Here is a 57,671-nt window from a genome sequence, read left to right on the forward strand (position 1 = left end):
GCCGGATACAGTGGAATCAGAAATAGAAGAGGAACCAGCGTCAGAAATAGAAGCAGAGCCGATACTGGAAGAAGAGGAAGAAGTAACGGAAGAAACAAGTGAAGAGGAAGAAGTAACGGAAGAAATAAAAGAAGAAAAAGATGAAGAAGCAATATTAGAAAAAACAAATGAAGAAGAAGCCATAGAAGAAGGCGAGAAGGATGTTTACCAGAAACTGCCGGAACGGTTATCGGAAACAATGGCGGATATATTACTGTTAGATGGTATGATTGCAGAGGAAGAAGGCGATCTAGATGGTGCCGCCATGTCGTTAAGGATGGTATGCCTGAAAGCTGAAGAGCCATATCAGCGGATGATGGCATATAGTCAGCTGAAAATTCTGTATAACAATAGTGGATATTATAACAAACTATTAGAAATATCCTATGAATTAATTCAGCAAAACCAGATAGAGGAGTATGAAGAAGGGATTCGAAATCAAATTTCCTTCCTGGAGAGTATGCTAGAAGATAAAGATGAAGTGTAAGATAGCGATCAAGGGAAAGAGATAGAGATACCGAATGAGTGGATGACAACAACATAGACATTCGATTAAAAAATTCAGAACAGGAGTGAATAAGAATGAAGAAAAGTAAAGAAATTGTCAGTTCCCCTGTGATTAGCATTCAAGAAGGGCAAGAAGTGGGTATTGTAAAAGAGCTGATTGTCAATGCAGAAAAAAAAGGTGTAGAGTTCTTGTTGGTTGAAAAAAGTGAAGGCGTACGCGAAGGCGAAATTATGGCCATTCCTTTTCGGGAAACCGTTGGAGTGGGAGATTATGCTGTAACCATTGAATCTCAGAGTGCACTTATGGATTTAAGTAAGATGAATATTGCTGGAAACTTATTAGATAAAAAAGTTGAAATAATTGATGAAAAAGTGATTACTAAAAAAGGAAAACTTTTAGGGAAAATTGTGGAGTATACCATTGATGCCGAAAGTGGAAGCATTCCATTGATCCATCTTGTTTCAGAGGAAAATAATGGAGAAGAAAAAGATATTCCGCTGGAGGAAATCATTAGTATTGGTCAGCAGCTGGTTATTGTAACAGAAGAATCCATCAAATATGTAGAAAGCAAGCAGGAAGCCGTACAAGAAGCCCAAGCATCAATAGAGAAAAAAGAGGTGCCGGTAGAGTCGATAATGCCTTTTGAATCGACTTCTGAAAATGAAGTGGAAGTATCGGATGAAGAACAGGAAAGCCAAAATACTGGTAGCTCAGTTGAAATGTTCATTAACAAGCAAAAACAATACTTACTGGGTAAAGAACTTAAAAGAGATCTTAAAGATATAGAGGGGAATCTGTTGGCTGAGGAAGGTACGGTTATATCAGAGGAGCTCTTTGAACAGGTTCAGGAAATGGGCCGACAAAAGGTAATAGAGCTGACCATGCTGACAGAATAATGAAAAAAGATTAATGTGGAGGAGGCCTTTCATGAAGCCTAACCATACTTCTATACGTATTCGTTCAGCATTTGGCTTGTTGCTGGTCTTTTCACTGCAAGTTATATTGGCTTCTTTGCTTTCTTTTCCACCATATAAAAACGAGTTGCCAACAGGTACTAAGGTGAACGGAAAGTCAGCATCAGGGTTGACGGGGCAACAAGTTATTTTAATGCTAAACGAAGCACTCCCGGAAGTAATAGAAGTTGAATTTATTGTCGAAGGAAAAACGTGGAGAATGATTGAAATCCCGATGGAAGAAATAGAGGCGGGTTATGATCAAAAAGAAATCTTAGAGGACATTCAGCGGTTGTTGAATCCACATTGGAAAGACCGCTGGATTCAACAACTGAGTGGCGGAATTAGATCTTCGGTCATCACATATCCAATAAAATATAATGAGGAATTATTGGAAGAGTGGAGTGACGATCTTGAAAGAAAGTTATTAGTAGAATCGATAGATGCTGATTTGAAAGTGATTGATGGAGAAGTTATTATTTCAGCTCATAGAAAAGGATATCAGGTCAAATCAAGTGATGTTAAGGAAAAAATGAAAGAATCTTTGCATCATAAAGATTTTGATGATGTCCAGGTAGCAGTACATATTCTGAATCCCGAAGTGACAACAGAATCTTTAGGGAATTTTGATCAACTTTTGGCTATTTATGAAACAAGTTTGGGAAGTAATCAGAAACGGAATACCAACATAAAATTGGGAGCAGAGAAAATTAATGGGCTGCGTTTGGAGCCAGAAGAAGTGTTTTCATTCAATGAAACCGTGGGAAAGGTATCGGCAGAAGATGGTTATCAACCAGCTCCAGTTATTCAAAATGGTAGATTGGTACAAGGGCTTGGTGGTGGCATATGCCAGGTTAGTAGCACTTTGTATCAAGCGACTCTTTACAGCGGTATGGAAATAGTGGAAAGACGAAACCACAGCCTTCCGGTTGGATATGTGCCTCTTGGAATGGATGCTACGATTGCTTATGGAATTCAAGATTTTTCCTTTCGGAACCCACATTCTTTCCCGGTGGTAATGGGAGCTTGGGTTGCTAAAGAAGAGCTACATATAGCTATCTGGGGAGATCGTGACTACGAAAAAGAAAATATACGGATCGAAACCAGAAACCGGCAGGTAATAAGTCCTTCGGTTAACGTTATAAAAGATCCTTTGTTGGAAAAAGGCGTAGAGGTTGTTCGACAAAAGGGACAAAATGGCTATCGGATTTCGGTATATCGAATTACTGGAGATCGAGAAAATAATATGAAAGAAGAACTGATTTCCAGAGATTATTATCGACCTGTAGCGAGGACTGTTTTAGTGGGAACAGGCGAAGATTTGGAAGAAAGGAAAAGTGAGTAATTTACTCATTATCTTGAAAATACAGGTGCTGTTTATTTGCATCGATCGAACATATCGTGTATAATGCTATAAAAAACTAAGGAGTTGGTTTTTTGTACTTGGAAGAAGCTTCGAAACTACCTAAAACAGTGATTGAAAATCTGGATGGAGATATTGGCAACTTGAAAGTTTATCTTGTTCAGGACTATAATGTCAATCTTCTAAAAAGAATGGTCAATTTCGGGCTAGATATTTTTGGGGATCTGGGAATGGATGAGTGGGGACTTGTTCCACAGATTCGGCACGGTAATGTTTTTGTATTAAGAGAAGAAACAAAGAAAAAAATTATAGGGATAGCTATTTTAATGAGAGATTGGGAAGATCTACAGAAATGTTACCTTTTTGATTATGCGATTTCGGATGAATTGCAGGGACAAGGACTCGGTTATCACTTTTTAGTGGCTATTATCCGAAATTTAGAAACACAAGGCTTCACTAAAATGGGTTTAACAGTGGATATTGACAATGCTCCGGCAATACGACTCTACAAAGATAAGATTGGGTTTGAGACTGTTGGCGAAAATGAAGATGAATATGGTAAAGGCCATCACCGTTATATTATGAACTTGCATTTCGATAAACTAAACGCACCAAAAAAATGAATGAAAAAAACCTTCCAATAACGGAAGGTTTTTTTAGATAAAAAGGAGCCGAGCTTAATGAAAATAAATGAGATATTGATTCACCATGGGAATGATATGAAAGAAATGGCAAAGTGCCTATTAAAGCATTCGGAGGTAGAAAAGGAGATAGAAAAAAATTCCCATGTGGGCATTAAACCGAATCTGGTAGAAGCGAAGCCAGCTTCTACTGGTGCGACAACGCATGTAGAATTAGTGGAAGCTGTCATTGATTTCCTTAAAGAAATAGGTATACAAAAGATTACCATTATGGAAGGATCCTGGGTAGGAGATTCTACAGAAGATGCTTTTCATGTGTGCGGATATAAAAAATTAGCAAAAGAAAAAAGAGTAGAACTACTTGATTTGAAAAAAGATACATATATAACTAAGAAAAGCTATGAAGGAGATTTAAAAGTTTGTGAGGCTCCCTTGAAGGTAGATTATTTAATTAATATGCCAGTAATGAAGGGTCATTGTCAGACAGGAATAACCTGTGCTCTTAAAAACATGAAAGGCTGTATTCCTGACTTTGAAAAAAGACGCTATCATCAGATGGGATTGCATGGACCTATTGCGGCTGTAAATACAATTGTTAAACCGGATCTGATTCTGGTAGATGCGATTAATGGTGATTTAACCTATGAAGGAGGGGGGACACCGGTGCCTATGGATCGAATCTTCTTGGCAAAAGATCCGGTGCTAATAGATGCTTGGGCAGCTAAAACGATGGGCTGGAATCTTGAAGAAATACCCTACATTCAGATAGCTGAAAAGTTAGGCGTTGGTTCCAGCAATATTCATGATGCCATTATTTGGGAGATTGGAAAAGCAACTAGGAAAATAAATCCTAGGACACTTCGTGGAGAAGCAAAAGATTATGGAGAATTTGTAGACGAAGGAAATGCTTGTTCAGCTTGCTATGCCACATTACTGTATGCACTGAAGCGGTTGGATGAAGAAGGGAAGCTAGTAACCATTGTAGAAAATTTGAAAATTGGGCAGGTATATAAAGGGCTTTCCTTTCCTGGGATGGGGGTAGGTGATTGTACTTCCGGGTGCGATAAAAACCTTCCTGGATGTCCGCCAGAAGCTGGTGCAATTTTAGAATTTTTAAGAAAAGAATCTGCAAAAGGAAAATAAAGTGATGCCTTTTTGTTGAATATAAACTAAGGATTTAATAGATAGATAGAATATAATGTAATAATGAAAAACCCTTGACGAATCATAAGGAAATTGTTATGATTTATTCATAAGAAAAACATTATGAAAGAAATGGGAGGGAAATTAATGGATATTAAAATTTTAGGAACTGGATGCAAAAAATGCGAAACCTTAGAAATGAACACAAGACAAGCTGTGGAAGCATTAGGTATTCAAGCTGAAATTGAAAAAGTAAAAGATTTTAAGGAAATAGCTTCTTATGGCGTACTAAAAACTCCGGGGTTAGTGGTTGATGGAAAAGCATTAATTTCAGGAAAAGTACCATCGGCAGATGAAATTAAGAAATTATTGGGCAACTAATTAAGAAGAGCATTGGAGGGTTAAGGCGTGAGTGAAAGAAAAAAATTACTGGGAATCGTAACGGTTTTTTTAACTGTCTACTTGATGCCCATAAATAGTCCGGTGCTTCAAGGTGCAATTCTGGAAGCTTTTGCTCTGTTAAATTATTATGCAAGAGAGCATGTAATCCTGTGTCTTATCCCTGCTTTTTTCATCGCTGGTGCCATGAGTGTGTTTGTATCTCAAGATTCAGTGATAAAGTATTTTGGTTCTAAGGCGAAAAAATGGGTTTCTTATTCCGTTGCTTCTGTATCGGGAGTTATACTGGCTGTTTGTTCCTGTACGGTACTGCCTTTATTTGCAGGTATCTATATGAAAGGGGCCGGGTTAGGTCCAGCGATAGCTTTCTTATATTCTGGACCAGCGATCAATGTGCTGGCCATTACTATTACAGCTCGTGTGTTAGGCGCAGAACTGGGTGCTGCCAGAACGATTGGTGCTGTTCTATTTAGTGTAGTAGTAGGCATACTCATGCAATTGATTTTTCGCAAAGAAGAAGCTGAAAGAAATAACGGAGATGAAAGCTTTTTATTGGAAGAAGATGCAGAAGATAGGCCACTATGGAAAACCATATCCTTCTTTGGGTCTATGATTGGTTTTTTAGTATTTGCTAATTGGGCGGAACCGACGGAAGCAGATAGTTTTTGGGGATTGATGTATCAGATTAAATGGATCATGTCTGTCATTTTTTTCATATTAGTTCTGTACATGAGCTTTAGGTGGTTTGACAGAGATCAGCGAAAAGAATGGATAGATGAAACATGGGGTTTTGCGCAAAAGATTTTACCACTACTATTTGCCGGGATTCTTGTTGCTGGAATTCTTCTGGGAAGACCGGGAGAATCAGGTCTTATACCAGAAGAATGGGTTGCTGGACTGGTAGGTGGAAATTCTTTTGGAGCTAACCTCTTTGCTTCTGTAGCGGGAGCGTTTATGTATTTTGCTACTCTGACAGAAGTGCCTATTCTGGAAGGGCTTATCGGAGCAGGGATGGGGTCTGGTCCATCTTTAGCACTTTTGTTGGCGGGACCTGCCTTATCATTACCGAATATGCTGGTCATCAGAAGTATTATTGGAACCAAAAAAACCATGGTCTTTGTTGGCTTGGTGATGGTGATGGCAACGATTAGTGGAATGGTTTATGGAAATATTTTTTAATCTAACAATTTCTTTAAGAAAAAAGCCAGAGGAGGTAAAAAAATGCGAATGTTAGCAGAGTTTTTTCCTGAATTTACAGAAAAACTGGATGAAATTGATGAGCTATATAAAGAAAAACGAAAGATTGATGAGAAGACCTATCAGTTTATTTGCTTTGCACTATCAATAAAAGCAAGATCTAAGCCTTGCGTATTAAAACATTTTAAGGAAGCTTTAGAAGCGGGTGCAACTGTAGAAGAGCTATCCTATATTTTTGCGTTGGTCATGAGAGAAGCTGCAGGGGCTGATGATTGTTGGACTCATGATGTGTTAGGTGACTGGAAAGAAATTATTGCCGGTAACGTGAAATGTGATTGTGAAAAATAAAAACTCCTTTCGAGGAGTTTTTATTTTTTTGCAGGAGTTGCAGGAGTTGGTGTAGATATTTTTCCTTGGCTCTTACAAATAGAAATAGCTGGGTCCTGGGAAACTGCTTCTATCCGCTTAATTTCCATCTCGAATTCAGGCAGTTCTTCGAGAGGTTTTGCCAAAAAATTCTGAAAGGTATGCCATAATGTGTCGAAGTTTTGTTGGTTCAAAGAGTAGATGGTCCGCTGTCCTTCTTTGTGTGCATGTAGTAAGTCGGCTTGTTTCAGTATTCTTAAGTGCTGAGAAATTCTAGGCTGACTGATTTGCAGGATAGACTCTAGTTCGCAGACGTACATTGGTTTAATGGAAAGCAGTTTTACAATTCGGATTCGTGTATTTTCACCTAACGCTTTAAACAGGGTAGCAAAATACAGGGTGATCACCTCCGAGGAATTTTAAAAGAAAGATCAGTCTCATTATAACATATATCTATGGAAGAATCCTGTTTATGAATAGATAAAGCCCGCTTATAGAAAGCGGGCTGAAGGATCTTATTTGAAGAACAATTATTCAACTGTAATATCCATGGTGTTTTCCCAAACACCATGGATATTACAGTAACTCATGGCGTAAAGGGTACCAGTTTTTGGCAGTTTAACCTGTGTTGCTCCGACATAATCAGTGGTTGTATCTAACTCTCCGTGGGCATCAAAAGTAAAGTTTGTCAGTTCTACCGGGAACTTATCTCCTTCCCCATGGAAAAACACCTTGAACCACTTAATATGATGCTCCAATGTATTTGGATGGCCAATGGCATCACCAACGGTTATTCTCAGCTCAAAGGCTTCGCCGCTTTCCACTTTTTCTGGTGCATGGATTACGGGAACGTGTTTTTCGCCTTTCCAGTCTCCTGACTGAAGAAATTTTCCAAAACTTTTCATGATGAATCCTCCTTTGAAAATTTAGGTTATAGAGTAGGTAATATCACTATGATTTATAACCATTTTTCAAAACATTAAACAAGGGGATGACTTTTGAGAAAGAAATCAATTGAAAACCTATGCTTTCCCTCATGCCCTTGTGAAAATTTGGTGGATGTTATTTGGTCGATGTTAGATGTTAATAGAAGGAGTAAAAAAAGAAAGTCAATTTTTATTGTGAGTTTAAGATAGGTAGAACGGGGTAGATATATCTTGTGTGGTTAGGAAGACCTTTACTAAAAAAACAATATGACACTACTAAATAAGGAGGCGAATGGTATGTCAAACTATCATGAACCAATGGAATTACTAGACGAAAAAGCCAGAAACATTTCAAGGGCACTAAACAGTCTTAAAGAAGAGGTGGAAGCAGTAGACTGGTACAATCAACGGGTAGCAGCAACCAAAGATCCGGAATTAAAAGAAATATTAGCACATAATCGAGATGAGGAAATTGAGCATGCGTGCATGACGCTTGAATGGCTTCGGAGAAATATGGATGCTTGGGATGAAGAGTTAAGAACTTATCTGTTTACAGAGAAAAATATATTGGAAGCAGAAGAAACTACTGAAGAGGCTGATTCGATGGCCAAAGGTGGTTTGAGTATAGGGGACTTAAAGTAATAAGGGATAATGACAAAAATATTTTTAGATGGAAATAAGGAACATATGTGAAAAGGAGGACAAAAATGGATATCTTAAAACGTGATTTAGCTCCATTAACCCAAGAAGCTTGGGATGAAATTGATGAAACAGCAGTGGATGTCTTAAAAACCCACCTGTCTGCCAGGAGGGTAGTGAAGGTGCAAGGGCCAAAAGGCTGGGATTATACCGTTATTCCAGAGGGAAGGCTATCAATATTGGAGAAAGAAGATAACCGTGTTCATAGCGGACAGTATGAAGTAAAGCCGCTGGTGGAAACAAGAATTTCTTTTAAGCTGGATCGTTGGGAAATGGATAACATTACCCGAGGTGCTAGAGACATTAAGCTAGATGCTTTGGAAGAAGCAATGGAGAAAATTGCTATTTTTGAAGAGGATGCTATCTATAACGGGTATGAAAAAGGTGGCATTAAAGGATTAGTAGAAAGTTCGGGCCAGGACACCATTTCTTTTGGTAATAAAGGCGAAGAAATATTAGAAGCAATATCCGTAGCCGTATTAAAAATGAAAGAGGCCTATGAAGATGGTCCGTTTACTTTAGTGGTAGGTGAAGAGGGCTGGAAGCGGGTCAATAAAGGCATGGAAGGCTATCCACTTATCAAGCGGATTGAAAAGCTTATTGGAGGATCAGTCATTTATAGTTCCGTATTAGACGGGGCTTTGTTATTACCTCAGGATCATGATGATTTGGAAATGCTTGTAGGTGGAGATTTTTCTATTGGTTATGAGAGTCATGATGCTCACTCGGTAACGCTATTTGCCGCTGAATCCTTTACTTTTAGAGTTCTGGATCCGGATATTATTATATCCTTTTCTATGTAAAAAAGAAAATGACTAGTGATGATAAAGATTAAGGAAAAGACCAGTTACAAATGACACTTTGTAACTGGTCTTTTTACCATCATTATGATATAAAAAAGTATAAAGAAGTACTTTCGTAACAAGTTCTGCTTATATATCAAAGCAGGGAGGGGTGGATATTGTAATGATAAAGGTGTTAGTGGCTATTTCTTTAACCCTTTTGATGATTTTGGTAGTGTTTTTGTATTATCGATCCTTTATGAAAGAATACCCTGAAATACAGGAACAGGAGGAGCGTGGTTAAGGTGTTGCAAAACTATACGGAGACTTTAGTGAGAGAGGTATTAGGAGAATATAAAAGTAAGGAAAGTGTTTGCGAGTGTGAAAAATGCGAAAATGATATCGTTGCAATGGTACTTAATAATATGCCACCCAAATACTTTCTTTCAGATGCATCGGAAGGTGAAAAAATATCTTACGTTTTGAATAAAAAACTTCGATTTGATGCTTTGATTCAGCTAACAGAAGCTGTTAAACTTGCTTGTGATAAAAACCACTCATAAAAACGAGGTGATGACCTTTGCAGATAATAGAGACAGGACGTATCTATCGGCATACATCAGAAGAAATAATTGAAAAGTCATACAAAATGATTTTGCTACAGCAAGGTTCAGAACAGGAAATATTTGATTTGCAAACAATTGTTTATGAAGCTCAGGATGATCCGCAAAAGTTTGTGCCAGATCCTATCGAGTCCTTTCGAGATGTTATGCTGGTGGAAGGGAAAGGTTTCTCCATTGGAGTATTTGTTGAAGAAGAGCTTGTTGCTGTAAGAACTGTGAGTTTTCCGGGAGATGGAACTGACAACCTAGGTAGAGAAATTGGCCTTACTTCTAAAGAAGCGCTTGAAAAAACGGCAATCTTGGAAGCTACAATGGTTCGACCGGATTACCGTGGGAACGCTCTGCAAAAAAGGATGTTAGTTCCAACCATGGAGCTTATTAAAAATCATCGTTGTTGCTATGTGCTATGCACCATATCACCCTTCAATTACCCTAGTTTGAGCAGTGTGATGCACGCAGGGTTGTACATACGAAACTTAAGGATGCGTACAGGTGTATATGGAGGGAAACTTCGTTTTTTACTGGCAGAAAATATCTGTCGTGATAAAAAAATGATATGGAAAGATAGCGTAGCAATAAAGAATACAGAGATTAAAAAACAGCAGCTTTTGATGGAAAAAGGCTATATGGGTTATCATCTAGTGGAAATACCAGAGGAGCCGGATCAGTTTATGATTTACTATGGAAAGTCAGAAGTTTCGTTTTGAGATGTTTCTTTGAAACCAGCTTCCACCAAGTTTTTATAATAATTGTTTCGGGATAATAGTTGATAATGATTTCCACAATCAGCAATAGATCCATCTCGGAGCAGGAAGATCTTATCCATTTCTTGCAGCGTGCGAAGGCGATGAGCAATTATCAGCACGGTGCGATTTTTGAAAACATTTGTCATGGATTGATACAATTGGTTTTCCAAAAGAACATCCATGCTGGAAGTTGCTTCGTCTAAAATAAGGATATCTGGATTTTTTAGCAAAGCTCTTGAAAAAGCAATAAGTTGACGCTGACCACCGGAAAGACCAACACCCCTTTCACCCAACACTGTTTCATATTGTAGAGGCAAGCTCATGATCATGTCATGAGCTTGTGCTTTTTTTGCAGCTTGTTGCACCTCTTCGAAAGAAGCCTGTGGACTACCTTGCAAAATGTTTTTGTGGATGGTATCGGCAAATAAAAATATGTTTTGAGGAATAACCGCCACCATTTTTCGAAAAATAGAATCGGAAATTTCCTGAATGGGGCATTCATCAAAAGAAATATAACCACTAGTAGGCTGATCGAGTTTGGTCAGTAAACGTACCAAGGTTGATTTTCCGGAACCACTGTCTCCGACAATGCCGACGCGTTCTCCCTTTCCTATTTCCATAGAAAGATTTTTAAGAACCATCTTTGAATCATAGTAAAAACACAAACGATGGAATAGAATGCGGTGTTGAAAAAAACAAGGTGTATCCCTTGGCTGTTTTACATGGCTTTCCAGCAGCATCACATCAACAATTCTGTTGAGAGAAACCAAAGCTGATAAGTAAGTATAATACACATCGCTAAAGTTTTTTAAAGGAAGGTAAAACTTTCGGATGTAAGCCAAAAAAGCTGCAAAAATACCAATACTAATAGAACCGGCAATAACCTCTAAGCCACCATGCCAGACTAAAAGAGCATTTCCGACACCTGTTGTTAAGGACATTAACGGGAAAAGCAATGCCAAAAACATCATTGCCTTTAACTTCGCCTTGAAATTTCCAAGGCTGACCTGCTCAAATTCAGCTTCGCTTTTTTCCTGAATGCCTAAAGATTGAATCGCACGGATACCGCTTACATTTTCTTCCACTTGGGCACTTAAGTCTGCCATTTTTTCTCGTACATTCGTAAATGCTTCTCGGATGTGACGCCCTAAAAAAGACATTAGCAGTAAAATAATAGGAACACTAGCCAGCAAAAGCAGTGCTAACTGTGGTTGCATTTGGTACATGATAACCGTAATGCCAATGATTGTTAACACATCGCTCATTAAGCCGATAATACCTTCTGTTATGACAGAGGACAACGCTGAAACATCGTTCATCAACAAGGAAGTAAGAGTGCCTTTTTTCTGTTTTTCGTGAAAACTGATTGGGAGTTCGAGGAGTTTTTTATGGAGAGCTTCCCTAATCTCAAAAACAGTTTTGTGACCAGAAGATTGACTCCAAACACGTTGTTGATAAGCGAAGTACCAGGAGGAAGCATATAAAAGAAAAAATAGAATAATCCAAGGCGTCATTCCTGATGGATGGCCGCTTAAAATATAATCATCAATAATCTTTTGTATCAGGTAAGGTGGGAAAAGAAATGCAATGGTATAAAGTATGGTGAAAAATGCAGCAAGAAATAAGTCTTTTCGATTTTTTTGAATAATGGGGAAGATGAATTGCCAGTTTTCTTTTCGAAAATACTTTTGTTGGAATTTTTTATTTCGTTGATCAGGGTATTTACCGATAAAACCTCCGCGCATTTGGATCCCCCTTTCTTTAGCAAAATTAAGATGAAGTACCTTTCATATTCAGGGATACGAACTTTCTATAGTCATCGCTATTTTTCATAAGCTCTTGATGAGTTCCGGAAGCAAGTAAATGGCCCTTCTGCAAATAAAGCACCCGGGTAGCGTTTTGGATGGTGGAAAGACGGTGGGCAATTGTAATAGTAGTTCGATCTTGCATAAGCACAGCAATAGTATCCATAATTGCCGAATCGGTAATACTATCAATATTAGAAGTGGGTTCATCGAGAATCAATACTTCTGGTTTTTTTAGCAATACTCTGGCTAAAGCTAACCGTTGAGCCTGACCACCGGAAAGGAACACTCCTCTTTCGCCGATCTGGCTTTTATAACCAGAGGGCAAGGACTGAATAAAAGAATCCAGTTGTGCTTCCTTGGCAGCTTGCTGTACTTCTTGAAAAGTAGCTGTTGGTGAACCTAAGCGCAGGTTGTCTTCAATGCTTCCGTTAAATAAAAAAGGATCTTGCATCACAAAACCTATTTTTGTCCGTAAGCTGCTAAGGGAATAATGAGAAATAGGAATATCGTCGATGAATAGGGTGCCCTTTGTAGGCTGATAGAATCGCATCAGCAAGTGGACTAAGGTCGTTTTGCCAGCACCGGAAGGGCCTATCAAAGCGATAGATTCGCCAGGAAAAATTTGTAGATTGATATCAGATAAAACCAGTTGATCCTTGTAAGCAAACGAAATATGGTTAAGGACTATGGATTGTTGAATGGTTTTGAAATTTCGGGCATTCGGAATATCGGTTAGTGAATCCTTTTGATTGAGAAGGTCGAAGATTCTGCTGGCGGCCGCGTCACTCTGGCTAAACAAATTGAGAAGAAATCCGGTTTGGCGGATGGGGCGACGCAACATATTGATGTAAGCCAAAAAAGCGACGAGAGTTCCGGTACTGATCTGACCCATGGAGGCTAACCAACCTCCCATTAACAATACAATACCTGTAAAAAAGCCAATCAAAGTTTCGGCATAAGGCATCCAAAAGGCACTGATCTTGTTGGCTGCTAAGGTATGGTTAAGCACTTTTTCGTTTTCCTCTGTAAACTGGCTATGCTGATAGCCTTCATTTCCAAAACTTTTAATAACCTCAATTCCCGATAGATTTTCCTGAGCCTGAGAAGATAAGATGCCAGTATGTTTTCGTATCTTTTGAAAAGCAGGACGGACTCTACGGGCATAAACAAACATGGCGTGGGTCATAGGAGGGATCAAAAATAAAAAAAGGATGCCCATTAGATAATTCCAATAAAGCAAGGTAATGAAGATCCAAATGAGAATCAGCGCATTTGTGAACACTTTCAGCAAGCCAAAGCTGATAAAGCGGTTTAAAGTGTCCGCATCTGAAACAATTCGTGACATTAAGTCTCCTGTCCTGGTTTTATCATAAAAAGAAAAAGACAGCTGGTTTATATGATGGAAAACTTGGTTTCTTATGGAGTAAATGATCTTTTGGCCGATGTACTCACTGAATACTTGCTGAATAAAACTTAGAATACCTTCTGTAAGGGATACCAAAAGAATTCCAAAAGCAAGCCAAGGCAACCAATTGGCATTGCCACTGGGCAGCACTTCGTCAATAGCGTATTGCATTATCCAGGGAGGTACGGTGGTTAAAAATGAAATGATCATCAAAAGAAAAAAGATAATCATTAACGGCCAACGGTAAGGCTTAAGAAAGGGTAGCAGTTTCATAGAAAACTTCTCCTGACTAAAAATAAAATAGGGATGATGATTATTGATTATACACTCAGTTAAGGGAAATGACAAAATCAATTTAGAGAAAGAATTCTAAATTATTTAAGAATAAACATTGAAATAAAGTCTTAACCGAGATACAATGAAATTGATTAAAGAAATGTTAAAAACATATATATTCGGATGAGGATAGCGAGAGAGTCCGTTAAGGAGCCGAAGGAGCAATATGTAGAGCTGGGATTTCTACATAGAAACTTTCAGGAAAAAGGATCGCTATAGGACGAAACTCTGGAAAGATCCGCAAGGACGCCGAAGGTGCAATGCAGCCAGGTGTTTCAAAAATAAATAACCTGGAAGCAGAATCTCTCAGGCTTACGACAGAGGGCATGCAATTATCAATCCTTATTGGTACTTGTGTGTCTTTTTGATGTGAGATAAGCAAAATGTTGGGTAGTTATAACAAGGAGGCTAGCAAAGGAAGGAGGAGCAATATGACAGAAGAAAAACGAACACCACTTTATCAGTGGCATGATGCCAATGGAGGTAAAATGGTGGAGTATGCAGGATGGCAGATGCCTGTTCAGTATGAAGGGCTGATGTCAGAACACCACGCCGTCAGACAAAAGGCAGGTATGTTTGATGTATCCCACATGGGAGAAGTAAGGGTGAAAGGAAAGGAAGCCCTGTCCTTTATTCAGCATTTGCTAACAAATGACTTCTCTTCGATGAAAGATGGTGAAATACTGTATACCTTTATGTGCTATCCCGAAGGTGGGGTAGTGGATGATTTGCTCGTATATCGATTTGCTCAGGATGAGTATCTGCTTGTTATTAATGCTGGGAATGTTCAAAAGGATCTGGATTGGATCAATGAGAAAGCTCAAAAATTCGAAGTGGATGTTATTGATGAATCAGATAGGACAGCAGAACTTGCTATCCAGGGGCCGCTGGCAGAGGAAATTACTCAAAGGGTTACGGACCAGAACCTATCTGAAATTAAATTTTTCAACTTTAAGGATCATGTAACAATTGCTGGTGTTAAGTGTCTTATCTCCAGAACTGGTTATACCGGCGAAGATGGTTTTGAAATATATACAAAATGGGATGAGTTAGAAACCGTATGGAAAGCTTTGATGAAGGCTGGTGAGGACGAAGGTATCCAACCTGCAGGGCTAGGTTGTAGAGATACATTGCGCTTTGAGGCAGGACTTCCGTTGTATGGGCATGAAATATCGAAAGATATTTCACCAGTTGAAGCAGGATATGGTTTTTTTGTTAAGTTAAAGAAAGATGATTTTATTGGATTAGAAGCTCTTAAAAAACAAAAGGAAGCAGGGATTCCCAGAAAGCTAGTAGGCTTTGAAATGCTTGGCAAAGGGATTCCGAGAAGTGAATATGATGTTTTATTAGAAGGTGAAAAGATAGGATTTGTGACAACGGGTTATGTATCACCAACATTAAATAAAAACGTTGGTTTGGCGTTAGTAGATCGAAAAACCATAGAAGGACAAGAACAAATAACGATTCAAATACGAAAAAAACAGGTGGAAGCAAAATTAATACCGACCCCTTTTTACAGAAAGAATACAAAATCTAAAGGTTAATTGGAATGGCGAAAGAACTAACTAGAGTTTCATGTAATGATTATAAATGAATATAAGGGAGGAATAACAATGAGAGAAATGGAAAAGTTATTATTTACCAGTGAGCATGAATGGGTGGATGTTCAGGGAGACGAAATGTATATGGGCATTACAGACTTTGCATCCAAAGCCTTAGGAGACATTGTATTTGTTGAATTACCAGAAGTTGATGAAACATATGTAAAAGGCGATGCTTTTGGTGTCATCGAATCAGTTAAAGCGGCTGCAGATATGTATATACCAGTAGATGGAACTGTTTTAGAGATCAATACAGAGTTAGAGGATGACCCTGGTCAGATTAATCAGGATCCGTTAGCTAATTGGTTTGTAAAAATTAAAATCAGCGATAAATCTCAATTAGATGAGCTGATGAAACCGGAGGACTATCAAAGATTCTGCGAAGAGGAGGCGTAATATGTTTCCCTATATTCCACATACAGAAGAAGACATTAAAAAAATGTTAGATACATTGGGAATGAAAGATCTTGAAGATTTATTCGCCGATGTGCCTAAGGATGTTCGATTACAGAGAGAATTAATGCTTGAAGAACCAAAGTCAGAAATAGAAATACAACATCATATGCAGGATTTAGCAAAAGATAACAAAAGTGCAGAAGATCTCGTATGCTTTTTGGGTGCGGGAGCTTATGATCACTATATTCCTTCTGTGATCAAACATATTACATCCCGTTCCGAGTTCTATACAGCCTATACCCCATATCAGGCAGAGGCTAGTCAGGGAACCCTTCAGGTCATTTTTGAATTTCAGACAATGATAGCGAATTTGACAGGAATGGATATTGCTAATGCATCAATGTATGATGGTGCAACAGCAACAGCAGAAGCGGCATACATGGCAGCGGCTCAAACCAGACGCAAACAAGTGGTTGTTTCAGAAACCGTTCATCCAGAGACCAGAAGAGTGCTGGAAACCTATGGTCGCTTTAACGGTATTGAAGTGGTGACAATACCTTCTAAAGAAGGTGTGACCGACCTAGAAAAACTTAAAGAAGCTGTGACAAAGCAGACAGCTGGTGTGATTATTCAAAATCCAAACTTCTTTGGAATCATCGAAGAAATGGAAGAAGCAGAAAAAATTGCCCATCAGGATAAAGGGCTGTTAATTATGAACGTGGATCCGATTTCTTTGGGACTTCTTAAATCACCGGGCGAAATAGGTGCAGACATTGTTATTGGTGAAGGGCAGTCTTTAGGAAATCCAATGAACTACGGAGGACCATACCTAGGATTTATGGCTGCGTCTCAGAAACTAATGAGAAAAATGCCAGGAAGAGTCGTAGGGCAAACCACCGATGTTGAAGGAAATGTGGGATACGTATTAACCTTACAAACCAGAGAACAACATATTCGTCGTGAAAAAGCAACTTCTAATATTTGCACCAATCAAGCATTGAACGCTTTGGCGGCACTTGCATACATGTCTTTAATGGGGAAACAAGGGATGCGGCAAGTGGCAGAACAGTCCTATCGAAAAGCACATTATGCCTTAGAGAAAATTGAGAAAGAAACCGGGCTAAAGAGAACTTTTGATAAACCTTTCTTTAAAGAGTTTATGGTGACTGCTCCCGGAGATGTTGACGAGATCAATAAAGAATTAATGAAACAGGGAATACTGGGAGGATTCTCTGTGGATAAATACTATCCGGAAATAACAAACGGAATGCTTCTCTGCGTAACAGAAAAGCGAAGTCTAGATGAAATTCACCAACTAGTAAAAGGTTTGGAGGGGATCAAATGAAGGAGTATACAAAGCTGCTGTGCGACATTTCGAAACCTGGTAGAACCGGATATCGACTACCTCCCGACGAGTTAAAGGATATGGATATAGAAGCTGGTATACCTGAAAGCATGAGATCGACAAAGGATCTTTCTTTGCCGGAAGTAAGTGAATTAGATGTGGTTCGTCATTTTGTTAATATTTCGCAAAAGAACTTTGCTATTGATAAAGGATTCTATCCATTAGGTTCTTGCACCATGAAATACAATCCTAAAATTAACGAAGACATGACATCTTTGCCAGGATTTAATACACTGCATCCTTATCAACCGGAAGAGACGGCACAAGGTGCACTGAAGATGATGTATGAACTCCAAAACATGTTGGCTGAAATCACTGGAATGGCAGGCATAACACTTCAACCGGCAGCTGGTGCTCATGGCGAAATGACTGGACTGATGGTGATAAAAGCATATCATGAAAAAAGAGGAGATGCACAAAGGAAAAAAATCATTGTTCCTGATTCAGCACATGGTACGAATCCGTCCAGTGCTCATGTGGTAGGCTATGATGTAGTAGAGGTAAAGTCTAACAGGGATGGAGACGTTGATATAGAGAGCCTTAAAGCTGTTTTGGGTGACGACATTGCAGGATTGATGTTAACCAACCCAAGCACTCTCGGCCTATATGAAAGAAATATTACGGAGATTGCACGACTTGTTCATGAAGCTGGCGGACTGTTATATTACGATGGAGCCAATGCAAATGCCATATTAGGGGTATCTCGACCAGGAGATATGGGCTTTGACGTGGTTCACTTAAACCTTCACAAAACCTTTTCAACACCACATGGTGGAGGTGGACCCGGAAGCGGACCTATTGGCGTGCGGGAAGATTTAATACCTTTCTTACCCAAGCCAGCAGTGGTAAAAGATGGAGATTCCTATGCTCTGGAATATGACCGCCCAGAAAGTATTGGAAAGATTCACTCTTTCTATGGCAACTTTGGGGTTAACGTCCGAGCGTATACCTACATCAAAACCATGGGTGCTGAAGGATTGAAAAAAGTAAGCCAGATGGCTGTTTTGAATGCGAATTATCTGATGCACCATTTGAAAAACCACTTCAAATTGCCCTTTGACCGGGTTTGCATGCATGAATTTGTATTGGCAGGTCTTGGTAAAAAGGAAATGGAAGTTAATACGACAGATGTTGCGAAAAGATTGCTGGATAATGGTTTTCATCCACCAACAGTTTATTTTCCACTGATTGTACCGGAAGCGTTGATGATTGAACCGACAGAGACAGAGTGCTTAGAAACACTGGATGCTTTTATAGAAGCAATGAAGGCTATTTCTCAGGAAGCAGACGACAATCCGGATATTCTAAAGGCAGCTCCACATGTTGCGCCGGTACGTAGACTAGATGAGGTAAAAGCAGCTAGAGAGCCGGTTCTTAAGTGTGAATTACCCATATAAGTTCTTAAAACAAGCATTATCTAAAAACAAGCCGAGTGCAGCTTTAGCCTAGCACTCGGCTTTCTTGGAGGAGGTTTGTCAGAATGAAAAAAGAGTTCATCATTATCGGTGCTGGTCCGGGTGGCTATGTTGCCGCTATCCGAGCGGCGCAGCTTGGTGCAAAAGTAACAGTGGTTGAAGGTCGGGATATAGGTGGCACCTGCTTAAACCGAGGTTGTATTTCAACGAAAGCAATGTATACAAATGCAAAAAAAATAAACGATCTAAAGAAAATGCATGAATTTGGAGTGGACTTAGAAGGATATCGTATTAACTTTGAAAAAATTCAAAGCAGAAAGAAAGCAGTCGTAGATCAACTGGTAGGTGGTATCGAAAAACTCCTGAAAGCATATCAGGTAGAAGTGATCCACGGCTGGGCAACTTTTGCTGGAGAAAAAACACTGGAGGTCAGCACAAAAGAAGGCGAAACATTGGTTTTAGAAGGCGAAAAAATCCTTATCGCCAGTGGTTCGAAGCCGTCTATTTTACCGGTTGAAGGGACAGACCTTCCGGGAGTTATTACAAGTGATGAACTGCTGGATATTGATCATATTCCTAAAAAACTTGCTGTTGCAGGTAGTGGTGTTATTGGAATAGAATTAGCAGCTATTTTTAACGCTTTTGGTTCAGAGGTGACGGTGGTTTCTTCAACGCTTCTAAAACGAATGGATGGAGAAATGATAAAAAGAGTACAACCTTACTTAAAAAAACAAGGCTTGGATTTGAAACAGGATTGTCGTGTGACAGGCATTACACATACGGGTGAGGGTCTCGAAATTGACATACGTAATAAAAAGAATGGCAAAGAAGATAAAATTGAGGCAGATACGTTATTAATGGCACCGGGAAGAGACCCGATGCTGAATCAGCTCAACTTAGAAAAAGCAGGTGTTCAGTACGATGAAGCCGGCATAAAGGTAAATGAACATCTGCAAACGAGCAATGAATGCGTTTTTGCTATTGGTGATGTGCTGGGCGGGATGATGTTGGCTCATGTGGCGTCTCATCAAGGAATAGCAGCTGTAGAACGTATGCTGGGCCATGAGTCGGGAATAAGGCTTGACGTTGTTCCTGACTGTGTATTTATGGATCCGCAATTGGCTGGTGTCGGAATGACAGAAGAACAGGTAAAAGAAAAGGAAATTGACTACCTCACAGGGAAATTTATGTTTGGGGCGAATGGCAAAGCTCTGGGAATGGGTGAACCGGAAGGATTTGTAAAAGTGATTGCTCGGAAAGATAACCATCAGCTATTAGGCATGCATGTTATGGGTGCTCATGCATCGGATCTAATCCATGAAGGAGCCCTTGCGCTGAGTCATGATATGACTCTTGAAGATATTACTCAAACAATTCATGCTCATCCGACGTTAGCGGAAACGGTGATGGAAGCGGCGTTAGCAGCGACAAATGAAGCGATTCACATGGCACCGCCACGGAAAAAATAAACAAAAATGAAAATTATTATCATTTGATGTTTAAGATCCTTCTGACTGGATAAATATATAATGACGAAAAAATTATCAGGAGGTTATCTTATGACAGAAAGAATTGTAGGGAAACCTGCACCGCATTTTGAAATGAATTTTGTGGACGGTGAAGGTGAAAAATTTGGGAAAATTTCATTGGATGATTACAAAGGAAAATGGCTTGTTATGTTTTTCTATCCCCTAGACTTTACCTTTGTGTGCCCAACGGAAATTACAGGCATGAACAAGAGAATTAAAGACTTCCAAGATGCTAATGCTGAAGTTTTAGGTGTTAGTACGGATAGTGAACATTCTCATAAAGCTTGGATTCATCAGGCTCATGATAAAGGTGGTCTGGGAAAATTGGATTTCCCCCTTGCTTCAGACATGACGCAGGAAGTTGCTCGCAACTATGGAGTACTAGTGGAAGAAGATGGAATTGCTTTAAGAGGATTATTCATCATTGATCCTGAAGGCATTGTAAGATACGCTGTCGTGCATGATTTGAATGTGGGACGTAGCGTTGATGAAACTCTAAGAGTTCTTCATGCTCTAAAAAGTGGAGGGTTATGCCCCATAGATTGGAGCCCTGGAGAAGAAACATTATAGACTGTTTGTTCCAGTCACTCCCTTTCTGAAAGAGCCAGTGTCTTTAGACACTGGCTCTCAGGTTGTAGACAAAGTAATTTGAACTCGGTTATAACACTACGATCTTGTGTGTTTTGGTCGAAAGGTCGAAAACAGAAATCCAAACTCACTCGTGCCCTGCGGGTACTCCGTTCAAACAAGGATTTCTACCGGTTTTCTCTCTTTTTCGAAAAACACATACAAGCTCTTCGTTAGATGTCCTCGCCTCAAATTATCATGTCTACATAATTTGTCTTCAGTCTCAGAGCCAGTGTCTTTAGACACTGGCTCTTTTTAATGTAGGAAATCTTTGTTCCGGTAATATTTCATGTTACAATAGATAGGGTGTCATTAACGAGAAAAGGCGGTGTTTTTTTGACAGTAGAAATCATAGTGATGGCAGCAATTTTAATGATTCAGTTTTTTTATTTGATAAAGTTAGAGCGAATAGAAAAGAACTATCGGGAGGAATCAGAAAAAAACCGGGAATTATATCGTCAAAGCGAGAGAGAAAGTAGAGCAGAGCTTTTACAAGCTTTACGACAGTTTGAAAATGCCACCGGTGAGCGGTTAGACAAAACAACACAAGTGATGACCGGGCGGCATGATCATATTATAAAAATAACAGAACATAAGCTAGATCACTTGCGTGAAGTGGTTGAAGGAAAAATTAGCGATTTGCAAAAAGATAATAACGAAAAATTGGAAAAAATAAGAGAAACTGTTGATGAAAAATTACATAAAACATTGGAGCATCGTCTGGGGGAGTCCTTTAAACAAGTGAGCAGTCGTTTAGAACAAGTTCATCAAGGATTGGGCGAAATGCAAAACTTAGCCAATGGAGTTGGGGACTTAAAAAAAGTCCTCAGTAACGTCAAAACAAGAGGCGTATTAGGAGAATATCAGTTAGAGAGTCTTTTGGAGCAATTACTAACCCCGGAGCAATACGAGAAAAATGTGGCGGTTCAAGAAGATAGTGCTGACCGGGTAGAATTTGCTGTGAAATTGCCAGGAAACGACTCTAAGGCGAAACCTGTTTGGATGCCGATTGATGCGAAGTTTCCAACAGAAACCTATCAACATCTTCTGGATGCCTATGAAAACGGGGAAAGCGAAATGATTGACAGTCGCCGAAAAAATCTTATCAATCGAATAAAAACAGATGCGCGGATGATAAATCAAAAATACCTTGCCCCGCCCTATACAACAGACTTTGCTATTATGTTCCTGCCTTTTGAAGGATTATATGCAGAAGTTTTACGCTTAGGAATTTTTGAAGAGATTCAAAGAGAGTTCAAAGTAACCATTGCTGGACCAACTACTTTGTCTGCCTTATTGAATAGTTTGCAAATGGGATTTCGAACGCTGGCCATCCAAAAAAGATCCAGTGAAGTATGGGAATTATTAGGAGCGGTTAAGTCGGAATTTGGAAAATTTGGAGGTATTCTGGACAAAACAAGAAAAAAATTGCAGGAGGCAAGTAATGTCATTGATAAAGCAGGAGTAAGAACCAGGGCCATTGAACGTAGGCTGAGAGAAGTGGAAGAAATGCCAAGTGAAACTACCTTGCAATGGTTTGAGGATGAAAAGATTAGCGATGAGCTACAGGATGAAGAGGTGTAAAGCGTGATAAAACCAATACCAGATGAAGCCTGGGTAAGAAAACTCTTGGACTGGTTTGATGCTGGAAACAGAATCATGCCTTGGAGAAACACAAAGGATCCCTATAAAAGATGGATTTCGGAAATAATGCTTCAGCAAACAAAGGTTGAAACGGTAATTCCATATTATGAAAAATTCATGACATGTTTTCCTAATATACAAGCATTGGCAGCGGCTAATGAGGATGATGTTTTGAAGCAATGGGAAGGGTTAGGCTATTATAGTCGTGCAAGAAATTTATTAAAAGCCGCTCGTATTATGCAGGAAGAGCATGACGGAACTTTTCCTGAATCGGAAAAAGAGGCACTCAAACTTCCTGGGATCGGACCATATACGGCGGCGGCTGTACTGAGTATGGCTTACGACATGCCGTTATCCTCTGTTGATGGTAATGTTATGCGAGTTTTTAGTCGAATATACGCTTTGAAAGAAAATGTTTTAGAACCAAGAGCGGTTAAACTGGTAAGAACTAAGCTAGAGAGCATGATTCCAAAGGATAGACCAGGCGATTTCAATGAAAGCATGATGGAGTTAGGTGCTGTCGTATGTCTACCGAATAACCCCCGGTGCATAGACTGTCCTATACAGAATTCCTGCCAGGCTAAGAAATCAGGACTAGCGCAAGAGTTACCTATAAGGATAAAGAAAAACAATAAAAAAATACTGGAGAAACACGTCTTTGTTGTCTGGAATAAAAAGAAGGATGCATTATTGCTGAAAAGAAATCCTTCCAAAGGCTTACTGGGAGGAATGTGGGTATTCCCCACACAGGAAAGTTTAGAAAGCAAACAGGGGCTGGTGCAGGAAAATAATAAAGGTTATAATAATGAAAATAAAGAGTCTGAGGAAGAGACTCGCTTGTTGACCACCATGGTTATGACGAGAAAGATAGGAAAGGCTAAACATATTTTTTCCCATCAGCAATGGAACATGACAATTTATGAAGCTGAAATAGATTCTAGTGATATAATGGGTTACCAGTGGATTCAGTTGTCTGAAATAGAAAAATTAGCGTTTCCAGAAGTGTATCAGAAAGTACTTAGAAGCATTTCTTTAGATTCAGCAGACTCATAGAAGGGATGAATGCGATGCATCATATGAAAGACGTGGAAGAAAAACGGAGTTTAAGTATGAAAAGAATGGTAATAAAAGTAGGGACAAGCACATTAACCCATGCCAACGGGCGCATCAACTACTATCGTATGGATCATATCGCCCGTCAAATAGCGGATATTAAGAATATGGGTTACGAAGTAACGCTGGTATCATCAGGTGCTATCGGAAGCGGTATGGGAAAGATGGGACTTAGAAAAAAACCCTCGGGAATACCTCAACGCCAAGCTTTGGCCGCTGTTGGACAAGGCGTTATGATGCATATGTATGAAAAGTTTTTTGGTGAATACAGCCAGATTGTTGCACAGGTTTTGTTAACACGGGATGATATTAATAGTCGGGAACGATATTTGAATGCAAGACATACATTAACAGCCTTGCATCGTTACGACGTTATTCCGATTGTTAATGAGAATGATACTATTTCTTTTGATGAAATCCGATTTGGTGATAATGATAACCTGGCAGCACTTACGGCTGTTTTAGTGGATGCAGATCTTTTAGTTCTTTTATCCGATATTGATGGTCTGTATCAAGAAAACCCACAGGACAATCCAGAGGCGCCTTTTATTGAAACAGTAACCAGTATTACAGAAAAAATCGAAAGTATGGCTGGAAAACCTGGTTCAAATCTGGGTAGTGGTGGTATGATTACTAAAATAGAAGCCGCTAAAATTGCGACAAATAATGGAATTCCTATGATTTTAGCGAATGGGTCGCAACAAGAAGTGTTATTGGATATTGTGGAAGGTAAAAAAGTAGGAACCTTATTCCTTCCCAAAGAGCATCGTATGGGCGTGAAAAAAGGCTGGATAGGTTTTGCTTCTAAAACAGAAGGGGAGATAACCGTTGATGAAGGTGCTGAAAATGCTTTGAGAAATCGAGGAAAAAGTTTGTTGCCTAGCGGGATCACATCGGTGAAAGGAACTTTTGAAAAGGGAAGCGTTATTAGCATTTTGGGAAAAAAAGGAGAAATTGCCAGAGGCATCAGCAACTATGGGTTTAATGAAATTGACAAAATAAAAGGATGCCAAAGTAAGGATATTGAGAAAATTTTAGGGTATTGCTATTATATGGAAGTTATTCATCGGGATCACTTAACCTTGCTATAAACAGAATAAATAGAAAAGGAGTCGAAGTTATGAATGAAGAATTGATAATAAAAGGAAAATTAGCCAAAGAAGCAGCCAATTCACTTTCACTTTTATCGGCAGAAGAAAAAAATCATGCATTGCTACAAATGGCAGAAGCTCTGGAACAAGGAGTGCATCGAATCCTTGAAGCTAATAAAGAAGATATGCGTAATGGAAGAGAAAACGCTCTTTCGGATGCTTTGATGGATCGGTTGATGTTGACAGAAGAACGTATTTACGCGATGGCAGATGGATTAAAAGCGCTGAGAGGAATTGAAGATCCTATTGGAAAAGTAGAGGAAATGTGGATAGGAGCTCAAGGCATAGAGATTGGAAAAATGCGGGTACCAATGGGCGTTATTGGAATGATCTATGAAGCCAGACCGAATGTGACGGTAGATGCAGCTGGGCTATGCTTAAAAACTGGTAATGCGGTCATTCTTCGTGGTGGATCGGATGCGCTGCATTCCAATCGCATTTTAACAGAACTGATTGCAACAGCGGCTGAGAAAGCTGGCTGTCCAAAAGGTAGTATTCAAAGTATCGAACAAACAGGAAGAGAAGTTGTAACGGAATTTATTCAAATGACCGACTACCTAGATGTTATCATTCCACGTGGTGGAGCTGGACTTATTCAAACAGTAGTAAAAAATGCTACGGTTCCCGTTATTGAAACGGGAATAGGTAACTGTCATATTTTTGTTGATGAAAACGCTGATTTGGAAAAAGCAAAACAGATCGTTATCAATGCAAAAACTCAAAGGCCAGGAGTGTGTAATGCCTTAGAAACCTTGTTGGTCCATAAAGAAAAAGCAAAAGCACTGTTGCCGGAGTTGCTTCCTCTTCTTAATGAAAAAGGGGTAGAGATCAGAGGGGATCATTTTACCAAAGAAGCTTTTGAAGACGCTATTGAAATAAATGATTCTGATTATGCCGAGGAATTTTTGGATCTTATTCTAGCGGTTAAGGTAGTTGATAGCATTGACGAAGCCATTACACATATTCAACGTTATGGTACAGGTCATTCGGAAGCAATCATTACGGAACACTATAGTAATTCCAGAAAGTTTTTACGTTGTGTTGATGCGGCGGCTGTTTATGTTAACGCCTCTACTCGGTTTACAGATGGAGAACAATTTGGATATGGGGCGGAGATAGGTATCAGTACTCAAAAATTGCATGCACGGGGCCCTATGGGATTAAAGGAACTGACCAGTACGAAATATGTGATCTATGGAGATGGGCAAATAAGAAAATAAAGGCTAATGAAAAGAAGCACCGCTGCACTTAATTCATAAGGCAAGGTGCTTCTTTTTTAGATTGTTTCGAGGAGCGAAGTAGCTTTTTTAATTTGTCTCTTCACTTCCGATCGTGCTGTTCCGCCAAAACTACTTCGCCGATCGACAGCGGCTTCGATGCTTAGAACCGAAAGAAGATCCTCTCCAATAGAATCACTAAACTTTCCCCATTCATCTAAGGAAAGATCAGCAAACTCTTTGTTGTTTTCAAGGCAGTATTGGACAGCTTGCCCAACAATATGATGAGTATGACGAAAGGGAACTCCTTTTGAGACGAGATATTCGGCAATATCCGTTGCTAATAGAAAGCCCTTTTGTAGATGCTGTTTAATAGATGCTGATTTCATGGTGACACCATTCAGCAAATCTGGCAAGAGGCCAAGAATTTCTTCTAGAGTGTCTAAAGTATGAAAAACAGGACGCTTATCTTCTTGCATATCACGATTATAAGTAAGCGGAAGTCCTTTTAGATTAATCATTAAATCATTTAAGGAAGCAAGCACCCCGCTCGTTTTTCCACGCATTAGTTCCAGCGCATCTGGATTTTTTTTGTTTGGCATCATACTTGAACCGGTGCAATAGGCATCTGGTAATTCAATAAAATCGAATTCCTGGGTGTTCCATAGAATCAAGTCTTCGCAGAGTCGGCTAATATGAAGCATAAAAGTAGAAGACGCAAATAGAAATTCGAGTAAGTAATCTCTGTCGGATACAGTATCCAGACTATTTTCTGTAACATTAGTGAAATCGAGAAGTTTTGCCGAATAGTGCCGGTCTATGGGAAGGGTTGTACCGGCTAAGGCGCCAGCACCTAAGGGGCACTGATCTGCCTGGTCAAAGGCAGCGGCCATGCGGTTAAAGTCCCGATGGAATTTCCAGAAATAAGCCATCCAAAAATGCCCAAGGGAAACTGGCTGCGCATGTTGCAAATGAGTAAAACCTGGCAAAAAAACATCAATATCCTTTTCCGCCCGATTTATAAGCGCATTTAGCAAGGCGTCTTGCTGTTGCATAATCTCTCGGATTCTTTTTTTCATAAAAAGACGATAATCTGTTGCTACCTGATCATTGCGGGACCTGGCGGTATGTATTTTTGCTCCCATAGGTCCTAACTTTTCTATTAAACGAGCTTCTATATTCATATGGACATCTTCAAGCGCTATATCTGGCTTGAAATCTCCCTGTTCAATCTCTGTTTCAATTTCTAAAAGAGCCTGATCAATCTTTTGCTGTTCTTCAGCGGTTAACAATCCCACTTTTAACAACATTTTTCCATGGGCTCGACTACCAGCGATATCTTCTCGAAAAAAAGACCAGTCTGTATCTAAAGACTGACTGAACTTTTGCATTTTATCAGCCGTGGAGCCGGCAAAACGTCCACTCCATAGTGCTTTTTTATCCTCCATACCAGATCCTCCTTGTGTTTCTTACCATCATAATTCATAAAGGAGGTTATCGTCAAGAAAAACCACAATATAACCAGTAATGGATGCTACCGATTAGATGTTATAAACGAAAGCTGTGGAATAAGTTTCCAGGCTAATAAAACGGCAAGAAACAGTTTTAAGATTCCGCCGGGCAAGAAGGGGAGAAACCCTAGGGCGATAGCCTGGGAAAAGCTGATACCAGCAGAATAGGCAAGCCAAGGGACGCCGATTAAGTTCAGCAAAATCAAGCTGCTAAAGCCAGAGACTAAAAAATATCGGAGCATATTAGGAGAAGACCCCTTAAAAAAGCTAATAAAGTAAGCCATTGGAAGAAAGCCTATCAAAAAACCACCGGTTGGTCCCAAAATAACACCAATACCAGAAGACCCTCCGGCAAACACAGGCAGGCCGATGATACCTAGAAGAAGGTAGATGGAAAGCGTGAGTGTTGATTGTCCCGGAGTTAGCAGTAAGGCACAAAGCATAATAGCTAAAGTTTGACCAGTAACTGGAACTGGCGAAAAAGGAAGGGGGATAATAATATAACTTGAAACAGCAATGAGTGCAGCGAGTAAAGAAATACGAGTACAGTCATGAATGCTTATTTTAGGCTTCATGGAAAAACCTCCTAATAACAGTATAAATAGAGTATAAAGGAGAGAAGAAATACTGTCAACTATAAAAAAGGGAATGGTTAACAAAAATTATTTTTAATTGATAAGAAGAATCATTTTCGTGTTTAAGAAGAAAAAGAAGAGGTATAAATATATTAAATTCAATATAATTGATGTCGATATTAATCAAATGTAAAGTTGTTAAACAAGCAATAAGAATAGGTGGTGGCTGAATGGCTATTGTCGAAAATGATAACCATGTAAGCGAAGATTCTTTGAAGTTATTTGTTGTACTATCAAAAGCTTATGCTTCTGTTTCAGAAGCTGTTTTGAAAGATATTCGAAGATATGGATTGAATCCAACAGAATTTGCGGTATTAGAACTTTTATATCATAAAGGGATACAACCAATTCAGAAAATAAGAGAAAAGGTGCTGCTCAAAAGCAATAGCATTACTTATACGATCGATAAACTTGAGGAAAAAAAATATATTGAACGAAAAGGCTGTTCAAAGGATAGAAGAGTTACGTATGTGACTTTAACCGAAAGGGGTAAGGAAAAGATGCAATCCATTTTTCCTTCTCATGAAGAAGCCATCAAAAAAATATTAAAATCACTCAGTGGTGATGAAAAAAAAGAAGCTATAAGGTTATTGAAAAAAATTGGTTTGGGCATGTAATACATAGCTCCTAGTGTCAAAGGTTCCAATTTGAATCTTTGGAAGGAGTAGATTTATTCCTTATGGATAAATAATAACTAGAACATGACATGAAGAAAAGGAGAGATATCATGGAAAAAGTAAAATTAGCAATTGTATATTACAGTTTTACCGGAACCAATCAAAAAATGGCAAAATGGGCAGCTGAGGCAGCTCAAAAGGCAGGTGCTGAAGTCAAAATCTTGAAAGTAAAAGAAGTCGTCCCTCAGGCAGTTATTGATGCCGATCCTATGAGGAAAGCAAATGATGAGTCATCGAAAGATATTCCGGAGGTAAGCAATCAAGATCTTGAATGGGCAGATGCTTTTCTTTTTAGTTTTCCAACCAGATTTGGAATGATGCCTTCTCAAATAAAATCATTTTTAGATCAAACAGGACCTTTGTGGGCAGAAGGGAAGCTGGCCAATAAGGTAGTTAGCGCTATGACCTCAGCTCAAAATCAACATGGTGGTCAAGAAGCAACTATTTTATCATTCTATACAATGATGTATCACTGGGGAGCTATTGTAGCCTCACCAGGATACACAGATCCGGTCATTTTTGGTGCTGGTGGAAATCCTTATGGCACCTCTGTGACAGTAGATGGGGAAGGAAATATGAGTGGTGAGCAAGAAAGCATAAAAGCGGCCATTCAGCATCAGGCTAACCGAACTATTCAAGTTGCTGGATGGGTGAAAGAAGGGCTAAAAGCATAGCGGCATTTTGTTCTCTATATCTTGTTCGCTATAACAAGAAAAACCCGCTACGTCGGGTTTTTCTTAAGGTTACGTGTAAGATTTTATGAGAATGCAGGCATTGTGACCACCAAAACCAAGAGAGTTTGAAAGTGTATATTGGAAAGTGGCTGATTGTGCCTTATTTGGTGTATAATTTAGATCGCATGCCTCATCAGGACTTTCGTAATTAATAGTAGGTGGTATTTTTTGTTCTTGTAAGGCTAGAACGCAAGCAATAGCTTCTATACCGCCAGCAGCTCCCAAGAGATGACCGGTCATTGATTTTGTAGAACTAATGTTTAAGTTAGGGGCATGATCACCAAAAACATTTTTGATGGCCATGGTTTCCAGTCGGTCGTTATAATCGGTACTAGTGCCATGCGCATTGATATAACCGATGGCTTCTGGTGTAACGCCGGCATCTTCAATCGCTTTTTGCATTGCGGTGGAAGCGCCTTTACCTTCCGGGTCTGGTGCTGTAATATGATAAGCATCTGTATGGGTTCCATAACCAACCATTTCTGCAAGAATGGTGGCACCTCTTTTTTTAGCATGTTCGTAAGATTCCAACATGATAAGACCAGCGCCTTCGCCCATAACGAAACCATCTCTTTGGGAATCAAAGGGTCTGCTGGCCGTACCGGGGCTATCGTTACGAGTAGATAAAGCTTTCATGGAAGCAAATCCTGCGATGCTAATAGGCGTAATGGAAGCCTCCGTTCCTCCCGTAAGAATAGCTTTGGCAGCACCACGTTGTATCATTTTGAAAGCTTCGCCAATGGCATTTGTTGCAGAAGCACAAGCGGTAACGATGGTCATATTTGGTCCTTTGGCATTCATTAAAATAGCCACTTGACCTGCCGCTAAATTAGAAATCATCATGGGGATTAAAAAGGGACTCACGCGTCGTGGTCCGCGGTTTAGCAGGTTGGTGTGCTGATCTTCAAGGGTGGTAAGTCCTCCGATACCACAACCAAGAATCACACCAAATTCGTCTGGATCCAGCTCGCCTTCCTTGAAGCCTGCGTTCTCAAAAGTTTCATAAGCCGCAGCGGCTGCAAACTGGGTGAAGCGGTCCATTTTCTTAGCTTCACGTTTATCCAAATAATCGGCAGGATTAAAATCTTTCACCTCTGCAGCAAACTGTACGCTGTATTCGGATGCATCAAAATGAGTAATAGGGCCTGCGCCACTAGCTCCACTCATTAATGAGTCCTTAAAAGTGTCGACACCGATTCCAATGGGGGTAACAGCACCCATACCGGTAATCACTACTCTTTGGTTCATACTAAAGCCCTCCTTCTAGTAAAGAAACAGGGAAAATTAACCCTGTTTCGATTCAACGTATTTAACGATATCACCAATATTTTTGAATCCTTCGGCATCTTCGTCTGATATCTCGATAGAAAATGCGTCCTCAATAGCCATGACAATCTCTACGGCATCTAAAGAGTCAGCCTCCAGATCATCCATAATAGATGTTTCTGCTTTGATACCCTCTACCCCATCTAATTCTAATTGTTCAGCAATAATTTCAGCGATTTTTTCAAATACCATTTGATACTCCTCCTTTAATTTTGTGTATATATTTTTCATTTCTTAAACAACGAAGGTTCTTAAATGCCCATACCGCCATCTACTTGAAGTACTTGGCCGGTGATATAGCGACTGCTATCGGAAGCTAGAAAAAGAGCAGCTTCGGCGATATCTTCCGATTTTCCTAAGCTTTGCAAAGGAATTTCTTTTAAGAGCTGATCCTTTACCTTTTCAGAAAGTGCGTCAGTCATTTCGGTTTCAATGAATCCTGGTGCGATGGCATTTACGGTTATTCCTTTGCCAGCAACTTCCTTAGCTAAAGACTTAGTGAATCCAATCACACCTGCTTTGGAAGCGCTATAATTACATTGTCCTGCATTTCCAGAAAGCCCAACAATAGATGAAAGATTAACAATGGTTCCTTTTTTTGACTTTATCATATCTCTCAATACGGCTTTGGAACACAGGAACGTTCCGGTTAAATTGATGTCCATTACTTCTTGCCAGTCTTCGTACTTCATTCTGAGGAGAAGACCATCTCGAGTAATTCCTGCATTATTTATAAGGATATCAATAGGTCCAAGTGTATCTTTGATGTTTTTGACCATCTCCAAAACTTGTTGTTCGTTGGAGACATCTGCTTTTACGGCGATGGCCTGACCTCCTGATGATTCGATTTCTTTTACTACTTCCTGTGCTGCGGATTCCTGACGAGCATAATTGACAACAACTTTAGCTCCTTGGCTGGCCATTTTAAGAGCAATGGAACGTCCGATCCCTCTGGATGCCCCTGTTATTAAAACGATTTTCTTTTCTAGAAGCATGAAACCCCTCCTTTTCTAATGTCTCGATAATGGTCAAGTACTGATCAACCGTTTCGATATGATAAGATTGATAAGGTTTTTTATATTCCTTAGCGGTTCTTTTAACAAACCCACTTAAACTGTTGCTGGGACCAATTTCTAAGAAGGTTTGACAGCCCTGGCTCATCATGAATAAAAGACTATCTTCCCATAATACAGAATGACTGACCTGACGAACTAAAGCTGGAGATATGTCAGCAGAATCCGTGACAGGAGCGGCGGTAACATTACTGATAAAAACCTGATTTGGTGGTTGGAGAGAGAGGTTTTTCAGTTCTTCGGATAACTTTTCTCCTGCCGGAGCGAGCATGGACGTATGAAAAGGGGCGCTGACAGGCATCATTACCACTTTTTTAGCACCTTTTTCCTTACAGGATTCCATCGTGGCCATTACAGCCTTTACTTCACCGGAGATAACAATTTGCCCGGGGCAATTGAAGTTTGCAACGGATACAAATCCATGCACCAGTCCTGCTTGTATACACTCTTGGAGGTGTTCGCGTTTTAGACCAAGAATGGCCGCCATTCCACCTTTGCCTTGTGGGACTGCTTCTTGCATATATTTGCCACGAAGACGGACCAGTTGAACGGCATCCTTAAACTCCATGGATTCTGCGTTAACAAGTGCCGAATATTCACCAAGACTTAACCCCGCCGTAAAGTCCGAGGTAAAACCTTCTTTTTTCAATAAGCGAAGCATGGCGATGCTTGTAGTAAGCACAGCGGGCTGAGTAATTTCCGTTTGGTTCAGCTTGTTGTCCGGTCCTTCCAGGCAATAGCGGGTCAGAGGCATTTGGAGAAGTTCGTCAGCTTCTTCGAAGGTTTCTCTAGCGATGGGATACTGAGTGATAAAGTCTTTTCCCATCCCTATATACTGTGCTCCCTGACCAGGGAAAATAAATGCTAAGGAATTATTGCTCATTCTTACTCTCCTCTCAATAGGCTAAGCTTTTTCAACTGATCACTAGCCTCTTGGAGAATATGTGTAATAATTTCGTTACAAGGACGAATATCATTAACCATTCCAGCAATTTGGCCAGCCATAACAGAGCCGTTTTGCACATCACCATCTTGAACAGCTATTCGCAGTTTGCCGGCTCCCATCTGTTCTAATTCTTCCATCCCCAGCCCTTCTTTTTCCATAGCCATCAGTTCTTTTACAAAGCGGTTTTTCAAGACCCGTACCGGATGTCCTGTACTTCTTGCTGTAACAACGGCGTCTCTATCCCCTGCTTTTACAAGCATTTCCTTATAAGCTTCATGGGCTGTACATTCGGTGGAACAGACAAAGCGAGTTCCTAGTTGTACGGCTTGAGCTCCTAGAGAAAGGGCAGCTAAAAAACCATGTCCGTCTGCAATTCCGCCAGCAGCAATAATGGGTATGGAGACAGCTTGTGCTGCCTGTGGCACTAACGCCATGGTTGTTAGCTCTCCAATATGACCGCCGGCTTCCGTTCCTTCTACAATAATAGCATCAGATCCAGCTCGCTCCATTCTTTTTGCAAGGGCGACAGAAGGAACGACCGGTATGATTTTAGCACCATACTCTTTCAGATAAGCCATATACTTTCCGGGGTTTCCAGCTCCTGTAGTAATAACTGGAACTTTTTGCCGATGAACAACCTCTACGACATCGTCTATAAAAGGGGAAAGGAGCATGATATTCACGCCGAAGGGTTTATCGGTTAATTCGCGGGTTTTAATAATCTGTTCTTCAACAATATCAGCAGGAGCATTTCCGGCAGCAACCAGACCCAGACCTCCGGCATTAGAGACGGCGGCTGCTAATTCGGCTGTGGCAACCCAGGCCATGCCGCCTTGTAAGATGGGCACTTCAATATTTAACAGATCACATATTTGAGTTTTGAACATATACATTCCTCCTATTCCGTTACTATTTTTCCAAGGTCCATTTTAGTAGTGATGAACCCCAAGCTAAGCCACCACCGAAAGCAACCATCAGAATTAAATCATCTTTTTTGAGTAAGTCAGATCGATAGGCTTCATCTAAAGCCACTGGTATCGATGCAGCTGACATGTTCCCGTAGCGCTGCAAATTCATAAAAACCTTTTCTTTAGGAATACCCATCTTCTTACCAAGCGTATCGATAATCCTTTTATTGGCTTGATGTGGAATAAGCCAGTCAACCTGTTCGATGCCATATCCTGTATCGGCTAAAAGTTCTTTCGCATTGGATCCCATTGCACGTACAGCCATCTTGAATACTTCGCTGCCGTTCATATCAATATAATGTTTTTTTAAGGGCAATGTTTCTTCTGTCAGAGGAATTCTGGTACCACCACCTGGAACGCTGAGAATATTACCATAGCGACCATCGGAGCCCAGACTTGTTTTAATAAGGCCTGTACTCTTCGTTGATTTTTGAAGCAGGATGGCGCCGGCACCATCTCCGAAAAGCACGCATGTATTTCGGTCGGCAAAGTTGGTAATGTGAGTCATAATATCAGCGCCAATGACTAAGACGTTTTCACACATGCCATTTTCTATGTAAAGACTGGCATTAGAAAGGGCAAACATAAATCCGGCACAGGCAGCACTTACATCATAAGCAAAAGCACGGTTTGCGCCAATGTTTTTCTGAACAAGGCAAGCCGTAGACGGAAAATTCATATCTGGAGTAGTGGTAGCCACAATAATGGCATCGACAGACTCTGCGGAAATGCCAGCTTCTGCCAAAGCTATTTCTGCTGCATTAGAGGAAAGATCAGACGTTGACTGAGTAGCACTGGCTTTTCTTCTCTCCTGAATTCCTGTGCGAGTTTGAATCCATTCGTCATTGGTATCAACTATTTTTTCTAGATCATGGTTCGTAATCACCTGCTCAGGAACATAGCTTCCGATGCCTGTTAACTGAGCAATATATTTTTCATTCAAATGGACACACTCCTATCAGCAACAACTAAAATCAGATATTAGTACCAGATACTAAATAAGTATAAAGTCTTTTTGTGAAAAGTGCAATGCTTTTTTTGAAACATTTCCAGAAAAAAGTCGTTCATTAAAAATGTTTCAAAATGGAACGTTTTTTATGGAAGCTGTGCTAATTTGATACACTTTGCTTGTTCTTTTGAGAGGAATATGGTACAGTGAATAGTAAGAATATTCAATTCTTGAAAAGAACTGAAGATACTAGTATAGGAGGTAATATAAATGAAAAAAGACATTATGGAAATAATGGAATGCATACCCCATAGATATCCCTTTTTACTGATTGATAGTGTGGAAATTAAAGAGGTAGGAAAACTGGCGGAGGGTTATAAAAATGTGACGATCAACGAACCTTTTTTTCAAGGTCACTTTCCTCAGGAGCCTGTAATGCCAGGAGTGTTGATTCTTGAAGCTCTTGCGCAGGTTGGCGCTGTACTCCTTTTGAGCGAAGAAGCATTTAAGGGAAAAACGGCATACTTTGCAGGAGTAAATGCAGCTCGTTTTCGAAGGAAAGTAGTACCGGGAGATATTTTAAAACTGGAAATTGAGATAACGAAAGTAAGGAAGTCATTTGGCGCCGGAAAGGGAATTGCTACTGTTAATGGAGAAAAAGCAGCTGAGGCGGAGATTTTATTTGCTATTTCGTAGCCATCAGCTGCTACTGTGTTAATCTGTTTTTTTCTCTAAACGACAAAAACAATCATTATAAGTTGCTTGTTCTCCGTCATCAGAAAGTTGTTGAGAGGTAAGAAGGTTTACCGGTCCGTTTTTGTGCCACCAACCCTGTGTTACCACTAAAAGGTTTCTGGGGAGCCTTGGATCAAAATCTAGTCGGCAAATCAATTCGCCGGTAGATGAAATAAGGCGAACAGATTCTCCTTTGCTAATGGCGTGGCCTCTTATGGTGTCAGGCGAAGTAAACACTGTAGGGATTTCCGAAATATCTTTACGGGAAAAATGTTGGGAATGCATGGAGTGTTTCGCATGAATCGATATAAGTTGCAAAGGGTAAAGGGGATCACTTTCTTTTAGGGTTGGCAAGTAGCGATTGGTGTCGGGTACGTAAAGATGAAATAACTGATCCTCTGTTTCGAATTTTCGGCTTTTCCAAGGTATTTCATTTCCTGGAAAAAAATGTCGTTTTCCTATTAGCTCTTTTGGAGTACAGTCCCGTTTGAGGCAGAGCGGAAGAATGCTTTTAGCAATGTACGTTTCAATGTCAGGATATTTGTCGGTAAAGCTGTTGAGGTTGATTGACTGAGCTAATGCATAAAAGATATCGAATTCATGGCGCACATTGGGGTGAGCTTCGAGAACTTGCTCCGTATACGTAAAGTAGTTATGCCACATGGATGACATCATAAAATCAGATTCTTCCATGATCTGTGTACAAGGCAGCACATAATCTGCCTTTCTGGCGGTATCGGTCATTCGTAAATCAATGACCACTTTAAATGGTATTGATTCAAAGGCTTTAATTGTTTTTTGAGTATCCGGCAGCTGAACAAGCGGGTTTGACATGGTGGTAAAGATGCCTTGAATTTCTCCCGGTCGTTCATCCAGCACGTAATCAGCAAAAGTAGGTTGCGGAAACGTAGGGGAATTACTATTTTTTGAGGATAAGTTCAGCATATACTCTTTGTCAATCCATTGGTTGATATAATGATTTGCATAGTTAACGCCACCACCTTCTACTCCGATATTTCCTGAAAGAGCTCCAAGGGCATTGATTAATCGAAGGTTTCTACAGCCGTAACGGTTGCGTTGGGAGCCGTATCCTAAGTGGATGCTAGCGGGTTTTGCCTTTCCGTATAACATGGACAATTCAGTTACTTGGTCTGTTGTGAGACCGGTAGCGCTGATCAGTGCTTCTGTTTCAAAGTGCTGAATGGAAGAAAAAAAACGGTCTGCATGGAGACAATGGTTGTTGGCAAAATCCATATCAAGGAAGCCTTTTTCCAGTAATATTTTAATCATCGCTAAGGCTAGGTGGCCATCACTTCCAGGCAACAAAGGGTAATGATGAGTGGCTAATGAGACGGTCGAACTATGTGTTGGATCAATAACGATGATAGGAATATTGTTTAGGGAGGCTTTTTTAAGCATAGGGATCATGTGGGGGCTTGTGTTCATCGGGTTTTTCCCCCAAAGAATAATACATTGGCTATTGAATATATCTAAGGGATGATGACTATAAGCCTGCCCAAAGTCCAACTGCTGAGCCTTAAGGCCGGCTCCCCAACATAAATTTCCTGTAGAAGTTACCACTCCGCCTAACGCATTAAAAAAAGCGGTGTCGATATTTTTGGCGATGCCACCATGGCCAGCATCCTTATAATGGATAATGCTGTGGGCACCGTTTTTTGTGATAATAGTTTGTAATTGTGAGGATATTTCGTCAAAAGCCTGTTCCCAAGAAATAGGGTGCCAGCCGGTTGCTGAGTTTTTCATCGGACTGGTAATTCTTTCTGGATCCTTAAAAAAACTGGCTGACAGATAGCCTTTTTGGCATAAAAAACCCTTGGTAATAGGATCTTTTGGATCTCCCTTGATAACTAGGGAACCATCTTTACGGACGTTGACATCAATGCTGCAGATATCCCAACAATCCAAGCTACAAGCGCTTTTATATGTTTCCATGAACACCATCCTTTTGGACTTTAATGATAAAGTGCGAGTGTCTAGGGTATACACCTTTATAGTTATATCATAAATCAATTTTATGGAAACAACAATAAAAATAAGGAGTGAAAAAAATGGAAAAAAGAAAAGGTATTGTAACAATGAAGGGTAACCCTGTTACCTTAGTGGGCAATCCATTGCATAAGGGGCAGGTGGCGCCTGATTTTACAGCGCTCAACTTAGATTTGTCATCCTTTACCCTCAGTGAAAATATTGGTAAAAAAATCGTTATTAGTGTCGCTCCATCCCTCGATACAGAGATTTGCAATTTACAAACAATTTATTTTAATGAAGAAGCGGCTAAATTGGAAAACACATTATTACTCAGCATCAGCATGGATTTGCCTTTTGCTCTTAAACGCTATTGTGCTGCAAAAGGAATTGATAACGCATTAGTGCTTTCGGATCATAGAGATGCTGATTTTGGTCTTAAATATGGCTTTTTGATGGAAGAATTTCGCCTATTAGCCAGAGGCATTGTGATTATTGATGAAAAAGGGGTGCTGCAATATGGACAGATGGTACCAGAAATTGCTCAGGAGCCTGACTATGATGAAGCTTTGTCTTTCTTGAAGCAAATGTGAAGGAAATCGGAGGGAAAACAAAACCGTAAAACCTTTATTTGCTTGCAAAGAGTAGATGATTGAAAGGGAATGGTGTTAGAATGAAAAATGTGGAGGAAATTTATCGTCTTAGCGAAAAAAAAGATCAAAATAAGATGAAAGAATATATCAAGCGATCTCATGCCAGAAGTTTTCGCTATGGGGTTGAAATGGGAAGAATTTTCAGCTCGAAAATTCTTCGTGGCGAAGAGCTACATGATAAATTACAAGAAAATCACGAACTCATTCAAACAACCCGTCCCTTTATTGAACAACTCTGTGATTTTGTAAAAGGATCCGGTTTTTTTGCTATTTTAACAGATTGGGAAGGATGTATTCTGGATATTCGTGGGGATGAAAAGGTTCTCAAAGAAGCAGAGCGTCTACAAATGATTTGTGGTGCCTATATGCACGAAAAACATATAGGCACCAATGCCATGGGGACGGCTTTGGTAGAGGAATCTCCAGTACAGGTAGACGGTGATGAGCATTATGTTACGGCTTATCATCGGTGGACCTGTTCGGCGGCACCCATTAGAAATCCGAAGGGAAAAATAATCGGAACTTTGGATCTTACCGGCTGTTCACATTTGGTCAATTCTCACACCTTAGGAATGGTGGTGGCAGCTGTTAATGCCATTGAACATATGTTGAATATTCGTGAATCAAATCAAAAACTAGAATTAGCTAAAAAAGCAATTTCCACGATCATTGATTCAATTACCTTCGGCATTTTTACGGTAGGACCGAAGGGTTATATAAAAACACTGAATACTGCAGCGATCCAAATGCTGGGCTATGATACGGATGAAACCCGTGGGATGCATATATCGCAATTGGTAGAAAACTGGGATATCATTCAGCAAAACCTCGATAGAGGAGTGGAATATGTTGAAGATGAGCTGAATATTTTTGGAAAAACAAAAAGGATACACTGCTCCTTTACGACCTATCCGATTTCCTCTAAAGAGAAGAGTTTTAGAGGCGTTGTATGCCTTATAAGAGAAGTTAAGAAAGCGAGAAAAATCGCTCATAAAATCATGGGAAATAGAGCGGTGTATACCTTTGATAAAATAATTGGACGCAACAAAAAATTTCTGGACATTATTGATTACGCAAGAAAAGCGGCAGATAGCACATCCACAGTAATGATAACCGGAGAGAGCGGAGTTGGAAAAGAAGTGTTTGCTCAAGCCATTCATAATGCAGGCAAACGAAGAGATGAAGCTTTTGTTGCCATTAATTGCGGTGCATTGCCAAGAACACTAATCGAATCAGAGTTGTTTGGGTATGAAGAAGGAGCTTTTACGGGAGCTAAAAGAGGTGGACAGCCAGGGAAGTTTGAATGGGCAGATGGAGGAACATTGTTTTTAGATGAAATTGGCGAAATGCCCTACGACATGCAAACAAATCTTTTGAGAGTTTTAGAAACGGGTAAGCTCTTTCGGGTTGGCGGAAATAAAGAATTAGATGTTGATGTACGCATTATTGCGGCAACGAATAAAAACCTGAAACAAGAAGTTGAAAAAGGTAACTTTAGAAGAGATTTATACTACCGTCTTAATGTAGTGCCACTAGATATTATACCGCTAAGAGAAAGAAAAGATGACATTAGTTTACTGGTAGACTATTTTATTGCTGTTAAATCGACAAAATTAGGAAAAACTCCTGTGTTTCTTACTTGGGATCAACTTGATCGGTTGATGAATTATTCTTGGCCGGGAAATATAAGGGAATTAGAAAATGCAGTGGAGCAAATTATCAATTTGAATACCTGTCATTTGTGGGAAACAGAAAAAACGACAGGAATAATGGCAGAAGATGATCTTCAGTCGGATATTCAAGAAAATGTTTCGCAGATTGCTTCTTTAGAAGAAATGGAAAAGCAGCATATCGAAAAAGCATATCATTTTTTTAATGGGAATGTGTCATTAACATCGCAAGCATTAGGAATAGGGAGAAATACATTTTATCGGAAAGTAAAAAAATACGCCATCGACTGTTCTAAAAAGGAACAGTGATCTAAAAAGGAACACCTATTTCTGGAAAAATGTTCTGAAAAAGGACATACCAGAAAAACAGGAAAGTAAGCGACGATATGTATGGAATATTTAGAAAAAATAATAAAGTGTATTCCTGAGATATGGCAACGCTTCTGACATTCTCATCGATAACTAAAATGAATCTGACGATAAATGGCATGCTACTTGCATTATATAATAGAGCAAGGAATGGTCGCTGATTTCAAATGATAGAAACTGTGTAAAGGAGGAAAAATATGTACGGGTATACAGGTGAAATTTTAAGAATCAATTTATCTACAGGGGATGTTAAAAAAGAAGCTTTGGATAAGGAATTGGCAAAGCTATACGTTGGTGGACGAGGATTGGCGGAAAAAATGTTTTCAAACGAGGTAGATGCCAAGGTGGATGCCCTTAGTTCGGAAAACAAATTATTTTTTGCAACTGGTCCTTTGAGTGGAACGCCTACTCCTACTGGTGGACGTTATATGGCCATTACAAAATCGCCATTAACAGGAACCATTGCCTCTTCTAACTCAGGTGGAAGATGGGGTGCTGAACTGAAATTTGCCGGTTACGATATGATCGTACTGGAAGGAAAAGCAGAGAAACCTGTCTATATTAGTATCAACGATGATAAGGTTGAAATCAAAGATGCATCCCATTTATGGGGTAAAATGACGAGTGAAACAACAAAAATGTTATTGGAAGCAGAAGGAGAAAAAGTAAAGGTTCTTAATATCGGTCCTGGTGGAGAAAAACTTTCTAAAATTGCGGCGATTATGAACGACTATGATCGTGCTGCCGGCCGTTCTGGTGTTGGAGCTGTGATGGGTTCTAAAAATCTTAAAGCAATCACGGTAAAGGGTTCTGGAAAACCGGAAGTTGCTGATAAAGATAAGCTCAAAGAAGTGGTGAAGCGCTCCAATGCACAAATCCGAGAAAATGGCGTAACAGGTACTGGTTTACCGACTTACGGAACGGCTGTTCTTGTTAATATTATTAATGAAAACGGAGTATTTCCTACAAACAACTTCCAACAAGCCACCTTTGACAAGGCTGAGGAGATAAGTGGCGAAACCCTGGCGGAAAAATATCTGATAAAAAATACCGGATGTTACGGATGTCCTATTGCCTGTGGCAGGCATTGTGAAGTAGAGGATGGTATTGAAAGCGGGGGGCCTGAATATGAAACTATTTGGGGTTACGGGGCTGATTGTGGAGTATCCGATATGAAATCGATTATCAAAGCGAATTATTGGTGTAATGAGGTAGGTTTGGATACGATTTCAACTTCTTGTACGATTGCAGCAGCAATGGAGTTATACCAAAAAGGACTGATTAAAGAGGAAGAACTGGATGGATTATCGCTAGAGTTTGGAAACAGCGAAGCGGTTATTGAGTGGACAAAGCGAATGGGTATGAGAGAAGGTTTAGGCGATAAAATGGCAGAAGGTTCCTATCGACTGGGTGAGATGTATGGTGCTCCGGAATTGTCCATGAGTGTGAAAAAACAGGAGCTGCCAGCTTATGATCCTCGTGCTATCCAGGGGCAGGGATTAGCCTATGCTACTTCTAACCGAGGTGGATGTCATGTGCGTGCATATTTAATTTCGCCTGAAATTCTGGCATTACCAGAAAAACTCGATCGATTTGATGCGGCGGGTAAACCGGAATGGGTAAAAATATTCCAAGACCTGACAGCTGCAATTGACTCCAGTGGTCTCTGTCTATTTACCTCTTTTGCAATGACGGCAGATGATTATGCGGATATGCTTACAGCCGTAACGGGAATCGAGTATACAGCAGAATCCTTGCTTCAGGCGGGTGAGAGAATCTGGAATATGGAAAAAGTGTTTAATATGAATTCTGGCATCACTCCGGAAGAGGATACATTGCCACCAAGATTGCTCAACGAAGAAATTAAAGAAGGTCCATCAAAAGGAGAAAGATCTTTATTAGCTGAAATGTTGCCGGCATATTATGAAGTAAGAGGTTGGGATGCAAAAGGTGCGCCGACAGCGGGCAAGTTGAAAGAACTGAGCATTGAATAAACAGATTAAGAGAAAATCATGGCTTTAAGAAGAGAAGAGCTTCTGATCTGGAGGCTCTTCTTTCAATATGAATGAAGTGATAAAGCGATCCTTTTGATGATATAGAAGAGTTGCAAAAAATGTTTTAGATCAAGGAAATGGGTAAAAGAAGGATAGAAACAGAAGAATAGTTTTCAGAAAGGAAGGTTAAAATGCTCATTAAAGTTAGGCTTTTTGCCACTCTTCGCGAAGGAAGAGGAAAAGAGGTAGAACTTAAGCCTGAAGGAGAAATTACAGGAAAAGAATTACTTGAGACTTTAGAGATTGATGAAGAGGATGTAGCGATTTATCTTGTTAATGGAAGAGATGGAAAGATGGATGCAAAGATAAAAAATGGTGAGGTGATTTCAATTTTCCCGCCAGTAGGTGGAGGGTGAAGGGTGGTATTTTCACCCTCTTTTCGTTAAAATAGATAAGAAACACTTGGAGGGAAAAAAATGCTGAAAGAAAAAATCATCAATCGAAAATCGGGGATTTTATTGTATGGACTGACACCACCTAAAAATAATCAACCGGAAAACAAATTGTTTGAAATATCAAAACGCCAGATAGATCGAATTGAAAAAATGGATATTGATGGATTGATTCTTTATGATATTCAAGATGAGCAGGAAAGGTGTTTGGAAGAAAGACCATTTCCATATATGAAAACAGTAGATCCGGAAAGCTACAGCGATAAATACTTACAAGCATTAAAAATGCCCAAAATTGTTTACAAATGTGTTGGAAAACATTCGGTAGAGGATTTGGAAAGATGGGTAAACAATGAAAATGAAGAAACACGCATATCTGTTTTTGTCGGTGCGGCTACTGGGAAGCAGCCTGTTTCTATTCATTTGGCAGAAGCTTATGAAATGGCAAGAGCCAAGGGGGCGAACTTTTTGTTAGGGGGAGTTGCAATTCCGGAAAGGCACATTAACAAGAAAAATGAACATTCAAGAGTGATTGACAAAGAAGATAAAGGATGTTGTTTTTTTGTTTCTCAAGCCGTATATAATATTGAAGCTTCAAAAAATTTTTTGTCGGACTATTATTATCGTTGCTTAGAAGAAGAAAAAAGTATGTCGCCTATGATTTTTACATTAACGCCTTGTGGTTCGGTCAAAACATTGAAATTTATGAAATGGCTTGGTGTTAGCATACCTGGTTGGATGGAAAATGATTTGATTTATTCTCAAGATACGTTGAATCAATCTTTGCAATTGTCAAAGAACGTGTTTGAAGAATTGTTAGAATTTGCGGCAAAGAAAAACATACCTATTGGATGCAATATTGAAAGTGTTTCCATAAAGAAAGAAGAAATTGATGCATCCATTACATTGTTAGAAGATGTGCGCAAATTAATGGGGTGAGAGGGATCTTTTATGGGAAAATTTGTTAGTGAATCGAAAGCGTTTATTTGCGGGTTAGCGCATCAGCCTTATGTTCCTGGAGCATTGAGGAGGAGCGAGGGTCCCTTTATCCTTCATATCAGTGACACACCGGTGCAAATATATGAATTTGTGTTTAAGGTAATAAAGGCCATAAAACCAGCTGTCATTATTCATACTGGAGATTTAGCAGACAATTATAAAATTGAAAATAGAAAGGAACAAATACCACATTATAAAAGAGCTGTGAAATACTTTATGGAAACATTGAAAATAGCAGCTGAAGAAGCAGAAATAATAGTGACCTTAGGGAATCATGACCTTGAAAACATCATCGGTGAGTGCGAAAAAATTTCCGTTGATCCAGAGCAGCCAGTAGTATTATTCAACAAAAAGTTTTTTCTTCACCACGAAATGTGTATAGAAGGTAAAGAAAAAGGTTATTACTGCTTTGGTCATCAGTATGAGCCAGAACATCAAACCATCAATGGTGTAGTTTATTTAAATGGATTGCTAAATATAAATGTAATAGATGTCAACAAATGGGAAACCTATCATCTTAAGTATCCGATTGGAACCAATGAATACCGGAAAATGACTCATCGGCGAACAGGACTATAGAAAAATGGAGGGATGAAATGATATCGCTTCGTAAAGGACCTAAAATTTTGTTTTTTCGAACAGAGAATCCGGATATAATGACGAAGGAACTTGTGGATAGAGAAATCGCAACAATGGTTAGTTTGCAGGAAGGCATTAAAGATTCGGACGAAAAAAGCAGTCTTTTATTTGTAACAGACTTGAATTCTGTCAACACCAAAGTTGAAGATGCGAAGCATACATTATTGTCTCCCTATAATGGTTCGAAGGTTTTGGCGGAAGTCATTAATCTAAAAATGAGTAAGCAATTAGAAAAAGTGGAGATGGGGACAAGATCGTTAGTGATGCGTATACCCGGCAATGCAGAAAAAATTATTGAAGCAATAAAAGACGATTTTGGTGGCAAGCATGTGACATGGAGAGAAGGAGTAGAGATAGGCAGGGAAAACCAGTCTCTTGTATGGCTAACCAACAAGCCTCTGATGACCAGATTGACGGAAGAAGATCTTTTAGGAGATCATCTGTTAATCAACAAATCGACCGACCAATTATTTGAAGAGATGGGAAGAAAAGTACTGAGGTATATCAGTCATAGCATGGAGACTCAAAATTGGTATGAATATCGAATTAATATTTATGATTCCTATGGAGATTATGATAAACATTATAAACGATTAATGCATGTGATTACTTCGCTGGAGATGGGATATATTCTTGGAGAAAACTGGACAAAAGACCATGCTCTGGCCCTGTTGTCTGTTGTTGCATATCAAATTCGGTTATTTTCTTTTATGCCACCGCCGGAAATGAAAGCAGTGCTGATGGGGCTGGAATACGATGAAACAGGAAAGCGGCTAGTGGACCTAGATTTATATCATCGAAATACAAAAGTAGGTTGGATGGAAGCTAGAAAATTTCAGTCTGAAAAAAAACGTTCCAAAAAAGAAGAGGGAATTTTTCGTCATGTGCAACTTATTGAAAAGTTAAGAAATGAAATTTAGAAAAAACTTTATTAAAGGAATCATCTTTTGCTTCTGCATGCCGATAATGTTAATGAAGGGAGGCGAAGGTGATGAAAATACATCACAATACAGCATCTTCTTATCATGTTGAAGCGAACAGAAAGAAGATGGCGGAACGGAATCCAAAGGAAAATTCGCAAAAAGATGTTAAGACAGAACCCTCCATAGTCGATAAAATGGATAAAGACTCGAAAGTAGAGAAAGTTACCTATGATAAACCAAAACATGTCCCTGATGAAAAAGCAATAGAAAGACTGTGGAAAGAAAGTCAGGCAGCTCATCAACAACTGATAGATATCGTTAGACAACTACTGGAAAGACAAGGTGTTTCGACGGATCAGCTAGACAGTATGGAAGGGTTAGCTGATACAGACGTTGAGATTGATGAAATAGCAAGAAATGATCTGGAAGCTCTTTTAGGACCTGACGGAGAGCTAGGTATTGAGCAGGTAAGTGATCGGATTGTTGATTTTGCCATTGCTATTTCTGGTGGAGATACATCGAAAGCAGAAATACTGAAAGAGGCTATTATTAAAGGGTTTAAGGCTGCTGAAGAAGCCCTTGGCGGACTTCCTGATATTTCTCAAAAGACTTATGATCGGGTAATGGAAAAATTTGATGCTTGGGTTAACGGTACGGAAAAAATATCAGAGTGAATGGTAAGATAGTACGACATGGATGACGAAATAGCACGAAAGATTGGCCTGTTGTTAGCAGGCCTTTTTTTGTTTATAATAAATTTTAACAACCTACAGTCAGGAGGAAATACAAATGCAAAAATCAAAAGTTGCTGTTGTTTTCACGGGAGGAACTATTTCGATGACGGTGGATAAGCGCATAGGTGCCGCAATACCATCTTTATCAGGAGAACAAATCCTCTCGCTTGTTACGAATATTGATCGACTTGCTGATATTGAATCGGTTAACTTTTCATCAATCCCCGGCCCACATATGACACCGGAGCGCATGATGGATTTATGTGAAGTGGTTGAAAGGCTTCTTCAAAGACAGGACATTGAAGGAGTGGTAGTGACTCATGGTACAGATACTTTGGAGGAAACAGCTTATTTAATGGATTTAAAGATTAACTCCGAAAAACCTGTGGTAGTAGTTGGTGCTATGCGAAATAGTTCGGAACTTGGATATGATGGGCCCAGCAATCTGGCAGCGGCTGTTTGTACAGCCATTTCAACAGAGTCACAAAACAAAGGTGTTTTGGTGGTAATGAACAATGAAGTGAATGCGGCAAGTGAAGTAACAAAGGCCAGCACCTTGAGCTTAAACACATTTCAATCACTGGAATTTGGTCCGTTGGGAATTGTAGATAATGATGAAGTTATTTTTCATCGCGAGGTAGTAAATCGTCAGACTATTCCTTCGGAAGAATTAATCAAAGCAGTTTCTTTAATCAAATGCACAGCAGGAATGGATGGTTCCCTGATTCGATTCTGTGTGGATCGTGGTGATAAAGGCATTGTGTTGGAAGCGTTGGGACGAGGAAATGTACCACCGGAAATGCTTGAAGATTTGGAGTATGCATTGAAAAAGGATGTTGTGATTGTAATGGTTTCTCGTTGTCCGACAGGAAGAGTTCTTGGAACTTACGGATATCCGGGAGGTGGAAAAGAGTTGAAAGATATGGGTGTCATTTTAGGTGGAGATCTTCCGGGGCAAAAGGCTAGGATAAAACTCATGTTAGCCTTAGGATTAAGAGAAAGTCAGCAAAAGATAAGAGATATTTTTGAAAGCCAGCAATACAAATCCTAAATCTTATGATGTACAGTAATCAATGGATAATGATCAAATTGAAGTTGTCAAACACACATAATTATGGTAGGATGTATCTGTTGTAAATACAATTGTGCTGTTCCGACAGACAAAAGGTGTGGAGAAATGGAAACAAAAAAAAACACGTATTATCTGGTACATACCTCAGCAATGCCAGAAGTATTAGAGAAGACCGTTCAAGTGAATGAAATGCTTGGGCGGGGTGAGGTGAAAACGATCTACGAAGCTGTAGATAAAGTAGGGATTAGTCGTAGTGCGTATTACAAATACAGAAACTATGTGTTTCCTTTTTATGAAATGGGCAAAGGAAGAATTATTACCATCGCACTAACAATGGATCATATTGCAGGTTGCTTGATGGCAGTTCTTAAAGAAATCGCAAGGGTACAAGGGAGTATTGTTACCATTAATCAAAATATTCCTTATTTGCAAATTGCCAATGCAACCATTTCTCTTGAAACAAAAGACTTAACCGTAAACGTGGAAGAATTGATTAGCTATCTTAGATCTATAGAAGGTGTTCGGGAAGTGAAGATAATGGGTAACGAATGAGAAAAAGCATAGTCTATCGATGAAAAAGGAAGTGACTGAAAATGGAAAACATCAAGATTGGTCTGCTTGGATTTGGGACAGTAGGACAGGGTGTTTGGAAAGTGCTGGAGAAAAATCATATAGCGTTTGAAAATCAGGCTGGTTTTACTTTCGAAATTAGCAAAGTGCTTGTGAGTGACTTGGGCAAAGAGCGTGAAATCAATCCGGGAGAAGGCATATTAACAATGGATCCAGATGAAATTCTGGAAGATGATTCGATTCATATTGTTGTAGAGCTAATGGGAGGGACCGATGGAGCAAAAAAATACGTTGAAAAAGCCTTAGAAAAGAAAAAACATGTTGTCACAGCGAACAAAGCACTTCTCGCTCTTTATGGCAAAGAGCTAACAGCAACAGCTTTGAAAAAAGGTGTACAATTTAGATATGAAGCTAGTGTTGCAGGCGGGATACCGATCTTGCATTCCATTAGGGAAAGTTTGACAGCAAATCGGATTAAAAGAATCATGGGCATTGTTAATGGAACGACTAATTACATTTTGACAAAAATGAGCCGGGAAGGCGTTCTCTTTGAAGATGCGCTTGAAGAAGCACAGCGAAAGGGATATGCTGAAGCTGATCCGACAGCCGATGTTGATGGTTACGATGCGGCGCACAAGTTGGCGTTGTTAGCCGCATTAGGGTTTAAGTCAGGAATAGACTTTCAACAGGTATATCGGGAAGGAATCAGAAAAATGACTCCTACAGACATTGAATTTGCCGAAGAACTGGGTTTTGTGGTTAAATTACTGGCAATAGGGATGGAAGAAGATGGAAAAATGGAATTAAGAGTTCACCCGACGTTTATAGAAAAGGAACATCCCTTGGCAGCGGTAAATGATGCGTTTAATGCGGTTTTTGTAGAGGGGAATGCAGTCGGAGAGCTAATGTTCTATGGTAAAGGAGCGGGAGACCTTCCTACGGCCAGTGCTGTCATGGGTGATATCCTTAGTATAGCTAGTCACTGGAACCATTCTTCACCACCATCTTATCAGTTGGATTTTTCGGAAACAGGCAAGAACATTAAGTCTATGGATGAGACACAGACAGCCTATTATATTCGGTTTATGGTTAAAGACAGTCCGGGAGTGCTAGGGAAAATCGCCAGTACTTTTGGAGAAAATGGAGTAAGCTTGTCTTCTGTTATTCAAAAAGGAGTAGGAGAAACGTCAGTTCCACTCGTCTTTATTACACATAGAACAAAGGAAAAAGCTGTTAAAAAAACGATTCAGCAAATCAGAGAATTTGATGCAGTAACGGAAGTGGCAAATCTTATTCGGGTTGAAACCTTATCTTAAAGAATCCAGAGGTGGTAGCATATGCAAAAAACAATTTGTGCTAAAGAAGGTAGAGTTACATGATCCGAGTCAAAGTGCCTGCAACATCGGCTAATATGGGACCAGGATTTGATAGTTTAGGAGTAGCCTTAGGTCTTTATAACAGGATTGAAGTGGAAAAAGTCGCTAACGGCTTGTGGATAGAAAACATAGGAAAAGACAGTGGATCACTTCCTACTGATGAAAGGCATTTGGTATACAAAAGCATCAAAAGGCTTTATAACGAAGCGGGATATCCGACGGAGGCTTTGCGTATTAAAGTGCATTATGAAATACCTGCTTCTAGAGGTCTAGGTAGTAGTGCTGCTTGTATTGTGGGAGGAATTGTAGCGGCTAACGAATTGCTGGGAAACCCCTTGAATCAGAAGGAGTTACTGAATCTGGCCATAAGCATTGAAGGACATCCGGACAATGTGACACCAGCCCTGTTAGGCGGCATCGTAGTGTCTTCAAAAAACCATGATAAAGATGCGGTAAACCTTCAGTTTTCAGCACCGGAGATACTGGAATGGACGATCGCTGTTCCTAATGTGAGCTTGAGCACAAAAGCGGCAAGAGAAGCACTGCCTCAAAAGGTTCCTTTTGAAGATGCTGCGAAAAATGTAGGGAATGCTTCCTTATTGGTAGCGTCGTTATTGATGAAAGATTTTAATGTACTTAAAGTAGCCTTACAGGATAATCTGCATCAGATTTATCGAAGCAAGCTACTTCCAGAGTTAGACTATATTTTTACAGAAGCAAAAAAGCGAAATGTAAGCCAATTATATTTGAGCGGAGCCGGACCGACGCTAGCGTATCTTTCGTGGCATGCAAAAGATGAAGGAAGAAATCATTTCCTAAAACTGTTAGAGGAAGCAGGAACCATAAGAGGGACAAAGTGGGAAGTCCTGAACTTAAAAGCTGATAATATAGGCGCTGTTGTGGAATAATGGTAAGAGGAGGTTTTGAGCCTTCTCTTTTTTTGTGTCAATTTTATGTCAACAGGGAATAACATATTCCCATTACTCCGTGATAATCGGCAGAAAATGGGTAGGTAACAATCATCAGATACTTATGTGAAAAGGAGGAATGACGAATGAAAAAGCATGAGGTGATTGCCATGCTACTGGCAGGAGGGCAAGGAACACGCCTGGGAATATTAACGAGAAAATTGGCAAAACCGGCGGTCCCTTTTGGTGGCAAATATCGAATCATCGATTTTCCGCTGAGTAATTGTTCTAACTCTGGAATTTATACGGTAGGTGTCCTAACTCAATATCAGCCTTTAATCTTAAATTCGTATATAGGAATTGGCAGTCATTGGGATTTGGACAAAAAGCATGGAGGGGTAACGGTACTTCCGCCCTATGTTCGTCATGATGGGGGTCACTGGTATCTAGGGACGGCAAATGCTGTATATCAGAACATAGAATTTATTGACCAATATGATCCGGAATATGTATTGATACTGTCTGGAGATCATATTTATAAAATGGATTATTCAAAAATGATCGATGAACATAAAGAAAAGAAAGCGGAGGTGACCATTGCTGTTATAGAAGTGCCTTGGGACGAGACTCATCGTTTTGGTATTATGAATACAGATGATGAGAATAGAATTATGGAGTTTGAAGAAAAACCTCAAAAAGCAAAAAACAATTTAGCATCGATGGGTGTGTATGTTTTTGGATGGAAAAAGCTTAGAAAAGCATTGATTGAAGACGATCTAAATGCAGAGTCAGATCATGATTTTGGAAAAAACATCATTCCTAAAATGCTGAAAACCAATGAGAGGATATACGCCTATCATTTTCAGCACTACTGGAAAGATGTAGGGACTATTGAAAGTTTGTGGCAAGCCAATATGGACTTGCTTGATGACAATCCGGAGCTGGACCTGTACGAAAGAGATTGGAAAATATACTCCGTTAATCCGAATCAACCAGTTCAGTATATTGGTGAAAATGCATCGGTTAAAAAGTCTTTAGTTAATGAAGGATGTCAGGTTCATGGTGCGATAGAGAAATCGGTATTATTTCCAGGCGTAAGTGTAGGAAGAGGCAGCGTTGTTAGAAATTCAGTGATTATGTCTGATGTAGTGATAGGGGAGAATGTTCTGGTTGAAGGGAGCATTATAGGTGAAGAATGCACCATAGAGGATGGTTGCCAAATAGGGCAGCCTGGAAAAGGAAAAGAAGGCATTACGGTGTTAGGCGAAAATGTGGTTGTTGATAAGGGAAAAACAATACCGGCAGGAGTTGAGATTAATATTGAAAATTGCCACGAATTTGGTTGTTGCCCTAACGGACTAGGACAAGGGGAGGTGAAATAATGAAAAATGTGGTAGGGATTATTAATGATACAGATATTAAACAAAAGCTGAAAGATTTAACAAAAGCAAGATCAACGGCAGCCGTTCCCTTTGGAGGGAGGTACAGAGTTATTGACTTTGTCCTGTCAAACATGGCAAATTCAGGCATAAAAAATGTCGGAATATTTACCCAGAGTAATAATCGCTCATTATTAGATCATGTAGATTCAGGAAAAGAATGGAACTTACTTAGTAAACGAGACGGACTTTTTATCCTTCCACCTATTTTTGGATATGATCAGTTTACAGGCAATTTAGGTGATATAGATCATTATTACAACCATATGGACTACTTGAACAGAAGTCGGCAAGAGTATGTTTTAATTAGTAACAGTAATATTATTTATAATATGGATTATAATGGAATTGAAGCGTTTTTTCATAAGAAGAAAGCAGATATTGTCATAGTATATAGGAATCAAGCAGAGAACGAAAAAACAAATTACCGGGTGCTTTCCCTGCTGCTTGATAATAATGAACGGGTCCATGATATGGCAGATGCAAGGGATAAGACGTTGAGTCCTGCTGTTGGTCTGGAAATAGCGTTTATGAAAAAAAGTCTTTTTATGCAATTGATAGATGATTGTATTGCCAGGGGATATCGAGATTTTACAAAAGATGCATTGATAAAGAATTTAGAAAAGTACAAAGTGTTTGCCTATGAACACAAAGGATATGCAGGAAAAATAGATTCTATAAAAACATATTATTCTCATAGCATGGACCTTTTAGATCCAAAAGTATGGGAAGATGTTTTTTTGAGACATGGAACCATTAGTACCAAAGTAAAAGATGAGCCACCAGCTAAGTATCAGGAAAGTGCGGAAGTTACCAACTCATTGATGGCAAATGGATGCCATATTGCAGGCAGGGTAGAAAACAGTATCTTAAGTCGAGGGGTTGCTGTTCATAAAAATGCACGGGTTCGGAATAGTATCATCATGCAAAAAGGACAGATTCACGAAGGTGCTGTGGTAGAAAATGCAATACTGGATAAAGATGTGGTTGTAACAGCGGGTAAGCAAATTGTAGGAGATCCGGAATACCCGGTGGTTGTTGAAAAAAAGGCATTGATTTAATACGATGATGAAAGTGGGGTTAAATAATGTTAAAAGTACTCATGGTGGCTTCGGAAGCAGCTCCTTTTATGAAAACAGGCGGTTTAGGAGATGTTATTGGTTCGTTGCCTAAAATGCTAAGAAGGGAAAATGTAGATGTGCGGGTAGTGATGCCGAAATACGAAGAAATGCCGGAACATCTCAAAGATACGATAAAATGGCAAGAAAGCATTTATGTTCCTGTTGGATGGAGAAACCAGTTTTGCGGCCTGGAGTATACCAGTTACCAGGGAGTACCTTTTTATTTTCTGGATAACAAATACCATTTTAACCGACCAGGATATTATGGTTATCCAGACGATGGGGAAAGGTTTGCGTTTTTTAATCGGGCTGTTTTAGAAATGTTGCCATTTATTGATTTTTATCCGGATGTTATTCATTGTCATGATTGGCAAGCTGGGATGGTGGCACCGCTATTAGAAACATTTTTCCGGAAGGAAGCTAATTATCAAGATATAAAGACGATTTTTACAATCCATAACTTAAAATATCAGGGAAGATTTCCTAAAAGCGTTATGACGGATCTTTTAGGATTGAGTGAAGAGCATTTTACTATGGAAGGCCTCGAGTTTCATGGTGATATGAGTTTTATGAAAGGTGGTATTAATTACGCAGATATAGTAACAACGGTTAGTCCAACCTATGCGCAGGAAATACAAACACCCTACTTTGGAGAAGGGTTGGATGAGTTGCTACGGAGTAAAGCTTATAAAATGACAGGTGTGATTAATGGGATTGATTTTGATGAATACGATCCTTCACAAGATCCTTTTATAAAACATCCATATGATGTAGAAAATATAGAAGGTAAACAAAAAAACAAAGAAAGTCTTCAAAAGAAATTAAGGTTGCCAGAAAAAGAAGTTCCTCTCATAGCGATGATCACTAGACTCGTTCCACAGAAAGGAATTGACTTGGTCATCCATATACTGGAAGAGTTGTTAGAAAAAGATCTTCAATTGATCATTATTGGCACAGGTGATTCCATTTATGAAGAAAAACTGAAACGCATTGGGGAAAAGTACCCTTCAAAATCCTCGATTCAGCTGAAATTTGATAATGAACTGGCACGGCAGGCCTACGCAGCGTCAGACTTGTTTTTGATGCCATCAAAGTTTGAACCATGTGGACTTGGTCAGTTAATTGCCTTAAGATATGGAAGTTTACCAGTTGTTCGAGAAACAGGAGGATTAAAAGATACTGTCAAGCACTATCTTGATCTTGCCGGCCAAGGGTGCGGGTTTACTTTTTCTGATTATAATGCTCACGATATGTTATATGCACTGCAAGAGGCATTAGAAACCTATAAAAAACCAAAAGAATGGAAGGGCTTGGTTAAAAAAGCCATGCAACAGGATCATAGCTGGAAAGTATCGGCACAGCAATATAAAGAAATATATGAACAGCTTCAAACATCAATTAGAAAGTAAAAGGAGCGAAAAAGGCAAATGGATGAAAAAAAATCGAAAGAATTAGCATTTGAAGAAATGGTAGATACAATGAGGGAAGAGGTAGAACTCAAATTACAAAGAATGTTTGGCCGAACCTTGAAAACAGCTACAGATGCACAATTGTATAAAGCGATGGCAACACTCCTGAGAGATCGTGTAATGGAGAAATGGGCTTATTCTAAAGAAATGGAATATGAAACAAACGGCAGACAAATGTATTACTTGTCTATGGAATTCCTGATGGGAAGGCTTTTTGGTAATAATCTGATGAACTTAGGGTTGGATCAACAGGTGGCACAGGTGTGTAAAGAACTTAAGATTGATTTGGATAAAGTAAGAGATAGTGAACCAGACGCTGGCCTTGGAAATGGTGGCCTTGGAAGACTCGCGGCATGTTTTTTAGACTCCTTGGCAACTCTTGGTCTGGAGGGACACGGAAATGGTATTCGGTATGAATATGGTTTGTTTAAACAAAAAATTGTGGATGGATATCAAGTGGAGGTTCCAGATCCTTGGCTTGAAGATGGGAACATATGGGAAATAGCAAAACCGGAAGAACCGGAAATTATTAGTTTTGGAGGAACCATAGAAAGGCGAATAGAGAAAGGAAAAGAAGTGGTAAAGTATTGTGATGCTCAGTGTGTAAAGGCAATTCCCTATGACGTTCCGGTAGTAGGATATGATTCAGAAGTTGTTAATACCTTGCGATTATGGAGTGCAAGAGCTATCAAACCAATGGACATGGGTTTGTTCGGGCAAGGAAGATATGTTGATTCGGTAGCTGAAAAAGAGCTAGCAGAAACCATTACAAAAGTACTTTATCCGGAAGATAATCATCCAGAAGGAAAATCTCTTCGATTAAAACAACAGTATTTCTTTGTTTCCGCTTCGATTCAAAGCATTTATCGAAAATTCAAGAAAGCTGGTAACAATATATTTGATTTTCATAAAAAAGTGGCGATACACATTAATGATACCCATCCTGCTTTAGGAATACCTGAATTGATGCGAATATTGATGGATAAGGAAGGACTTGACTGGGAAGATTCCTGGCGAATCACTTGCCAAACCTTCGCCTATACGAATCATACCATTTTGGAAGAGGCATTGGAAAAGTGGCCACAAGAGCTTTTTAAGTCGTTACTTCCAAGAATATACGAGATCGTACATGAAATTAACGAAATATTCTGCAGGGATCTTTGGAAAAAATATCCTGGTGAATGGGAGAAAATTGGAAGCATGGCGATTATTTCCTATGGAACGGTTCACATGTCAAAACTGGCGATTGCAGGATCCTATTCGGTTAACGGAGTAGCAAAACTTCATACAGATATCTTAAAAGAAGACGTATTCCGTGATTTCTATCAGGCATGTCCATCAAAGTTTAGAGCTATTACGAACGGAGTCACACATCGGAGGTTTTTAGCAAAAGCAAATGCTGAATTAGCAGATTTGATAACAGGCTATATTGGGGAAGATTGGATGAAAGCCCCTCAGGATCTTGAAAGGCTTAAGACTTATGCAAAAGACTCGTCTTTTCAAAAAAACGTAGCTGAAATTCGCCTAAAAAACAAAGAAAGCCTGGCAGAGCATATAGAAAACCAATACGGAATTCAGGTGAATCCTGAATCTATTTTTGACGTACAGGTTAAAAGATTACACGAATATAAACGGCAATTAATGAATGCCATGCATATTATGTTCTTATACAATAAAATATTAGACAATCCAAACTTTCCGATGCATCCAAGAACTTTTATTTTTGGTGCGAAAGCAGCACCGGGATATCATAATGCCAAAATGATTATTAAGTTAATCCATAGTTTAGCGAAAAAAATAAACAATGATCCGAGAGTTAAGGATAAAATTAAAATTGTTTTTATGGAAAACTATCGCGTTTCTTTGGCAGAAAAAATTATACCGGCATCGGATGTCAGTGAACAGATTTCCACAGCGGGAAAAGAGGCTTCTGGCACAGGTAATATGAAATTTATGTTTAACGGTGCCTTGACCATAGGGACTTTGGATGGAGCTAATGTAGAAATGAAAGAAGCTGTGGGAAATGACAATATGTACATTTTTGGTTTAACGTCAGAAGAAGTATCTCAATACTATCGAGAAGGACACTATAGACCTTATGAAATATACGAAACGAATCCGGAGTTGCGACTGGTGCTTGATCAGTTCGTTAACGGATTTCTTGATTCTGAACATCCGGATACTTTTAGAGGGCTTTACGAAGGGTTGCTTTATGGACATTATGGGATGGCGGATCCATATTTCGTATTAAAAGACTTTGAACCTTATTGTCAGGCCCATACTCGCTTAGGGTTGGAATATAAAAAACCGGATATTTGGTGGGAAAAAGCTATTTTGAATATTGCGGCGGCAGGTATTTTTTCCAGCGACCGCACTATCAGAGACTACAATCAGCAAGTCTGGAAATTACCATTTGTGAAAACGAAATAGGATAGAACTGGCAATCGAATGAAATGAAACAAGGAAAGCAGGTGGTGATGTGAAAGAAAAAAGGTTAATTCATGATTCTCATTGTAGAACATACCGCAACCCCTTTGGGGCTGTGGTATGCTCATCAGAAATAGAACTCTGTCTTTCGGGAGAGCTGCTTTTTTCATCAAGGAAAGTGTATCTAAGAGTGTGGCAAGATGATCGCGGTGAATCTCTTATTGAGATGAAACCTCAGAGTGGTAAAAAAGATTTTTTTTATGCTACGATCAAAAGTCCTTTAAGCCCATGCCTGCTTTGGTATTATTTTATTATTGAAACAGATAATGAAATTTATTATTATGGAAATAACAAAGAAAGATTGGGAGGGATAGGAGAAGTAAGCCGTGACATTCCTATATCTTATCAAATAACCGTTTACAAGGAAATGGAAATACCAAAGTGGTACTTAAAAGGAGTTATGTATCAGATTTTTCCAGATCGATTTTATAATGGACTGAAAAATGGAGCCATTAGAAATGATAAAACAGAAAGACTTCTTCACGGAAAATGGGAAGATGAACCACTATACATTAAAGACCCTTCAAAAGGCAATGTCATGAAATGGGATTTTTTTGGTGGTAATTTAGAGGGTATTTTAGAAAAACTAGATTACTTAGAAGAACTGGGAATAACCATTATATACCTAAATCCCATTTTTGAAGCGGCTAGTAATCACCGTTATGACACCGGAGATTATAGAAGGATTGATCCGATGCTAGGGTCAGAAGAATTATTTGAAAGGTTGTGCAAAGAGGCTGAGAAAAAAGGCATTAGCATTATTTTGGATGGAGTCTTCAGTCATACAGGAAGTGATAGTCGTTATTTCAATAAAGAAGGAAACTACGATTCCCTTGGAGCCTATCAATCAAAGAACTCCCCTTACTATCCCTGGTACCGTTTTATGGAGCATCCTGATCATTATGACTGTTGGTGGGGCGTTGATACAATGCCAAACATCAATGAACTGGAACATTCCTATAAAAATTTTATTTATGAAGGCAAAAACAGCGTCATTCGGTACTGGATACAAAAAGGAGCCGCAGGGTGGCGATTAGATGTAGCGGATGAACTACCTTCTGATTTTATCAAAGGAATGAGCAAGGTTGTTAAGGAAGAGCGTAAAGATGCTGTCTTGATAGGAGAAGTATGGGAAGATGCTTCTAATAAAGTAAGTCATGGAGAAAAACGTCAGTATTTGCTAGGGGAAGAATTGGATTCTGTCATGAATTATCCTTTTCGAAA

55 protein-coding genes and 2 riboswitches (1 of these 57 running past the window's edge) are annotated in these 57,671 nt (G+C 39.5%); of the genes, 42 read left to right on the plus strand and 13 right to left on the minus strand.

The features are described from left to right. The 8 genes from BLV55_RS07000 to BLV55_RS07035 form a co-directional block, all read left to right on the plus strand. A partial coding sequence (locus tag BLV55_RS07000) for a hypothetical protein (RefSeq protein WP_176968314.1) occupies nucleotides 1-526 on the plus strand: 526 nt, incomplete at its 5' end. Nucleotides 527-621: 95 nt separating this feature from the next. Beyond that, nucleotides 622-1,443, plus strand: coding sequence for a PRC-barrel domain-containing protein (locus tag BLV55_RS07005; RefSeq protein ID WP_093312768.1), 822 nt, complete (start codon nucleotides 622-624; stop codon nucleotides 1,441-1,443). A gap of 31 nt (nucleotides 1,444-1,474) precedes the next feature. Continuing rightward, nucleotides 1,475-2,845 carry a VanW family protein gene (locus BLV55_RS07010; protein ID WP_176968315.1) on the plus strand — a complete coding sequence of 457 codons (1,371 nt, stop codon included), beginning with the start codon at nucleotides 1,475-1,477 and terminating at the stop codon, nucleotides 2,843-2,845. A 92-nt stretch (nucleotides 2,846-2,937) separates the two neighbouring features. Beyond that, nucleotides 2,938-3,486 (plus strand): GNAT family N-acetyltransferase, encoded by a 549-nt coding sequence (locus tag BLV55_RS07015; RefSeq protein ID WP_093312772.1) that lies wholly within the window; start codon nucleotides 2,938-2,940, stop codon nucleotides 3,484-3,486. A gap of 57 nt (nucleotides 3,487-3,543) precedes the next feature. Then, nucleotides 3,544-4,647 (plus strand): DUF362 domain-containing protein, encoded by a 1,104-nt coding sequence (locus BLV55_RS07020; RefSeq protein ID WP_093312774.1) that lies wholly within the window; start codon nucleotides 3,544-3,546, stop codon nucleotides 4,645-4,647. 147 nt (nucleotides 4,648-4,794) lie between these two features. Then, nucleotides 4,795-5,028 carry a thioredoxin family protein gene (locus BLV55_RS07025; protein ID WP_093312775.1) on the plus strand — a complete coding sequence of 78 codons (234 nt, stop codon included), beginning with the start codon at nucleotides 4,795-4,797 and terminating at the stop codon, nucleotides 5,026-5,028. 27 nt (nucleotides 5,029-5,055) lie between these two features. After that, nucleotides 5,056-6,225, plus strand: a complete 1,170-nt coding sequence (locus tag BLV55_RS07030) for a permease (RefSeq protein ID WP_093312777.1) — start codon at nucleotides 5,056-5,058, stop codon at nucleotides 6,223-6,225. A 42-nt stretch (nucleotides 6,226-6,267) separates the two neighbouring features. Then, entirely contained in the window at nucleotides 6,268-6,591 is a 324-nt protein-coding gene (locus BLV55_RS07035) for a carboxymuconolactone decarboxylase family protein (RefSeq protein WP_093312779.1), read from the plus strand. 20 nt (nucleotides 6,592-6,611) lie between these two features. Here BLV55_RS07035 and BLV55_RS14960 read toward each other — a convergent pair whose 3' ends face one another. Both BLV55_RS14960 and BLV55_RS07045 read right to left on the minus strand, forming a co-directional pair. Continuing rightward, a complete protein-coding gene (locus tag BLV55_RS14960) occupies nucleotides 6,612-7,016 on the minus strand; it encodes an ArsR/SmtB family transcription factor (protein ID WP_242870063.1) in 405 nt (134 codons plus the stop codon). A 123-nt stretch (nucleotides 7,017-7,139) separates the two neighbouring features. Next, a complete protein-coding gene (locus BLV55_RS07045) occupies nucleotides 7,140-7,514 on the minus strand; it encodes a class II SORL domain-containing protein (protein WP_093312781.1) in 375 nt (124 codons plus the stop codon). 318 nt (nucleotides 7,515-7,832) lie between these two features. On the opposite strand from BLV55_RS07045, the gene BLV55_RS07050 reads away from it, so the two are divergent. From BLV55_RS07050 to BLV55_RS07065, 4 genes are all read left to right on the plus strand, one after another. Then, nucleotides 7,833-8,177: an encapsulin-associated ferritin-like protein gene (locus BLV55_RS07050; protein ID WP_093312783.1), complete on the plus strand. Its 345-nt coding sequence runs from the start codon at nucleotides 7,833-7,835 to the stop codon at nucleotides 8,175-8,177. 65 nt (nucleotides 8,178-8,242) lie between these two features. Further along, complete coding sequence (locus BLV55_RS07055; protein ID WP_093312785.1) at nucleotides 8,243-9,037, plus strand: family 1 encapsulin nanocompartment shell protein; 795 nt, start codon at nucleotides 8,243-8,245, stop codon at nucleotides 9,035-9,037. 284 nt (nucleotides 9,038-9,321) lie between these two features. Beyond that, the gene (locus BLV55_RS07060; protein WP_176968316.1) at nucleotides 9,322-9,579 is read left to right on the plus strand and encodes a late competence development ComFB family protein; all 258 of its coding nucleotides are present in this window, start codon (nucleotides 9,322-9,324) and stop codon (nucleotides 9,577-9,579) included. Nucleotides 9,580-9,596: 17 nt separating this feature from the next. Then, on the plus strand, nucleotides 9,597-10,346 hold the full coding sequence (locus BLV55_RS07065) for a hypothetical protein (RefSeq protein ID WP_093312788.1): 750 nt from the start codon (nucleotides 9,597-9,599) through the stop codon (nucleotides 10,344-10,346). Here the strand turns inward: BLV55_RS07065 and BLV55_RS07070 are convergent. Both BLV55_RS07070 and BLV55_RS07075 read right to left on the minus strand, forming a co-directional pair. Continuing rightward, nucleotides 10,319-12,130 (minus strand): ABC transporter ATP-binding protein, encoded by a 1,812-nt coding sequence (locus tag BLV55_RS07070; RefSeq protein ID WP_093312790.1) that lies wholly within the window; start codon nucleotides 12,128-12,130, stop codon nucleotides 10,319-10,321. The genes BLV55_RS07065 and BLV55_RS07070 overlap by 28 nt on opposite strands. Nucleotides 12,131-12,155: 25 nt before the next feature. Continuing rightward, nucleotides 12,156-13,871 (minus strand): ABC transporter ATP-binding protein, encoded by a 1,716-nt coding sequence (locus tag BLV55_RS07075; RefSeq protein ID WP_093312792.1) that lies wholly within the window; start codon nucleotides 13,869-13,871, stop codon nucleotides 12,156-12,158. A gap of 186 nt (nucleotides 13,872-14,057) precedes the next feature. Beyond that, a riboswitch (glycine riboswitch) is annotated at nucleotides 14,058-14,157 on the plus strand. Nucleotides 14,158-14,160: 3 nt separating this feature from the next. Further along, nucleotides 14,161-14,257: riboswitch (glycine riboswitch) on the plus strand. A gap of 108 nt (nucleotides 14,258-14,365) precedes the next feature. Between BLV55_RS07075 and gcvT the strand changes: the two genes are divergently transcribed. The 10 genes from gcvT (at nucleotide 14,366) to BLV55_RS07125 (ending at nucleotide 26,035) form a co-directional block, all read left to right on the plus strand. After that, entirely contained in the window at nucleotides 14,366-15,478 is a 1,113-nt protein-coding gene (gene gcvT / locus BLV55_RS07080) for a glycine cleavage system aminomethyltransferase GcvT (protein WP_093312794.1), read from the plus strand. A 69-nt stretch (nucleotides 15,479-15,547) separates the two neighbouring features. Further along, the gene (gcvH, locus tag BLV55_RS07085; protein ID WP_093312796.1) at nucleotides 15,548-15,931 is read left to right on the plus strand and encodes a glycine cleavage system protein GcvH; all 384 of its coding nucleotides are present in this window, start codon (nucleotides 15,548-15,550) and stop codon (nucleotides 15,929-15,931) included. Nucleotide 15,932: 1 nt separating this feature from the next. Then, nucleotides 15,933-17,276, plus strand: coding sequence for an aminomethyl-transferring glycine dehydrogenase subunit GcvPA (gene gcvPA, locus BLV55_RS07090; RefSeq protein ID WP_093312798.1), 1,344 nt, complete (start codon nucleotides 15,933-15,935; stop codon nucleotides 17,274-17,276). Beyond that, the gene (gcvPB, locus tag BLV55_RS07095; protein WP_093312800.1) at nucleotides 17,273-18,733 is read left to right on the plus strand and encodes an aminomethyl-transferring glycine dehydrogenase subunit GcvPB; all 1,461 of its coding nucleotides are present in this window, start codon (nucleotides 17,273-17,275) and stop codon (nucleotides 18,731-18,733) included. Before gcvPA ends, gcvPB begins: the two co-directional genes overlap by 4 nt. An 83-nt stretch (nucleotides 18,734-18,816) precedes the next feature. Beyond that, the gene (gene lpdA, locus BLV55_RS07100) at nucleotides 18,817-20,220 is read left to right on the plus strand and encodes a dihydrolipoyl dehydrogenase (RefSeq protein ID WP_093312802.1); all 1,404 of its coding nucleotides are present in this window, start codon (nucleotides 18,817-18,819) and stop codon (nucleotides 20,218-20,220) included. A 90-nt stretch (nucleotides 20,221-20,310) separates the two neighbouring features. Continuing rightward, on the plus strand, nucleotides 20,311-20,850 hold the full coding sequence (locus BLV55_RS07105) for a peroxiredoxin (RefSeq protein ID WP_093312805.1): 540 nt from the start codon (nucleotides 20,311-20,313) through the stop codon (nucleotides 20,848-20,850). A 393-nt stretch (nucleotides 20,851-21,243) separates the two neighbouring features. Continuing rightward, the gene (locus BLV55_RS07110; RefSeq protein WP_242870064.1) at nucleotides 21,244-22,491 is read left to right on the plus strand and encodes a DNA recombination protein RmuC; all 1,248 of its coding nucleotides are present in this window, start codon (nucleotides 21,244-21,246) and stop codon (nucleotides 22,489-22,491) included. Nucleotides 22,492-22,494: 3 nt separating this feature from the next. Continuing rightward, nucleotides 22,495-23,604: an A/G-specific adenine glycosylase gene (mutY, locus tag BLV55_RS07115; protein ID WP_093312807.1), complete on the plus strand. Its 1,110-nt coding sequence runs from the start codon at nucleotides 22,495-22,497 to the stop codon at nucleotides 23,602-23,604. Between the two features lie 14 nt (nucleotides 23,605-23,618). Continuing rightward, nucleotides 23,619-24,755: a glutamate 5-kinase gene (gene proB, locus BLV55_RS07120; protein WP_330386585.1), complete on the plus strand. Its 1,137-nt coding sequence runs from the start codon at nucleotides 23,619-23,621 to the stop codon at nucleotides 24,753-24,755. 29 nt (nucleotides 24,756-24,784) lie between these two features. Continuing rightward, entirely contained in the window at nucleotides 24,785-26,035 is a 1,251-nt protein-coding gene (locus tag BLV55_RS07125) for a glutamate-5-semialdehyde dehydrogenase (RefSeq protein ID WP_093312809.1), read from the plus strand. A 56-nt stretch (nucleotides 26,036-26,091) separates the two neighbouring features. Here BLV55_RS07125 and argH read toward each other — a convergent pair whose 3' ends face one another. After that, complete coding sequence (gene argH, locus BLV55_RS07130; protein WP_093312811.1) at nucleotides 26,092-27,480, minus strand: argininosuccinate lyase; 1,389 nt, start codon at nucleotides 27,478-27,480, stop codon at nucleotides 26,092-26,094. Between the two features lie 86 nt (nucleotides 27,481-27,566). Further along, the gene (locus BLV55_RS07135; RefSeq protein WP_093312812.1) at nucleotides 27,567-28,118 is read right to left on the minus strand and encodes a biotin transporter BioY; all 552 of its coding nucleotides are present in this window, start codon (nucleotides 28,116-28,118) and stop codon (nucleotides 27,567-27,569) included. A gap of 230 nt (nucleotides 28,119-28,348) precedes the next feature. Here BLV55_RS07135 and BLV55_RS07140 point away from each other — a divergent pair, with 230 nt between their 5' ends. After that, the gene (locus BLV55_RS07140; RefSeq protein ID WP_093312813.1) at nucleotides 28,349-28,795 is read left to right on the plus strand and encodes a MarR family winged helix-turn-helix transcriptional regulator; all 447 of its coding nucleotides are present in this window, start codon (nucleotides 28,349-28,351) and stop codon (nucleotides 28,793-28,795) included. A gap of 110 nt (nucleotides 28,796-28,905) precedes the next feature. After that, nucleotides 28,906-29,529 (plus strand): NAD(P)H:quinone oxidoreductase, encoded by a 624-nt coding sequence (gene wrbA, locus BLV55_RS07145; protein ID WP_093312815.1) that lies wholly within the window; start codon nucleotides 28,906-28,908, stop codon nucleotides 29,527-29,529. Nucleotides 29,530-29,598: 69 nt separating this feature from the next. Here wrbA and fabF read toward each other — a convergent pair whose 3' ends face one another. From fabF to BLV55_RS07175, 6 genes are read right to left on the minus strand one after another with little or no spacing between them, the layout of a single operon-like run. Beyond that, the gene (fabF, locus tag BLV55_RS07150; RefSeq protein ID WP_093312817.1) at nucleotides 29,599-30,837 is read right to left on the minus strand and encodes a beta-ketoacyl-ACP synthase II; all 1,239 of its coding nucleotides are present in this window, start codon (nucleotides 30,835-30,837) and stop codon (nucleotides 29,599-29,601) included. Nucleotides 30,838-30,873: 36 nt separating this feature from the next. After that, nucleotides 30,874-31,107 (minus strand): acyl carrier protein, encoded by a 234-nt coding sequence (gene acpP / locus BLV55_RS07155; RefSeq protein ID WP_093312818.1) that lies wholly within the window; start codon nucleotides 31,105-31,107, stop codon nucleotides 30,874-30,876. Nucleotides 31,108-31,166: 59 nt separating this feature from the next. After that, on the minus strand, nucleotides 31,167-31,910 hold the full coding sequence (gene fabG / locus BLV55_RS07160) for a 3-oxoacyl-[acyl-carrier-protein] reductase (protein ID WP_093312820.1): 744 nt from the start codon (nucleotides 31,908-31,910) through the stop codon (nucleotides 31,167-31,169). Next, a complete protein-coding gene (fabD, locus tag BLV55_RS07165) occupies nucleotides 31,840-32,871 on the minus strand; it encodes an ACP S-malonyltransferase (protein WP_093312821.1) in 1,032 nt (343 codons plus the stop codon). Before fabD ends, fabG begins: the two co-directional genes overlap by 71 nt. A gap of 2 nt (nucleotides 32,872-32,873) precedes the next feature. Beyond that, nucleotides 32,874-33,821: an enoyl-[acyl-carrier-protein] reductase FabK gene (gene fabK, locus BLV55_RS07170; protein WP_093312822.1), complete on the minus strand. Its 948-nt coding sequence runs from the start codon at nucleotides 33,819-33,821 to the stop codon at nucleotides 32,874-32,876. 22 nt (nucleotides 33,822-33,843) lie between these two features. Next, a complete protein-coding gene (locus tag BLV55_RS07175) occupies nucleotides 33,844-34,845 on the minus strand; it encodes a beta-ketoacyl-ACP synthase III (RefSeq protein WP_093312824.1) in 1,002 nt (333 codons plus the stop codon). Between the two features lie 276 nt (nucleotides 34,846-35,121). On the opposite strand from BLV55_RS07175, the gene fabZ reads away from it, so the two are divergent. Beyond that, the gene (gene fabZ, locus BLV55_RS07180) at nucleotides 35,122-35,547 is read left to right on the plus strand and encodes a 3-hydroxyacyl-ACP dehydratase FabZ (protein ID WP_093312825.1); all 426 of its coding nucleotides are present in this window, start codon (nucleotides 35,122-35,124) and stop codon (nucleotides 35,545-35,547) included. A gap of 18 nt (nucleotides 35,548-35,565) precedes the next feature. Here the strand turns inward: fabZ and BLV55_RS07185 are convergent, their stop codons facing one another. Next, nucleotides 35,566-37,539 carry a molybdopterin-containing oxidoreductase family protein gene (locus BLV55_RS07185; protein WP_176968317.1) on the minus strand — a complete coding sequence of 658 codons (1,974 nt, stop codon included), beginning with the start codon at nucleotides 37,537-37,539 and terminating at the stop codon, nucleotides 35,566-35,568. Between the two features lie 116 nt (nucleotides 37,540-37,655). On the opposite strand from BLV55_RS07185, the gene tpx reads away from it, so the two are divergent. From tpx to BLV55_RS07270, 17 genes are all read left to right on the plus strand, one after another. Then, nucleotides 37,656-38,165 (plus strand): thiol peroxidase, encoded by a 510-nt coding sequence (gene tpx / locus BLV55_RS07190; protein ID WP_093312828.1) that lies wholly within the window; start codon nucleotides 37,656-37,658, stop codon nucleotides 38,163-38,165. Between the two features lie 80 nt (nucleotides 38,166-38,245). Next, nucleotides 38,246-40,204 carry a sigma-54-dependent Fis family transcriptional regulator gene (locus tag BLV55_RS07195; protein WP_242870065.1) on the plus strand — a complete coding sequence of 653 codons (1,959 nt, stop codon included), beginning with the start codon at nucleotides 38,246-38,248 and terminating at the stop codon, nucleotides 40,202-40,204. Between the two features lie 257 nt (nucleotides 40,205-40,461). Beyond that, entirely contained in the window at nucleotides 40,462-42,258 is a 1,797-nt protein-coding gene (locus tag BLV55_RS07200) for an aldehyde ferredoxin oxidoreductase family protein (RefSeq protein ID WP_093312830.1), read from the plus strand. Nucleotides 42,259-42,449: 191 nt separating this feature from the next. Beyond that, complete coding sequence (locus BLV55_RS07205) at nucleotides 42,450-42,674, plus strand: MoaD/ThiS family protein (RefSeq protein WP_093312833.1); 225 nt, start codon at nucleotides 42,450-42,452, stop codon at nucleotides 42,672-42,674. Between the two features lie 60 nt (nucleotides 42,675-42,734). After that, on the plus strand, nucleotides 42,735-43,649 hold the full coding sequence (locus BLV55_RS07210; protein ID WP_093312835.1) for a methylenetetrahydrofolate reductase: 915 nt from the start codon (nucleotides 42,735-42,737) through the stop codon (nucleotides 43,647-43,649). 12 nt (nucleotides 43,650-43,661) lie between these two features. Next, nucleotides 43,662-44,288 carry a metallophosphoesterase gene (locus BLV55_RS07215; RefSeq protein WP_093312837.1) on the plus strand — a complete coding sequence of 209 codons (627 nt, stop codon included), beginning with the start codon at nucleotides 43,662-43,664 and terminating at the stop codon, nucleotides 44,286-44,288. A 17-nt stretch (nucleotides 44,289-44,305) separates the two neighbouring features. Then, the gene (locus BLV55_RS07220) at nucleotides 44,306-45,268 is read left to right on the plus strand and encodes a hypothetical protein (RefSeq protein ID WP_093312839.1); all 963 of its coding nucleotides are present in this window, start codon (nucleotides 44,306-44,308) and stop codon (nucleotides 45,266-45,268) included. A gap of 71 nt (nucleotides 45,269-45,339) precedes the next feature. Continuing rightward, nucleotides 45,340-45,945, plus strand: coding sequence for a hypothetical protein (locus tag BLV55_RS07225; protein WP_093312841.1), 606 nt, complete (start codon nucleotides 45,340-45,342; stop codon nucleotides 45,943-45,945). A 115-nt stretch (nucleotides 45,946-46,060) separates the two neighbouring features. Continuing rightward, nucleotides 46,061-47,056 carry an asparaginase gene (locus BLV55_RS07230; protein ID WP_093312843.1) on the plus strand — a complete coding sequence of 332 codons (996 nt, stop codon included), beginning with the start codon at nucleotides 46,061-46,063 and terminating at the stop codon, nucleotides 47,054-47,056. A 126-nt stretch (nucleotides 47,057-47,182) separates the two neighbouring features. Then, nucleotides 47,183-47,629, plus strand: coding sequence for an ACT domain-containing protein (locus BLV55_RS07235; RefSeq protein WP_093312845.1), 447 nt, complete (start codon nucleotides 47,183-47,185; stop codon nucleotides 47,627-47,629). 41 nt (nucleotides 47,630-47,670) lie between these two features. Continuing rightward, nucleotides 47,671-48,963, plus strand: a complete 1,293-nt coding sequence (locus BLV55_RS07240; protein WP_093312847.1) for a homoserine dehydrogenase — start codon at nucleotides 47,671-47,673, stop codon at nucleotides 48,961-48,963. Nucleotides 48,964-49,022: 59 nt separating this feature from the next. Further along, entirely contained in the window at nucleotides 49,023-49,931 is a 909-nt protein-coding gene (gene thrB / locus BLV55_RS07245) for a homoserine kinase (RefSeq protein ID WP_093312849.1), read from the plus strand. A 146-nt stretch (nucleotides 49,932-50,077) separates the two neighbouring features. Continuing rightward, the gene (locus tag BLV55_RS07250; RefSeq protein ID WP_093312851.1) at nucleotides 50,078-51,313 is read left to right on the plus strand and encodes a glucose-1-phosphate adenylyltransferase; all 1,236 of its coding nucleotides are present in this window, start codon (nucleotides 50,078-50,080) and stop codon (nucleotides 51,311-51,313) included. Then, nucleotides 51,313-52,431: a glucose-1-phosphate adenylyltransferase subunit GlgD gene (gene glgD / locus BLV55_RS07255; protein WP_093312853.1), complete on the plus strand. Its 1,119-nt coding sequence runs from the start codon at nucleotides 51,313-51,315 to the stop codon at nucleotides 52,429-52,431. Before BLV55_RS07250 ends, glgD begins: the two co-directional genes overlap by 1 nt. 26 nt (nucleotides 52,432-52,457) lie before the next feature. Continuing rightward, nucleotides 52,458-53,900, plus strand: coding sequence for a glycogen synthase GlgA (gene glgA / locus BLV55_RS07260; protein WP_093312855.1), 1,443 nt, complete (start codon nucleotides 52,458-52,460; stop codon nucleotides 53,898-53,900). An 18-nt stretch (nucleotides 53,901-53,918) separates the two neighbouring features. Further along, entirely contained in the window at nucleotides 53,919-56,390 is a 2,472-nt protein-coding gene (locus tag BLV55_RS07265; protein WP_093312857.1) for a glycogen/starch/alpha-glucan phosphorylase, read from the plus strand. 49 nt (nucleotides 56,391-56,439) lie between these two features. Continuing rightward, on the plus strand, nucleotides 56,440-57,671 hold the 5' portion of the coding sequence (locus tag BLV55_RS07270) for a glycoside hydrolase family 13 protein (RefSeq protein WP_093312859.1). The gene runs 682 nt beyond the window's last position; the window shows 1,232 of its 1,914 coding nt (coding positions 1-1,232); it begins with the start codon at nucleotides 56,440-56,442; its stop codon lies beyond the right edge, outside the window.

The sequence above is a fragment of the Tindallia californiensis genome, assembly GCF_900107405.1.
Classification (GTDB): Bacteria; Bacillota; Clostridia; order Peptostreptococcales; family Tindalliaceae; genus Tindallia; species Tindallia californiensis.

Coding starts and splice junctions, on each gene's coding strand:
- BLV55_RS07205 (WP_093312833.1), top strand. CDS start 42,450: ATGCTCATTAAAGTTAGGCTTTTTGCCACTCTTCGCGAAGGAAGAGGA.
- wrbA (WP_093312815.1), top strand. CDS start 28,906: ATGGAAAAAGTAAAATTAGCAATTGTATATTACAGTTTTACCGGAACC.
- BLV55_RS07210 (WP_093312835.1), top strand. CDS start 42,735: ATGCTGAAAGAAAAAATCATCAATCGAAAATCGGGGATTTTATTGTAT.
- BLV55_RS07070 (WP_093312790.1), bottom strand. CDS start 12,130: ATGCGCGGAGGTTTTATCGGTAAATACCCTGATCAACGAAATAAAAAA.
- gcvPB (WP_093312800.1), top strand. CDS start 17,273: ATGAAGGAGTATACAAAGCTGCTGTGCGACATTTCGAAACCTGGTAGA.
- BLV55_RS07215 (WP_093312837.1), top strand. CDS start 43,662: ATGGGAAAATTTGTTAGTGAATCGAAAGCGTTTATTTGCGGGTTAGCG.
- BLV55_RS07240 (WP_093312847.1), top strand. CDS start 47,671: ATGGAAAACATCAAGATTGGTCTGCTTGGATTTGGGACAGTAGGACAG.
- glgD (WP_093312853.1), top strand. CDS start 51,313: ATGAAAAATGTGGTAGGGATTATTAATGATACAGATATTAAACAAAAG.
- BLV55_RS07250 (WP_093312851.1), top strand. CDS start 50,078: ATGAAAAAGCATGAGGTGATTGCCATGCTACTGGCAGGAGGGCAAGGA.
- BLV55_RS07220 (WP_093312839.1), top strand. CDS start 44,306: ATGATATCGCTTCGTAAAGGACCTAAAATTTTGTTTTTTCGAACAGAG.
- BLV55_RS07055 (WP_093312785.1), top strand. CDS start 8,243: ATGGATATCTTAAAACGTGATTTAGCTCCATTAACCCAAGAAGCTTGG.
- BLV55_RS07075 (WP_093312792.1), bottom strand. CDS start 13,871: ATGAAACTGCTACCCTTTCTTAAGCCTTACCGTTGGCCGTTAATGATT.
- BLV55_RS07225 (WP_093312841.1), top strand. CDS start 45,340: ATGAAAATACATCACAATACAGCATCTTCTTATCATGTTGAAGCGAAC.
- glgA (WP_093312855.1), top strand. CDS start 52,458: ATGTTAAAAGTACTCATGGTGGCTTCGGAAGCAGCTCCTTTTATGAAA.
- BLV55_RS07010 (WP_176968315.1), top strand. CDS start 1,475: ATGAAGCCTAACCATACTTCTATACGTATTCGTTCAGCATTTGGCTTG.
- fabK (WP_093312822.1), bottom strand. CDS start 33,821: ATGTTCAAAACTCAAATATGTGATCTGTTAAATATTGAAGTGCCCATC.
- BLV55_RS07230 (WP_093312843.1), top strand. CDS start 46,061: ATGCAAAAATCAAAAGTTGCTGTTGTTTTCACGGGAGGAACTATTTCG.
- BLV55_RS07005 (WP_093312768.1), top strand. CDS start 622: ATGAAGAAAAGTAAAGAAATTGTCAGTTCCCCTGTGATTAGCATTCAA.
- fabF (WP_093312817.1), bottom strand. CDS start 30,837: ATGAACCAAAGAGTAGTGATTACCGGTATGGGTGCTGTTACCCCCATT.
- BLV55_RS07265 (WP_093312857.1), top strand. CDS start 53,919: ATGGATGAAAAAAAATCGAAAGAATTAGCATTTGAAGAAATGGTAGAT.
- gcvT (WP_093312794.1), top strand. CDS start 14,366: ATGACAGAAGAAAAACGAACACCACTTTATCAGTGGCATGATGCCAAT.
- acpP (WP_093312818.1), bottom strand. CDS start 31,107: ATGGTATTTGAAAAAATCGCTGAAATTATTGCTGAACAATTAGAATTA.
- argH (WP_093312811.1), bottom strand. CDS start 27,480: ATGGAGGATAAAAAAGCACTATGGAGTGGACGTTTTGCCGGCTCCACG.
- BLV55_RS07200 (WP_093312830.1), top strand. CDS start 40,462: ATGTACGGGTATACAGGTGAAATTTTAAGAATCAATTTATCTACAGGG.
- BLV55_RS07125 (WP_093312809.1), top strand. CDS start 24,785: ATGAATGAAGAATTGATAATAAAAGGAAAATTAGCCAAAGAAGCAGCC.
- BLV55_RS07025 (WP_093312775.1), top strand. CDS start 4,795: ATGGATATTAAAATTTTAGGAACTGGATGCAAAAAATGCGAAACCTTA.
- BLV55_RS07140 (WP_093312813.1), top strand. CDS start 28,349: ATGGCTATTGTCGAAAATGATAACCATGTAAGCGAAGATTCTTTGAAG.
- BLV55_RS07045 (WP_093312781.1), bottom strand. CDS start 7,514: ATGAAAAGTTTTGGAAAATTTCTTCAGTCAGGAGACTGGAAAGGCGAA.
- proB (WP_330386585.1), top strand. CDS start 23,619: ATGCATCATATGAAAGACGTGGAAGAAAAACGGAGTTTAAGTATGAAA.
- BLV55_RS07020 (WP_093312774.1), top strand. CDS start 3,544: ATGAAAATAAATGAGATATTGATTCACCATGGGAATGATATGAAAGAA.
- BLV55_RS07035 (WP_093312779.1), top strand. CDS start 6,268: ATGCGAATGTTAGCAGAGTTTTTTCCTGAATTTACAGAAAAACTGGAT.
- gcvPA (WP_093312798.1), top strand. CDS start 15,933: ATGTTTCCCTATATTCCACATACAGAAGAAGACATTAAAAAAATGTTA.
- BLV55_RS07235 (WP_093312845.1), top strand. CDS start 47,183: ATGGAAACAAAAAAAAACACGTATTATCTGGTACATACCTCAGCAATG.
- thrB (WP_093312849.1), top strand. CDS start 49,023: ATGATCCGAGTCAAAGTGCCTGCAACATCGGCTAATATGGGACCAGGA.
- lpdA (WP_093312802.1), top strand. CDS start 18,817: ATGAAAAAAGAGTTCATCATTATCGGTGCTGGTCCGGGTGGCTATGTT.
- BLV55_RS07105 (WP_093312805.1), top strand. CDS start 20,311: ATGACAGAAAGAATTGTAGGGAAACCTGCACCGCATTTTGAAATGAAT.
- fabD (WP_093312821.1), bottom strand. CDS start 32,871: ATGAGCAATAATTCCTTAGCATTTATTTTCCCTGGTCAGGGAGCACAG.
- BLV55_RS07135 (WP_093312812.1), bottom strand. CDS start 28,118: ATGAAGCCTAAAATAAGCATTCATGACTGTACTCGTATTTCTTTACTC.
- BLV55_RS07195 (WP_242870065.1), top strand. CDS start 38,246: ATGAAAAATGTGGAGGAAATTTATCGTCTTAGCGAAAAAAAAGATCAA.
- fabZ (WP_093312825.1), top strand. CDS start 35,122: ATGAAAAAAGACATTATGGAAATAATGGAATGCATACCCCATAGATAT.
- BLV55_RS07185 (WP_176968317.1), bottom strand. CDS start 37,539: ATGGAAACATATAAAAGCGCTTGTAGCTTGGATTGTTGGGATATCTGC.
- gcvH (WP_093312796.1), top strand. CDS start 15,548: ATGAGAGAAATGGAAAAGTTATTATTTACCAGTGAGCATGAATGGGTG.
- fabG (WP_093312820.1), bottom strand. CDS start 31,910: ATGCTTCTAGAAAAGAAAATCGTTTTAATAACAGGGGCATCCAGAGGG.
- BLV55_RS07050 (WP_093312783.1), top strand. CDS start 7,833: ATGTCAAACTATCATGAACCAATGGAATTACTAGACGAAAAAGCCAGA.
- tpx (WP_093312828.1), top strand. CDS start 37,656: ATGGAAAAAAGAAAAGGTATTGTAACAATGAAGGGTAACCCTGTTACC.